The 56,106-nt window shown below is 63.9% G+C and carries 56 protein-coding genes and 1 other RNA gene (2 of these 57 only partly in view); 40 read left to right on the forward strand and 17 right to left on the reverse strand.

The genetic code is table 11. The features are described from left to right. From FJ951_RS01315 to FJ951_RS01335, 5 genes are all read right to left on the reverse strand, one after another. On the reverse strand, positions 1-4 hold the start of the coding sequence (locus tag FJ951_RS01315) for an ABC transporter permease (protein ID WP_140513102.1). It extends 1,142 nt beyond the left edge of the window; 4 of the gene's 1,146 nt are visible here — the first part of the coding sequence; it begins with the start codon at positions 2-4; its stop codon lies beyond the left edge, outside the window. Further along, positions 4-1,098 (reverse strand): microcin C ABC transporter permease YejB, encoded by a 1,095-nt coding sequence (locus FJ951_RS01320; protein WP_140513104.1) that lies wholly within the window; start codon positions 1,096-1,098, stop codon positions 4-6. Before FJ951_RS01320 ends, FJ951_RS01315 begins: the two co-directional genes overlap by 1 nt. 168 nt (positions 1,099-1,266) lie before the next feature. Beyond that, positions 1,267-3,135: an extracellular solute-binding protein gene (locus FJ951_RS01325; RefSeq protein ID WP_140513106.1), complete on the reverse strand. Its 1,869-nt coding sequence runs from the start codon at positions 3,133-3,135 to the stop codon at positions 1,267-1,269. Further along, positions 3,135-5,012: an extracellular solute-binding protein gene (locus tag FJ951_RS01330; protein WP_140513108.1), complete on the reverse strand. Its 1,878-nt coding sequence runs from the start codon at positions 5,010-5,012 to the stop codon at positions 3,135-3,137. Before FJ951_RS01330 ends, FJ951_RS01325 begins: the two co-directional genes overlap by 1 nt. Before the next feature lie 165 nt (positions 5,013-5,177). Continuing rightward, positions 5,178-5,879: a cytochrome c family protein gene (locus FJ951_RS01335; protein ID WP_140496880.1), complete on the reverse strand. Its 702-nt coding sequence runs from the start codon at positions 5,877-5,879 to the stop codon at positions 5,178-5,180. A gap of 191 nt (positions 5,880-6,070) precedes the next feature. Here FJ951_RS01335 and FJ951_RS01340 point away from each other — a divergent pair, with 191 nt between their 5' ends. Together FJ951_RS01340 and FJ951_RS01345 are read left to right on the forward strand one after the other, a co-directional pair. Continuing rightward, a complete protein-coding gene (locus tag FJ951_RS01340) occupies positions 6,071-6,799 on the forward strand; it encodes a 3-deoxy-manno-octulosonate cytidylyltransferase (protein ID WP_140496878.1) in 729 nt (242 codons plus the stop codon). Between the two features lie 35 nt (positions 6,800-6,834). Further along, positions 6,835-7,698 carry a prephenate dehydratase gene (locus tag FJ951_RS01345; protein ID WP_140513110.1) on the forward strand — a complete coding sequence of 288 codons (864 nt, stop codon included), beginning with the start codon at positions 6,835-6,837 and terminating at the stop codon, positions 7,696-7,698. 55 nt (positions 7,699-7,753) lie between these two features. On the opposite strand, the gene FJ951_RS01350 is transcribed toward FJ951_RS01345, so the two are convergent. The 5 genes from FJ951_RS01350 to FJ951_RS01370 form a co-directional block, all read right to left on the reverse strand. Further along, a complete protein-coding gene (locus tag FJ951_RS01350; protein WP_140513112.1) occupies positions 7,754-8,179 on the reverse strand; it encodes a type II toxin-antitoxin system VapC family toxin in 426 nt (141 codons plus the stop codon). Then, positions 8,179-8,433, reverse strand: a complete 255-nt coding sequence (locus tag FJ951_RS01355; protein ID WP_140513114.1) for a type II toxin-antitoxin system Phd/YefM family antitoxin — start codon at positions 8,431-8,433, stop codon at positions 8,179-8,181. The genes FJ951_RS01350 and FJ951_RS01355 overlap by 1 nt, the downstream gene beginning before the upstream one ends. 196 nt (positions 8,434-8,629) lie before the next feature. Further along, the gene (locus FJ951_RS01360) at positions 8,630-8,935 is read right to left on the reverse strand and encodes a Dabb family protein (RefSeq protein ID WP_140513116.1); all 306 of its coding nucleotides are present in this window, start codon (positions 8,933-8,935) and stop codon (positions 8,630-8,632) included. Between the two features lie 19 nt (positions 8,936-8,954). Then, complete coding sequence (gene nudC / locus FJ951_RS01365; RefSeq protein ID WP_140496871.1) at positions 8,955-9,896, reverse strand: NAD(+) diphosphatase; 942 nt, start codon at positions 9,894-9,896, stop codon at positions 8,955-8,957. A 51-nt stretch (positions 9,897-9,947) separates the two neighbouring features. Beyond that, positions 9,948-10,367, reverse strand: a complete 420-nt coding sequence (locus FJ951_RS01370; protein ID WP_140496869.1) for an HIT family protein — start codon at positions 10,365-10,367, stop codon at positions 9,948-9,950. A gap of 145 nt (positions 10,368-10,512) precedes the next feature. Between FJ951_RS01370 and ffs the strand changes: the two genes are divergently transcribed. The 12 genes from ffs (at position 10,513) to FJ951_RS01435 (ending at position 22,355) form a co-directional block, all read left to right on the forward strand. After that, positions 10,513-10,609: signal recognition particle sRNA small type (ffs, locus tag FJ951_RS01375), an RNA gene on the forward strand. Between the two features lie 105 nt (positions 10,610-10,714). After that, positions 10,715-12,547 (forward strand): DNA polymerase III subunit gamma/tau, encoded by a 1,833-nt coding sequence (locus FJ951_RS01380; RefSeq protein WP_140496867.1) that lies wholly within the window; start codon positions 10,715-10,717, stop codon positions 12,545-12,547. A 30-nt stretch (positions 12,548-12,577) separates the two neighbouring features. Then, complete coding sequence (locus FJ951_RS01385) at positions 12,578-12,901, forward strand: YbaB/EbfC family nucleoid-associated protein (protein ID WP_140496865.1); 324 nt, start codon at positions 12,578-12,580, stop codon at positions 12,899-12,901. Between the two features lie 71 nt (positions 12,902-12,972). Beyond that, a complete protein-coding gene (locus FJ951_RS01390; RefSeq protein ID WP_140496863.1) occupies positions 12,973-13,380 on the forward strand; it encodes a hypothetical protein in 408 nt (135 codons plus the stop codon). 196 nt (positions 13,381-13,576) lie between these two features. Continuing rightward, positions 13,577-14,536: a cell wall hydrolase gene (locus tag FJ951_RS01395; RefSeq protein WP_140513118.1), complete on the forward strand. Its 960-nt coding sequence runs from the start codon at positions 13,577-13,579 to the stop codon at positions 14,534-14,536. A 98-nt stretch (positions 14,537-14,634) separates the two neighbouring features. Further along, positions 14,635-15,240, forward strand: a complete 606-nt coding sequence (gene recR, locus FJ951_RS01400) for a recombination mediator RecR (RefSeq protein ID WP_140513120.1) — start codon at positions 14,635-14,637, stop codon at positions 15,238-15,240. 197 nt (positions 15,241-15,437) lie between these two features. Then, positions 15,438-16,715, forward strand: a complete 1,278-nt coding sequence (locus tag FJ951_RS01410) for a lytic murein transglycosylase (RefSeq protein ID WP_140513122.1) — start codon at positions 15,438-15,440, stop codon at positions 16,713-16,715. A gap of 253 nt (positions 16,716-16,968) precedes the next feature. Beyond that, positions 16,969-18,612, forward strand: coding sequence for an ABC transporter substrate-binding protein (locus FJ951_RS01415; protein ID WP_140513124.1), 1,644 nt, complete (start codon positions 16,969-16,971; stop codon positions 18,610-18,612). Between the two features lie 9 nt (positions 18,613-18,621). Next, complete coding sequence (locus tag FJ951_RS01420) at positions 18,622-19,689, forward strand: ABC transporter permease (protein ID WP_140496853.1); 1,068 nt, start codon at positions 18,622-18,624, stop codon at positions 19,687-19,689. A gap of 139 nt (positions 19,690-19,828) precedes the next feature. Beyond that, on the forward strand, positions 19,829-20,755 hold the full coding sequence (gene nikC, locus FJ951_RS01425) for a nickel transporter permease (protein ID WP_140496850.1): 927 nt from the start codon (positions 19,829-19,831) through the stop codon (positions 20,753-20,755). Next, positions 20,752-21,612: an ABC transporter ATP-binding protein gene (locus tag FJ951_RS01430; protein WP_140513126.1), complete on the forward strand. Its 861-nt coding sequence runs from the start codon at positions 20,752-20,754 to the stop codon at positions 21,610-21,612. Before nikC ends, FJ951_RS01430 begins: the two co-directional genes overlap by 4 nt. Next, complete coding sequence (locus FJ951_RS01435; RefSeq protein WP_140513128.1) at positions 21,609-22,355, forward strand: ABC transporter ATP-binding protein; 747 nt, start codon at positions 21,609-21,611, stop codon at positions 22,353-22,355. Before FJ951_RS01430 ends, FJ951_RS01435 begins: the two co-directional genes overlap by 4 nt. Before the next feature lie 36 nt (positions 22,356-22,391). On the opposite strand, the gene FJ951_RS01440 is transcribed toward FJ951_RS01435, so the two are convergent. The 3 genes from FJ951_RS01440 to FJ951_RS01450 are packed head-to-tail and all read right to left on the reverse strand — an operon-like array spanning position 22,392 to position 27,549. Continuing rightward, complete coding sequence (locus tag FJ951_RS01440; RefSeq protein WP_140513130.1) at positions 22,392-25,493, reverse strand: efflux RND transporter permease subunit; 3,102 nt, start codon at positions 25,491-25,493, stop codon at positions 22,392-22,394. Continuing rightward, the gene (locus FJ951_RS01445; protein WP_140513132.1) at positions 25,490-26,569 is read right to left on the reverse strand and encodes an efflux RND transporter periplasmic adaptor subunit; all 1,080 of its coding nucleotides are present in this window, start codon (positions 26,567-26,569) and stop codon (positions 25,490-25,492) included. Before FJ951_RS01445 ends, FJ951_RS01440 begins: the two co-directional genes overlap by 4 nt. Then, positions 26,566-27,549, reverse strand: a complete 984-nt coding sequence (locus tag FJ951_RS01450) for an efflux RND transporter periplasmic adaptor subunit (protein WP_246671670.1) — start codon at positions 27,547-27,549, stop codon at positions 26,566-26,568. Before FJ951_RS01450 ends, FJ951_RS01445 begins: the two co-directional genes overlap by 4 nt. Between FJ951_RS01450 and FJ951_RS28675 the strand changes: the two genes are divergently transcribed. Both FJ951_RS28675 and FJ951_RS01455 read left to right on the forward strand, forming a co-directional pair. Further along, positions 27,548-27,766 carry a hypothetical protein gene (locus FJ951_RS28675; RefSeq protein ID WP_246671671.1) on the forward strand — a complete coding sequence of 73 codons (219 nt, stop codon included), beginning with the start codon at positions 27,548-27,550 and terminating at the stop codon, positions 27,764-27,766. The genes FJ951_RS01450 and FJ951_RS28675 overlap by 2 nt on opposite strands. 403 nt (positions 27,767-28,169) lie before the next feature. Beyond that, on the forward strand, positions 28,170-29,447 hold the full coding sequence (locus tag FJ951_RS01455; protein WP_140513136.1) for a 4-aminobutyrate--2-oxoglutarate transaminase: 1,278 nt from the start codon (positions 28,170-28,172) through the stop codon (positions 29,445-29,447). Between the two features lie 54 nt (positions 29,448-29,501). Here FJ951_RS01455 and FJ951_RS01460 read toward each other — a convergent pair whose 3' ends face one another. Genes FJ951_RS01460 through FJ951_RS01470 form a run of 3 tightly spaced genes read right to left on the reverse strand, consistent with a single transcriptional unit; the run spans position 29,502 to position 31,355 of the window. Then, complete coding sequence (locus tag FJ951_RS01460) at positions 29,502-29,822, reverse strand: type II toxin-antitoxin system RelE/ParE family toxin (protein WP_181167355.1); 321 nt, start codon at positions 29,820-29,822, stop codon at positions 29,502-29,504. An 11-nt stretch (positions 29,823-29,833) separates the two neighbouring features. After that, positions 29,834-30,064, reverse strand: coding sequence for a type II toxin-antitoxin system ParD family antitoxin (locus tag FJ951_RS01465; RefSeq protein ID WP_140496834.1), 231 nt, complete (start codon positions 30,062-30,064; stop codon positions 29,834-29,836). A 37-nt stretch (positions 30,065-30,101) separates the two neighbouring features. Further along, entirely contained in the window at positions 30,102-31,355 is a 1,254-nt protein-coding gene (locus FJ951_RS01470) for an FAD-dependent oxidoreductase (protein ID WP_140513140.1), read from the reverse strand. Positions 31,356-31,793: 438 nt separating this feature from the next. Between FJ951_RS01470 and FJ951_RS01475 the strand changes: the two genes are divergently transcribed. From FJ951_RS01475 to FJ951_RS01560, 18 genes are all read left to right on the forward strand, one after another. Continuing rightward, the gene (locus FJ951_RS01475; protein WP_140513142.1) at positions 31,794-33,083 is read left to right on the forward strand and encodes an imelysin family protein; all 1,290 of its coding nucleotides are present in this window, start codon (positions 31,794-31,796) and stop codon (positions 33,081-33,083) included. 108 nt (positions 33,084-33,191) lie between these two features. Next, positions 33,192-33,503 (forward strand): (2Fe-2S)-binding protein, encoded by a 312-nt coding sequence (locus FJ951_RS01480; RefSeq protein ID WP_140513144.1) that lies wholly within the window; start codon positions 33,192-33,194, stop codon positions 33,501-33,503. Beyond that, positions 33,469-33,954, forward strand: a complete 486-nt coding sequence (bfr, locus tag FJ951_RS01485; protein WP_140513146.1) for a bacterioferritin — start codon at positions 33,469-33,471, stop codon at positions 33,952-33,954. Before FJ951_RS01480 ends, bfr begins: the two co-directional genes overlap by 35 nt. A gap of 12 nt (positions 33,955-33,966) precedes the next feature. After that, positions 33,967-35,562 (forward strand): di-heme oxidoredictase family protein, encoded by a 1,596-nt coding sequence (locus tag FJ951_RS01490; RefSeq protein ID WP_140513148.1) that lies wholly within the window; start codon positions 33,967-33,969, stop codon positions 35,560-35,562. Beyond that, positions 35,562-36,641, forward strand: coding sequence for an imelysin family protein (locus FJ951_RS01495; protein ID WP_140513150.1), 1,080 nt, complete (start codon positions 35,562-35,564; stop codon positions 36,639-36,641). The genes FJ951_RS01490 and FJ951_RS01495 overlap by 1 nt, the downstream gene beginning before the upstream one ends. A 2-nt stretch (positions 36,642-36,643) precedes the next feature. Beyond that, positions 36,644-37,750 (forward strand): DUF1513 domain-containing protein, encoded by a 1,107-nt coding sequence (locus tag FJ951_RS01500; protein WP_140513152.1) that lies wholly within the window; start codon positions 36,644-36,646, stop codon positions 37,748-37,750. A 109-nt stretch (positions 37,751-37,859) separates the two neighbouring features. Further along, a complete protein-coding gene (gene tsaB, locus FJ951_RS01505; protein WP_140513154.1) occupies positions 37,860-38,537 on the forward strand; it encodes a tRNA (adenosine(37)-N6)-threonylcarbamoyltransferase complex dimerization subunit type 1 TsaB in 678 nt (225 codons plus the stop codon). Beyond that, complete coding sequence (gene rimI / locus FJ951_RS01510) at positions 38,537-39,031, forward strand: ribosomal protein S18-alanine N-acetyltransferase (protein WP_140496816.1); 495 nt, start codon at positions 38,537-38,539, stop codon at positions 39,029-39,031. Before tsaB ends, rimI begins: the two co-directional genes overlap by 1 nt. Positions 39,032-39,052: 21 nt before the next feature. Then, positions 39,053-39,853, forward strand: coding sequence for a lysophospholipid acyltransferase family protein (locus FJ951_RS01515; RefSeq protein ID WP_140513156.1), 801 nt, complete (start codon positions 39,053-39,055; stop codon positions 39,851-39,853). A 64-nt stretch (positions 39,854-39,917) separates the two neighbouring features. Next, entirely contained in the window at positions 39,918-41,327 is a 1,410-nt protein-coding gene (miaB, locus tag FJ951_RS01520; RefSeq protein ID WP_140513158.1) for a tRNA (N6-isopentenyl adenosine(37)-C2)-methylthiotransferase MiaB, read from the forward strand. A gap of 83 nt (positions 41,328-41,410) precedes the next feature. Continuing rightward, positions 41,411-42,403 carry a PhoH family protein gene (locus FJ951_RS01525; RefSeq protein ID WP_224518987.1) on the forward strand — a complete coding sequence of 331 codons (993 nt, stop codon included), beginning with the start codon at positions 41,411-41,413 and terminating at the stop codon, positions 42,401-42,403. 17 nt (positions 42,404-42,420) lie between these two features. Then, the gene (ybeY, locus tag FJ951_RS01530; protein ID WP_140513162.1) at positions 42,421-42,927 is read left to right on the forward strand and encodes an rRNA maturation RNase YbeY; all 507 of its coding nucleotides are present in this window, start codon (positions 42,421-42,423) and stop codon (positions 42,925-42,927) included. Between the two features lie 27 nt (positions 42,928-42,954). Further along, entirely contained in the window at positions 42,955-44,049 is a 1,095-nt protein-coding gene (locus FJ951_RS01535) for a hemolysin family protein (RefSeq protein ID WP_140513164.1), read from the forward strand. Between the two features lie 10 nt (positions 44,050-44,059). Beyond that, complete coding sequence (locus tag FJ951_RS01540) at positions 44,060-44,527, forward strand: VOC family protein (protein ID WP_140496804.1); 468 nt, start codon at positions 44,060-44,062, stop codon at positions 44,525-44,527. Positions 44,528-44,727: 200 nt separating this feature from the next. Then, positions 44,728-46,320, forward strand: a complete 1,593-nt coding sequence (gene lnt / locus FJ951_RS01545) for an apolipoprotein N-acyltransferase (protein ID WP_140496802.1) — start codon at positions 44,728-44,730, stop codon at positions 46,318-46,320. Positions 46,321-46,459: 139 nt separating this feature from the next. Beyond that, on the forward strand, positions 46,460-46,879 hold the full coding sequence (locus tag FJ951_RS01550; protein ID WP_140496800.1) for a helix-turn-helix transcriptional regulator: 420 nt from the start codon (positions 46,460-46,462) through the stop codon (positions 46,877-46,879). A gap of 169 nt (positions 46,880-47,048) precedes the next feature. Then, on the forward strand, positions 47,049-48,314 hold the full coding sequence (gene metK, locus FJ951_RS01555) for a methionine adenosyltransferase (protein WP_140496798.1): 1,266 nt from the start codon (positions 47,049-47,051) through the stop codon (positions 48,312-48,314). A 27-nt stretch (positions 48,315-48,341) separates the two neighbouring features. Beyond that, positions 48,342-49,043 carry a tRNA (guanosine(46)-N(7))-methyltransferase TrmB gene (locus FJ951_RS01560; RefSeq protein ID WP_140513166.1) on the forward strand — a complete coding sequence of 234 codons (702 nt, stop codon included), beginning with the start codon at positions 48,342-48,344 and terminating at the stop codon, positions 49,041-49,043. Positions 49,044-49,156: 113 nt separating this feature from the next. Here FJ951_RS01560 and FJ951_RS01565 read toward each other — a convergent pair whose 3' ends face one another. Then, positions 49,157-49,321 carry a hypothetical protein gene (locus tag FJ951_RS01565; protein WP_140496794.1) on the reverse strand — a complete coding sequence of 55 codons (165 nt, stop codon included), beginning with the start codon at positions 49,319-49,321 and terminating at the stop codon, positions 49,157-49,159. A 294-nt stretch (positions 49,322-49,615) separates the two neighbouring features. Between FJ951_RS01565 and rimP the strand changes: the two genes are divergently transcribed. The 6 genes from rimP to truB form a co-directional block, all read left to right on the forward strand. Then, positions 49,616-50,263 carry a ribosome maturation factor RimP gene (gene rimP, locus FJ951_RS01570; protein WP_140513168.1) on the forward strand — a complete coding sequence of 216 codons (648 nt, stop codon included), beginning with the start codon at positions 49,616-49,618 and terminating at the stop codon, positions 50,261-50,263. A 49-nt stretch (positions 50,264-50,312) separates the two neighbouring features. Continuing rightward, positions 50,313-51,908: a transcription termination factor NusA gene (gene nusA, locus FJ951_RS01575; protein WP_140496790.1), complete on the forward strand. Its 1,596-nt coding sequence runs from the start codon at positions 50,313-50,315 to the stop codon at positions 51,906-51,908. Between the two features lie 38 nt (positions 51,909-51,946). Then, on the forward strand, positions 51,947-52,597 hold the full coding sequence (locus FJ951_RS01580) for an RNA-binding protein (protein ID WP_140497289.1): 651 nt from the start codon (positions 51,947-51,949) through the stop codon (positions 52,595-52,597). Further along, positions 52,594-55,167, forward strand: a complete 2,574-nt coding sequence (gene infB / locus FJ951_RS01585; RefSeq protein ID WP_140513170.1) for a translation initiation factor IF-2 — start codon at positions 52,594-52,596, stop codon at positions 55,165-55,167. The genes FJ951_RS01580 and infB overlap by 4 nt, the downstream gene beginning before the upstream one ends. A gap of 114 nt (positions 55,168-55,281) precedes the next feature. Further along, positions 55,282-55,695 carry a 30S ribosome-binding factor RbfA gene (rbfA, locus tag FJ951_RS01590; protein ID WP_140496786.1) on the forward strand — a complete coding sequence of 138 codons (414 nt, stop codon included), beginning with the start codon at positions 55,282-55,284 and terminating at the stop codon, positions 55,693-55,695. After that, positions 55,695-56,106 carry the 5' portion of a tRNA pseudouridine(55) synthase TruB gene (truB, locus tag FJ951_RS01595; RefSeq protein WP_140513172.1) on the forward strand. It continues 560 nt past the right edge of the window, so the window shows 412 of its 972 coding nt (coding positions 1-412); the start codon lies at positions 55,695-55,697; the stop codon falls past the right edge of the window. Before rbfA ends, truB begins: the two co-directional genes overlap by 1 nt.

Below are 56,106 nucleotides of genomic sequence, written 5' to 3' on the forward strand. Positions count from 1 at the left end.
ACATCAAACGTCTCTCCGCTCGAAATCGATGCGCGGATCGACCCAGGTGTACATGAGGTCGGACAGCAATCCGACGAACAGGCCGAGAAGCGAGAAGATATAGAGGTTGGCGAACACCACGGGATAGTCGCGTTCGACCACCGACCGGAAGCCGAGCAGGCCGAGCCCATCGAGCGAGAAGATGTTTTCGATCAGCAGCGAACCGGTGAAGAAGGCCGAGATGAAGGCGCCGGGAAAACCGGCGATGACAATCAGCATGGCGTTGCGGAAGACATGGCCATAGAGCACCTGCCGTTCCGAGAGGCCCTTGGCGCGGGCGGTCACAACATACTGCTTGCGGATTTCCTCCAGGAAGGAATTCTTGGTCAGCAGCGTCGTCGTGGCGAAGGCCGACAGCACCAGCGCCGTCAGCGGCAAGGTCATGTGCCAGAGATAGTCCCCGATCTTGGCCGGCCATGACAACTGGTCCCAATTGTCCGAGACGATGCCGCGCAGCGGGAACCAGTCCCAGAACGAACCACCGGCAAACAGCACCATCAGCATGATGCCGAACAGGAAACCCGGAATGGCATAGCCGACGATGACGACGCCGCTGGTCCAGATGTCGAAGGGGCTGCCGTCCTTCACCGCCTTGCGGATGCCGAGCGGGATCGAGATCAGGTAGGACAGGAGCGTGATCCACAGCCCGATCGAGATCGACACCGGCATTTTTTCCAGGATCAGGTTGAGTACCGAAATGTCGCGGAAATAACTGTCGCCGAAATCGAACCGGATATAATTCCACAGCATCAGGCCGAAGCGCTCGAGCGGTGGCTTGTCGAAGCCGAACTGCTTCTCCAGCTTCTTGATGAATTCCGGATCGAGCCCCTGCGCGCCGCGATATTTTGAACCGACGTCACCGGCGGCATCGAAATTACCGCCGCCCGCATCGCCGCCGCCACCGCCCAGACGGTCGCTGCCGCCCTGGTTCGTCAGCTTGGCGATGACCTGCTCGACCGGGCCGCCGGGCGCAAACTGGATGACGGCGAACGAGATCGCCATGATGCCGAACAGGGTCGGAATCATCAAAAGGATGCGGCGCAGGATATAGGCGCCCATCAGATGGTGCCCTCCCGACGCATGTGATTGGCGAAACCGTCGATGAACGCGCCTCTTTCCCCGTCACTATACGGGCAGAGGATGCCGGTCCACCCTCCGCAGCTGCGGCGCAGCTGCTGCGGAGGACGGGCAGGCAGGTGAGGGGCGGTGCTTACGCCCGCAAGAAATTCAGCCTTTGCCAATTTTTGCCGCCTTGCCCTTGTCGAACCACCACAGCGTCTCGACCGGAAAGCCGAAATCGGGCTTTTGCTCGACGAAGCCGAACATGTCCCAATAGGCGACGCGGTGATTCGCCAGATAGTATGTTGGAATCCAGTCCAGCCGCGCGCGCAAGACCCGATCGAGCGCTCTGAGCGCGGTGACGAGTTCGGACCGGCTTTGCGCCTTGCCGGCTGCCACGATCAACGCGTCGATGGCCTTGCTTTCTGTTCCGGGGTAGTTGCGCTGCCCCGGGATTTTCGCCATTCGAGAATCATAGAGCATCTCTAGGCTGTCGTCAGTCGGCGTCGCCCCGATCGACCAATGCAGCACGGTAAGATCGAAGTCGAAATCGCTCTGCCGCTGTTCATATTGCGCCGAATCGACCTGCCGGATCGAAGCGTCGATCCCGATCGCCTTCATATTCTCGGACCATGGGGTGTAGATGCGAACGATGCCGTCATCCTCCGTCAGCATTTCCACCCGCAGCCGCTCGCCCTTGTCGTTGACGACGAAATTGCCCGCCCGCTTCCAGCCGGCTTGCGCGAGCAATCTCGAAGCCTCGCCCAGCAGCTTGCGATCATGGCCTGACCCGTCGGACAGAGGCTGCGTCACGGCTTCGCCAAAAACCTCCGGTGGCAACTCGGCCCGGAATGGCTCCAGCAGGACCAGTTCCTCAGGCGAGGGCAAGCCTTCGGCCTTGTAATCCGACCGTTCGAAGTTCGATTGAGAGCGCTCGTAAGAGCCATAAAACAACGCCCGCTTCATCCATTCGAAATCGAAACACCGGGCGATCGCCCGTCGCACCCGCTCATCGCGGAATTGCGCACGACGCTGGTTCAGTGCGACGCCCTGCATGTCTGGCGTCTTCTCGCCGGGAAATTCCCGTTTGACGACCTTGCCGTCCTTGAGCGCCGGAAAATCGTAGCCGGTCGCCCAGACCCGCGCGGTAAACTCCTCGCGAAAATGCGTGTCACCCTTCTTGAAGGCTTCGAACGCCGCCTGCCGGTCGAGATAGAAGTCGATGCGGATACGGTCGAAATTATACTGGCCGCGATTCACCGGGAGGTCGCGGCCCCAATAGTCGGGCACGCGCTCATATTCGACTGTCTGTCCCGCGGCCACTCGCCCCATTTTGTATGGTCCCGAGCCGAGCGGCGGCGTCATCGTCGAGGCATTGAAATCATTGACCGCATAAAAGGCCTTGGACACGATCGGCATCGCCACGATCCTGAGGATGTTTTGCGCGGACTGTTCGCCGTTGAAGGTAAGGTTGAGGGTGAGTGGATCCTCGGCGACCGCGTCGGTCATATACCGCAACGCCTGGGAAAGGTTCGGATGCCCTTGCTCTTTGTAAAGCTTCAACGCGAAGACGACGTCTTCGGCGGTTAGCGGCGAGCCGTCGTGGAAACGCGCTTGCGGTCGCAGCGCGAAGCGGAAGCCGTTGCGGTCTTGCGACAAGGTGATGGACTCGGCAAGCAGGCCGTAGACCGCATCCGGCTCGTCGAGCGCGCTTGCCATCAAGGAATCGAAACAGAGTTCGGTGCGCGGCGGCGCATCTCCTTTCAATACCAGGGAATTCAACGTGTTGAAGGTCAGGAAGCTTTGGTTGAGCGTGGCGTTCGGCGGCGCGAAATTCATCTGGCCGCCCTTGGGTGCATCCGGATTGACGTAGTCGAAATGCGTGAAATCCGGTTTGTATTTGAGGTCGCCGTAGGCGGACAGGCCGTGCAGTTTGGTGCCGGTCGCAATATTGGCAAAGGCTTTTCCGGGCAACAGGGCGGCGACAGCGGCGGCACTGCCCAGGCCCAGGAAATCGCGACGGGGCAGCACCGCCATCAATTGTTGCCCTTGTATTTGGCCGCCAGCGCCTTTTCCTTCTCCGGATCGATCCACCAGGAATTCTGGTCGGCGCCGATATAGCTCGGCTGTTTGGCGGGAATGCCGAATTTGTTCCAGTAAGCCAGCCAGACCACGGCTCGATAGTACTGCGGCACGACGTAGTAGTTCCACAGCAGCACGCGGTCGAGCGCATGGGTGGCGGCAACCAGATCGTCGCGGTCGGTGGCGAAGATGATGCGGTCGACCAGGGCATCGACGACCGGGTTCTTGATGCCGGCGTAGTTGCGCGACCCCGGCCGGTCGGCTGCCCTGGAACTCCAGAAGTCGCGCTGCTCATTGCCAGGCGATTCCGACTGGCCGAGTTGCCCGATAATGACATCGTAGTCGAAATTGTTGACGCGGTTGACGTACTGGGTCTGGTCGATGATGCGCAACGTGGCGTCGACGCCGATCTTGCGCAGATTGGCGATATAGGGGCTGGAGATGACCTGGTCGGTGTCGTTCCAGCCGAGTATCTCGAACTTGAACGGCTCGCCGGTCTTGGCATTGACCATCTTGCCGCCCTTGATCACCCATCCAGCCTTGGCGAAGAGGTCGACTGCCTGCTTCAGGTATTTCCGCTCGGCCTGCGGCGAATCGTAGACCGGCAGCTTGAATTCCTGGGTGAACAGCTCGGGCGGCAGCTTGTCGCGATACTGTTCCAGAATTTCCAGCTCCTTGCCTTGCGGCAAGCCGCTGGAGGCCAGTTCAGTTCCCTGGAAATAGCTGCTGGTGCGGGTGTTGAACCCGTAGAACAGCGTACGGTTCATCGTCTCGAAGTCGAAAGGATAGGTCAGCGCGGCCCGCACCAGGCGGTCCTGGAACAGCGGCCGCCTCTGGTTGAGCATAAAAGCCTGCATCGGCTCTGGCGAGGTGGTCTTGAATTCCTGCTTGATGACATCGCCGGCCTTGACCGCCGGGAAATCATAGAATGTCTTCCAGCGCTTCGAACTGTTTTCCGGTTTGATGTCGTCAAGTCCGCCCTTGGTGAAGGCCTGCCAGGCGGCATTGTCATCAAGGATGTAGGTGAAACGCTGCCTGTCGAAATTCTCGCGGCCGACCTTCACCGGCAGCTTGGCACCCCAATAGTCCGGCACGCGCTGCCAGACGATTTCCGAGCCAGGCTTGAAGCTTGCGATCTTGTAGGCGGCGGAGCCGAGCGGCGGCTCCAGCGTCGGCCTGGTGACGTCGCGCTTCTTGCCGTTGGCATCCGTGCCTTCCCACCAGTGTTTCGGCAGCACGGCGAGGTCACCCAGGATTTTAGGCAGCTCGCGGTTGCCCTTCTGGCTGAAATGAAACTCGACTTCGCGATCCGAGACGGCCACGGCATCCGTGACGTTCTCGAAATAGCGGCTGTACATCGGGCTGTTGGCCTTCAGCACCTGGAATGACCAGATCACGTCATCGACGGTGATCGGCTGGCCGTCATGCCATTTCGCGCGGGGATCGAGCCGGTAAGTCGCCGAGGAAAAGTCGGCCGGGTATTTGTAGGCGTCGGCGATCAGCGGATGGCTGACACTGCCCTCGTCGGTCGCCTGCTCCATCAGCGTGTCGTAGAGCAGGCCGCCGCCGAACCCGACCAGGCCAGCGGCCGGTGAACCCTGCACGACATAGGGATTGAAGCTGTCGAAAGTGCCCAGTATCACCGAATTCAGCGTGCCGCCTTTGGGTGCGTTGGGGTTCACGTAGTCGTAGTGCTGGAAATTATCGCCATATTTGGATTCGCCGATCAGCGATGAGGTGGTGCGCCACTCATCGGCCAGGGCCGCCTGCAACCCCGCGACCAGCAGGGCCGCCGCCAGCAACGATTTGAGAAGCACTCGGCCAAGCGTCATCCACTGTCCTCTTCGCGATGCGTGCCATCATCCAGAAAGGCAATCTAGATGATTTGCCGCGCGTGAAAACCGCCATGCGCGGCTTTGTCGCCGTAGAGGCGGTTTTCCTAACGAAAAAGCCGGGCAGAACCCGGCTTTTTCAAGGTCGTCGAGACTATATCCGATTTATTGAGCAGGCGCCGGTGCCGGGGCGGCCGGAGCTGGTGCGGCGGGAGCCGCAGGCGCCGCCGGCTTGGCGGGAGCTGCGCCTTCGGCCGGCTTGGCCGGTGCGGCCCCTTCGGCGGGCTTGGCGGGGGCGGATGCATCGGCGGCAGCGCCCGGCGCGGGCAGCGGCTTGGGATTGTCCGACAGCGTGCGCAGATAGGCGATGACGTTGGCGCGGTCTTCTTCCTTCGGCAGGCCGGCAAAGCCCATCGCCGTGCCTTTCACGAATTTTTTCGGCGAGGTGATGAAGTGGTTGATGTTGTCGTAGGTCCACTTCTCGGTGCCGCCCTTGGAAAACTCCTTCATGCCGGCCGAATAGGCGAAGCCCTCATGCTCGGCGACCGGGCGGTCGATGAGATCCCACAAATCCGGGCCGACCTTGTTGGGGCCGCCCTTCTCGCCGGAGTGGCAGGCCTGGCATTTCTTGAAGATGGCAGCGCCCTGTTCGGCACTTGCGTTGGCCAGAAGATCCGCGATCGGCTTTTCGGCGGCTGCCGGAGCAGCGGGGCCGCCCTCGGCGGGCTCGGCGGCCTCGATGGCGAAGCCGGGCTTTTCCGGAGCGGGCGAGGCAAACAGCGCGTCCGACACGATGCCGACCGAGAACACCACGAAAACGGTTCCGAGCAATCCGGCAAGCAGCTTGTTGACTTCGTTGGAATCCATACGCCCCTTGCTCCCTTTTCCGGCGGACCGATCCGTCCACTCCGTCCGTCGGTATCGAGACCTGCCCTCCAGAGCCGGTCAAATCGCGCGGAAACTAGGTCTTTTGCTCCGGCGTTGCAACACCTATAAGGGCGCTTCCAGTGAGACCTTTTGCCACTTTCCCCTCCTCGTTTCGAACGCCCGCCAAACCGATGTCCACCTTGATCCTGATCCCCGCCCGCATGGCCTCGACCCGGCTCCCGGGCAAGCCGCTGGCCGACATTGCCGGCGCCCCGATGATCGTCCATGTCGCGCGCCGCGCCGCCGAGGCCGGGCTTGGCCGTGTGGTGGTGGCGACCGACACGCAAGGCGTGGCGGAAGCGGTGCGCGCGCATGGTTTCGAGGCGGTGATGACGCGCTCGGACCACGAATCGGGTTCGGACCGGATATTCGAGGCCCTGACGGTGCTGGATCCGGCAAACAAGGTCGAAACCATCGTCAATGTGCAGGGTGACCTGCCGACCATCGATCCCGCGATCATCGTGGCCTCGCTCAGGCCGTTCGAGGACAAGGCGGTGGACATCGCAACGCTCGGCGTCGAGATCGAGCGCGACGAGGAAAAGACCAATCCCAACGTGGTCAAGATCGTTGGCTCGCCATTGTCGGCCACCAGGCTGAGGGCGCTTTATTTCACCAGGGCCACCGCGCCCTGGGGCGAGGGCGCGCTCTATCATCATATCGGCCTCTATGCCTATCGCCGCTCGGCGCTCGAGCGCTTCGTGGCGCTCAAGCCGTCGCCGCTTGAACGCCGCGAGCGGCTGGAGCAGTTGCGGGCGCTGGAAGCCGGCATGCGCATCGACGCCGAGATCGTGCGGTCGCTGCCGCTCGGCGTCGACACGCCGCAAGACCTGGAACGGGCCAGAACGATCCTTTCAAACTGAGCGCTGAACCGACACCCCTTCAACGAGAATTGGCCATGCCTGAAAAGACCAACAGAATATCCTTCCAGGGCGAGCCCGGCGCCAATTCCGACACCGCCTGCCGTAACGTCTATCCCTCGATGCAGCCGCTGCCGTGCCCGACCTTCGAGGACGCGTTCAATGCGGTCGAGACCGGCAAGGCCGATCTCGCCATGATCCCGATCGAGAACACCATCGCCGGGCGCGTCGCCGACATTCACCATCTGCTGCCGGAATCGAGGCTGCACATCGTCGGCGAATATTTCCTGCCCATCCATTTCCAGCTGATGGTGCTGCCAGGTGTGAGGCGTGACGAGATCAAAACCGTGCACAGCCACATCCATGCGCTCGGCCAGTGCCGCAAATACGTCCGCAAAAATGGCTGGAAGGCGGTTGTCGCCGGCGACACGGCGGGCGCGGCCAAGATGGTCTCCGAGGTCAAGGACCGCACCATGGCCGCCCTGTCCCCGGCATTGGCCGCAACGCTCTACGGCCTAGACATCATCGAGGAGAATGTCGAGGACACCGATTCCAACGTCACGCGCTTCGTCGTCCTGACCAAGAACAAGCAGTGGGCCGAACGCCCGTCGCTTGACGCCAAGATGATGACGACCTTCATCTTCCGCGTCCGCAACGTGCCGGCCGCCCTCTACAAGGCGATGGGCGGTTTCGCCACCAACGGCATCAACATGACCAAGCTCGAGAGCTACCAGCTCGGCGCCTTCACGGCGACACTGTTCTACGCCGACATCGAGGGCCACCCCGACGATCCCCTGGTCAAGCTGGCGCTGGACGAGCTTCGCTTCTTCTCGCGCGAGGTGCGGATCCTCGGCGTCTATCCGGCGAGTGAGTCACGCGAGCAGTGGAAGGTAGCGGATTAGTGCCTGTCGCCCAAACTGCGCAGCGGTTTTGGGACAACGACATGCATGAAAGTACCTAGTTCGGGAAGTCCCACGGGTTTACGAGTGCTACTCCGGTTCCCTCGAAATCCCCGATGTTGCGCGTCACCAGCGTCATACGCCGGGTGAAGGCCGTGGCTGCGATGTAGGCGTCGTTGATCGGTTTGGGATTGGGTACATGCCATTGGGCCGCCTGAACGGCCGCCGCCTCGTCCAGAGACAGGATTCGACCGGAAAATGTCGTAAGAACCGCATTTTCCAACCAATTGCGCAGCACCTTGCCCGCAATGGCATCATGATGTTCCACTAGTCGCACGCCAATCTCCAGTTCGTGCAGGACCACGGACGAGATAAAGGTTTCGGCGGGATCGACGGTCTCGTTCCATAGCACGACATTAGGATGCGCCCTGCCGCTCGCTACCTTTCGCAGTTCGGACACCACATTGGTATCGAGCAACAGCATCAGGACAAGTCTATTGGCTTGGCATGTTCCGTGCGGGGCGGGAGCGGCAAATCAAGCTCTCCAGCTTCCGGCGCAGCCAGCATCTCGCCGAGCGACCGCGTTTTGTCGGTGAGCCGTTTGTACTCATCGAATGATAAGAGGACATGCACCGGCCGCCCCCTGTCGGTGATGATCACGGGTCCGTCCTTGGCGGCGCGTTTTGCACGGCCAAGGTCCTGATTGAGCTCGCGGCCCGAAAGCGTGGTGACGATCATATCAGCCTCGCAAAATGTAGTTACGTAGCTACATTTAATCTACTTAAGCAGAATTGCAAGATTCGACCGCGATTGGCAACTCATCGCAAGTCCAGGATTGGGGTTGCGCTGCCTTGATAGGAGTGCCACGGCACTGGCTGTGTTTCGCGCCCGCGATAAGCTATGGAACACGACCGGGACTGGATGCCGTGCGCTTCTAAATCACTGCGCCAAGCGGCACATAGTCGATCTCCATGAAGGTCTCGACTTCAGGAATCCAGCGGTCGCGCACGAAGGCGACGTGGTCGGGATGGTCGTTGTACCTGGTATAGGCGGCCTGGTCGGCGAATTCCATGGAGAAGCCGAACTGGTAGTCGTTCTTGGGGCTGACCTGACGCAGCTGTTCGAAATGGGTGACGCCCCTGATCGCCGAGAGGATTTTCCTGGCGTCGACCAGGAACCTTTTTTCCTCCAGCGAGTGCGGCGGATGCTTCAGCGTGAACACGACGGTATGGCGGATCATTTCCCTCTCCTGATTTCCATTATTCGCTGTCGACCCAGGCGCGGATCAGGTGATGCGCGATGGCTCCCTTCGGCGGCGTGATCAGATTGCCCGGATGCTCCCTGGCCAGCATCAGGCGCACCTCGTCGCGCAAGAACCAGCGGCAGTCTTCCAACTCGTTGAGGTCGGCCTGGATGTCTTCATTGAGCGGCTCGCCGAAGCAGCCGATCATCAGCGAATAGGGGAATGGCCAGGGCTGGCTGGCGTGGTAGACGACGCGGCCGAGCCGGATTCCCGCCTCCTCCAGCGTCTCGCGGCGCACCGCCGCCTCGATCGTCTCGCCCGGCTCGATGAAGCCGGCAAGGGCGGAGTACATGCCCGGCGCGAAATGCCGGCCGCGCCCGAGCAGGCATTTCTCGCGCGTCGCCGTCAGCATGATCGCCACCGGATCCGTGCGCGGAAAATGCTCGGTGCCGCAATTCGGGCAATGGCGCTTGTAGCCGCCGGCCCGCATTTGTGACTCGGTCCCGCATTTGCTGCAGAAACGATGGCTGGCGTGCCAGGCGAGCAGTGCGGCGCCCTGCGCCATCGCTCCGGCGGCCGCTTCGTCGATCAGGCCTTGCATGTAGACCGAGCGGTAGTCGATGGCCTTGACTGTTTCGGGAAGCTGTTCCGGCTCGAGACCGGCGGTCACCGCCAGCACCGGGCCCTGGTCGGAGAATCCAAGCAGCACACCGCTGCCGGGCAAGGTCTGGAAGGGCAGGCTTTCGGCGACGCCGAACCAGGGATCGAAGCTGCCGTCACGAACCTTCAGGTAGAGCCGGCCGCCCTGCATCAAAAGCAGCCTGGTTCCGGGATCGGCGAGCGCTTTGTCGACCGAATCGTCGGCGCGGTTCTCGGATTGTCGGTCGATACTGTTGCCGGCGAAGCCGACGAATTGGCTCGGCTCGCGCAAGGGCGCGTCAAACAGGCTAAAGCTCATGCGGACTCTGGGCGTTCGGGATGGACATGTTCGGGATGGACACGGGAAGGCTTATAGCGCCGCCCTTATCGTTTCGGCAAACCGGCGCAGCTCGGAGCGCTGATAGGGCTCGCGCAGGCCGTGTCCCCACACCGGGCCGGGCCAGCCGGGATCGCCTTCCGAACGGGCGATGACGTGGATGTGCAGCTGGCGCACGATGTTGCCGAGCGCGCCGGTGTTGATCTTGGTGCAGCCGGTCACCTTCTTCAGCGCCTGCGCCACCATATTGGTCTCGAAGGTCAGCATTGTCTGGTCGAGCGGCGTCATGTCGTGGATTTCCTCCACGCCCGGCCGCTGCGGCACCAGAAGCAGCCATGGCCAGCGGCGGTCGTTCATCACGCGCAGTTCACACAGCCCAAGCCACATCAACTGCTCGCTGTCCGCCTCCAGCCGGGCATCCAGCGTGAATCCGGCCTTCAGGCCCGGCAGCATCGGCGTTTCCCTTGCTTTTGGTGTTTTCCTCAGAGTCATGAACGCTAGAGCGGCTGCATCGAGGCTGCAAGCGAATCTCGTGGCTGGTGCAGCTGATTTGCCTGCGCCCTTGCATTTCGTCGCCGAATTGCCGATATGGACGGCGGGAGGTTGGTGGTGGACGATCCACTCGCCAACCGGGTCAGGTCCGGAAGGAAGCAGCCCTAACGAGCCCGGAACGGGTCATTGTTCCAGCCTCCCACCTCATCGGCCCTTCTCGCGACGTTGACGACGCATTGCAGCGCGGGCGAAACTATGCGCAGGAATCGGCCGCCTTTTGGCGCGGCCATTTGGAGTTTTGCGGGCGAATGAGCGAAGCCGGAAATTCGGGACCAAAAAGCCTGGAGATAGGCAAGGCTGGCGCCTATCGCGTGCTGGCGCGCAAGTACCGTCCGGCGAATTTCTCCGAACTGGTCGGCCAGGAGCCGATGGTGCGCACGCTCACCAACGCTTTCGCCACCGGCCGCATCGCCCAGGCCTGGATGTTGACCGGCGTGCGCGGCGTCGGCAAGACCACGACGGCGCGCATTCTCGCGCGGGCCCTGAATTATAAAACGGCAACAATCGACCAGCCTTCCGTCGACCTTGCCGTGCTCGGCGAGCACTGCCAGGCGATCATGGAAGGCCGCCATGTCGACGTCATCGAGATGGATGCCGCCTCGCACACCGGCATCGATGATATCAGGGACATCATCGAACGGGTGCGCTACGCGCCGGTCTCGGCCCGCTACAAGGTCTACATCATCGACGAAGTGCACATGCTGTCGACGCAGGCCTTCAACGGCCTGTTGAAGACGCTGGAAGAGCCGCCGCCGCACGTCAAGTTCATCTTCGCCACCACCGAAATCCGCAAGGTGCCGATCACCGTGCTGTCGCGCTGCCAGCGCTTTGACCTGAGGCGCATCGATGCGGCTGTGGTGAAGGCTGATCTCGCCCGGATAGCGGGCCTGGAAGGCATCGAGGCGGAAGACGACGCGCTGGCGATGATCGCGCGCGCGGCCGAGGGGTCGATGCGCGATGCTCAATCGATTTTCGACCAGGCCATCGCGCATGGCGGTGGTGCGGTCAGCGCCGAAGCCGTGCGCGCGATGCTGGGTCTCGCCGATCGCGCCCGCGTCGTCGATTTGTTCGAACATGTCATGAAGGGTGACGTTGCCGCGGCACTGGCGGAATTGCGCGCGCAATACGACACCGGCGCCGATCCGGCCGCCGTGCTGACCGACCTTGCCGAATTCAACCATCTCGTCACCCGGCTGCGTTTCGTGCCGGCCGCCGCCGACGACGCGGCGCTGTCGCAGGACGAGCGCGAGCGCGGCGCAGATTTCGCGCGGACGCTCTCGATCAAGGTGCTGTCGCGGACGTGGCAGATGCTGCTCAAGGGCATCCCGGAGGTGCAGTCCTCCAACCGGCCGGTAAGTGCAGCCGAGATGGTGCTGATCCGGCTGGCACACGCGGCCGACCTGCCTACGCTGGACGAGGCATTGAGGTCGCTGGAGAACGGCCTGCCGGCGCCGGGCGCCGCGCCGCGTTCGAACGGCGCGCCGGCGAGCCCCGGTAATGGCGGCGCTCCTGGTGGCAACGGCGCCAGCGCAGTGGCGCAGGCGCGCATGCCCGGCGGGTCGGGCGGCGCGCAGACCATGCGGCTGGTCGAAGCCGCGCCCGCTCCGGCCGCCTTCATTGCGCCTGTGCAGCCGGCGCCGGAGGCGCAGCCAATATCGCTGAAATCGCTGGCCGATATTGTCGCCCTTGCCGACGCGCAGCGCGACATCGCCTTCAAGGTGCTGGTCAAGCGCTGCATCCGCCTCGTGCGCATCGAGCCCGGCCGCATCGACGTCAGCCTGACCGACGATGCGCCCAAAATGCTGCTCAACGATTTGACGACCAAGCTGCGCGCCTGGACCGGTCGCAACTGGCTGGTGTCGCTGTCGAAGGAAGAGGGCGGCCAGACGCTGGCCGAAATGGAATCGGCCAGGCGCGAGAACGCTTTGCTCGATGCCAAGAGCGATCCGACGGTCGCCGCCATCCTGGCGCGTTTTCCCGGCGCCAGGATCATCGACGTGCGCATTCCCGACGCGCCGGAAGCCGACGCGGTCGAAGCCGAAGTGCCGGTCGAGCCGCCGGCGGACGACGACGAACCCTGACGAAACCACGACTCTGCAAAGGATCGGACCATGAAAGATCTTCTCGGCCTCATGGGCAAGGCGAAGGAAATGCAAGCCAAGTTCCAGGCTATGCAGGACGAGATCGCCACGGTCGAAGCCGTCGGCCAGGCCGGCGGCGGCCTGGTCATTGTCACGTTGACCGGCAAGTTCGAGATGAAGTCGCTGAAGATCGACCCGTCTCTGTTCAAGGAGGATGAGGTGGAGATCCTCGAAGACCTGCTTCTGGCCGCTCACAATGACGCCAAGGCCAAGGTCGAGCAGATCATGCAGGAAAAGACCAAGGCGCTGACCGCCGGCCTGCCGATTCCGCCGGGAATGAAACTGCCGTTCTAGATGCATGTCGCCCAAGAGTGTGCGACGGTTTTGGGGATAACGACATGCATAAAGCCAAAGACTAGTTGGCCATGGCCGAAGAGCCGTCCGAAAGGCTGATCGAGCAGCGTATCCGCAACAGGATCTACGAGATCCTGGAAATCCTGGCCGATTCTGATGCCGGCGTCGATCTCGTCGGCATCAAGGGCTATTTCAACCTGTTCGAGGATTTCGTGCATCGCCCCTCGATCGAAGCCGGTACTTCGGCGCTCTCGAAGGAAGAACGCGCCATCGTGCTGGAGATCGCGGATTTCCTGGAGGCTGCCGGGGAGGCCAACCCCGATTTCACCAGGTCCGAGTTCATCGACAGCGACTGGCCGGGAAAGATCGCGCCGGTCGCCCGCAATGCGCGAGCATTGTTCCTGAAGCGCGGGCTGTTCTCGGAGAAATTCGAAGAAATTGAGCCAGGACGGCCGGCAGCGATTTCAGCCGGGCGATAATGCATGTCGTCCAAAAGCGGTCTCGGCCTGGACAAGGGCGTGCATAAAACAAAGGCTTGAAGTCCGGATCTTGCCACGTAACTGTGCCAGTTTGGCAACAGCATCTCATCAATAACGTTTTAGCCATCATTTTGCCCGAAAGTGTCTCATTCTTGCCGCAGCCTGGGGGCGGGCATCGAAGTGAGAGGGTTACCTGTTGATTGCCACGCGATGGAAGACGCCGCTGTTGCTCGGCGTCGTCACGTCTCCCCTGTTCCTGGCCGCTTGCAGCCAGACCGCGTCACACGGCATGTCCAGCCTGACCGACGCCATCACGCCGAGTTTCCTGAGCTCCCGCGGCTACCACACGCCGAAGGACAGGGAATGCCTGGAAAGGGCGATGTTCTTCGAATCCAACCGGTCGAGCCGCGATGGCATGATCGCCGTCGGCACTGTCGTGATGAACCGGCTGCGCTCCGGCAAACATGGCGACACCATCTGCGCGGTGGTGGGCGAGCGCGGCCAGTTCGCGCCCGGCGTCATGACCAGGCCGATGAATTCGCGTGCCATGCCCGATGTCGAGGAAGCCGCCGACGCCGTGCTCAAGGGCGAGCGCAAGGCCAAGCTCAAGAACACGATGTATTTCCACACCGCGGGCCTGCGCTTCCCCTACAAGAACATGCATTACACCATGGTCGCCGGCGGCAATGCGTTCTACGAGAAGCGCGGCCGCAACTGGCAGCCGCTGCCGGACGAGCCGACGGTCGCGGTCGCCTCGGCCGAGCAGCCAGCAGCCCTGCCCGGAGTTGCCGCGACTCGTGTTGCTTCCGCCGAGCCGGCGGCCAAGACATCCGATCGCACCGCTGCGGCCTACGTGACTGCCGCGGCGGAGCCGGTGCGCTCCGGCAAGGCGGCCCAGCAGACCTACGTGACGGCATCGGCTGCGCCGGCCGCAAAGTCTGCGCGCGTCCAGGAAAAGCCGACGATGGTGGCGATGCAGGAGCCGATGGAGGAACCGGACGCCGCTCGTTTTGGCGGGACCTTGAACACGAAGGTCATTTCCTCGGTGCAGGGCGCGCCGCAGGAAGCGGCGATGGGATTCCAGTCGACGCCTGAGAACACCGATGCCATCGGCGCGATGATCGTCAGCCAGAGCCGTCCGCTCGAAACCAACTGAGGCGGGCCGCACTTGACGGCCTGCCGGTGCTGGTTGGAGATGCGGTCCGGACGCAAAACCGCTTCGCACTTTTCGCGGAATTGCTCTAGATCAGGGCAATGTCCAAGCGAATCGCGGGTCCCGAGATCGAACGTCTCATCCAGCTCCTGGCCAAAGTGCCGGGGCTCGGTCCCCGCTCGGCCAGGCGCGCCGCGCTGCATTTGATCAAGAAGAAGGAACAACTGCTGTCGCCGCTCGCCGCCGCCATGGGCGAGGCGGCCGACAAGGTGCGCATCTGCTCGACCTGCGGCAATGTCGACACGTCGGACCCCTGCATGATCTGCACCGATCCACGCCGTGACGCCGGCACGCTGATCGTCGTCGAGGACGTCTCTGATCTGTGGGCGCTGGAGCGGGCGGCGGCGATGAACGTGCGCTACCATGTGCTGGGCGGCACGCTGTCGCCGCTCGACGGTATCGGCCCCGATCAGCTCAACATCCGCTCATTGGTCGACCGCGTCGCCGGCGGCGAGGTCAAGGAGATCATCCTGGCCGTCAATGCCACGGTGGAGGGCCAGACCACAGCCCATTACCTGACCGATCAATTGTCCGGTTTCGAGGTGAAGATAACGCGGCTGGCGCATGGCGTGCCGGTCGGTGGCGAACTCGACTATCTCGACGAAGGCACGCTGGCGGCAGCGCTGCGCTCCAGGACGGCGTTTTGACGCGATTGCGGGGAAGGATGCTTGTCACGATGATCCCGCATCCTCAAAAGTTGGCGTTCCGTGGCGCCCCCCTCTGTCCTGCCGGACATCTCCCCCTCAAGGGGGGAGATTGGCAATTTCGCAGCCGGCATCTCCTTTTCAACGGCGGTGTTTGGCGAAGGCAGAGACAACAGTCGATCTCCCCCCTTGAGGGGGAGATGTCCGGCAGGACAGAGGGGGGCGCCAAGGAACGCGGCCTCCGCAAGTTCTGCTTTGCGTTTTTCCTGGCGATACTGGCTGCACTGTTCCTCACCCCTCCCGCCTCGGCCGCCAAGATCGACGACCAGTTCCGCGCCTGGCTGCGGAGCGATCTGTGGCCTGACGCCAAGGCCAAGCGCATTTCCAAGCAGACCTTCGATGCCGCCTTCGACGGCGTCAAACCCAATCTCAAGCTGCCCGATCTTGTCATGCCCGGCGAGAAGCCGAAGACCCCGCAGAAGCAGCATCAGGCCGAGTTCGGCTCGCCCGGCGCCTATTTCGCCGAGAAGACCATCCGCGCCGTCACATCGGGCGGGCGGACGCGCGCGGCGGCCAACGCCAGGACGCTCGCCGCGATCGAAAAGCGCTATGGCGTGCCGGGCGAGGTCCTTTTGGCGATCTGGGGCCGCGAAACAGGGTTCGGCGCGGCGAAGATGCCTTACGACGCCTTCGAGGTGCTGGGCACCAAGGCGTTCATGTCGACGAGGAAGGACTTCTTCCGCACCGAGCTGCTGGCGGCGCTCGAGATCGTCCAGCGCGGATTGGCCCCGGTGGATGCGATGAAATCGTCCTGGGCCGGCGCGCTCGGCCAACCGCAGTTCATGCCGACATCGTTTCTCAAGCATGCGGTGGATTTCGATGGCGACGGGCGTGTCGACATCTGGAGCTCGACGCCTGACGTGCTCGCCTCGATCGCCAACTATCTCGTCCATTATGGCTGGGTGAGGGGACGTGGCTGGGGCTTCGAGGTGACCGTGCCCGAGAGCGTCTCCTGTTCGCTCGAAGGCCCCGACCAGGGCAAGACAATCTCGCAATGGGCCGCAATGGGCATCAAGCGTGTCGGCGGCAAGGCATTCCCGGCGAGCGAGCTGAAGGCCGAGGGCTTCCTGCTGATGCCGGCCGGCCGCAGCGGCCCGGCCTTCATCGCCACGCCCAATTTCTACGTGCTGAAGCAATACAACACCAGCGACCTCTATGCCCTCTTCATCGGCCATGGCGCCGACCGCATCGCCCATGGCGATGCGAATTTTTCCGGCAGCTGGGGTGCGGTCGGTGACCTCCACCGCTCCGACATCGCCGCCCTGCAGCGGGCGCTGGAGGCCAAGGGCTACGATGTCGGCAGCGCCGACGGGCTGCCCGGCTTCAAGACCCGCCGCTCGATCGGCGCCTGGCAGGAAAAGAACGGCAAGCCCGCCACCTGCTTCCCCGATGCCGGCCTGGTCGCTGCTCTGAAGTAACTCCCACGTCAGGGTTTTTTCTCGAATGCGGGCCTCTGTTGGCCTTCGCATGCTCCGGCTCGCCCGCCTGCCACTATGATCCAGTGAGCCGACGCATAAATGCTCGTTGCCCGCCGCGAGGCCGCCGGATATGCTGTTGACCAACTGGACAAAAACCACGACGGTAAGTGGTCAAAGGGGGCCCTTGTCGGCCTGGAAAAACACCGCAACCCTGAGCCGGGAACTCAGGTCAACAAAACAGGGAACAATCACCATGATGATGGAAAAGCTTGCTCTACGATCCCGCATTCTGCTTGCGGGTGCCGCAATGTCGGCGCTGCTTCTGGCGGGAGCGCCGGCTGGCGCGGTCACGCCAGCCGACACGCTGGTCGAAGGCTTTGCCATCGATGACATCATCTCCATGGATCCGGGCGAGGCATTCGAGCTGTCGACCGCCGAGGTCACCGGCAACACCTATGACCTGCTGGTCCGGCTCGACCTCAGCGACACCTCCAAGGTCAAGGGCGACCTCGCCGAAAGCTGGACCGTCTCGGACGATGGCCTGACCTACACGTTCAAGCTCAAGCCCGGCCTGAAATTCGCCTCGGGCAACCCGATCACCGCGGCCGACGTCGCCTATTCGTTCGAACGCGCCGTCAAGCTGGACAAGAGCCCGGCCTTCATCATCGACCAGTTCGGGATCAGCGGCGACAATGTCGCCGAAAAAGCCAAGGCGGTCGACGACACCACCTTCCAGTTCATCGTCGACAAGGCCTATGCGCCGAGCTTCGTGTTGAACTGCCTGTCGGCCACCGTCGCCTCGGTCGTCGACGCCAAGCTGGTCAAGGAACATGTCGCGGCGGTCACGCCGAGCGCCGACTACAAATGGGACAATGATTTCGGCAATGCCTGGCTGAAGACTGGCTATGCCGGCTCGGGCGTCTACAAGCTGCGTGAGTGGCGCGCCAACGAGGCCGTCGTGCTCGAACGGAACGACAATTACTACGGCGAAAAGGCCAAGCTTGCTCGCGTCATCTACCGCAACATGAAGGAAAGCTCGGCACAGCGCCTGGCGCTTGAGGCCGGCGACATCGACGTCGCCCGCAATCTCGAGCCGAACGACCTCGACGCCATTGCCAAGAACCCCGACCTCACCACAACCAGTGCGCCGAAGGGCACTGTCTACTACATCAGCCTCAACCAGAAGAACCAGAACCTCGCCAAGCCCGAAGTCCGCCAGGCCTTCAAATATCTGGTCGACTATGACGCGCTGAGCTCGACCATCCTCAAGGGCATCGGTGAAATCCACCAGACTTTCCTGCCCAAGGGCGTGCTCGGAGAACTGGACAAGAACCCGTTCAAGCTCGACGTCGCCAAGGCCAAGGAACTGCTGGCCAAGGCAGGCCTGCCCGACGGCTTCAGCGTGACCATGGATGTGCGCACCGGCCAGCCGACAACCGGCATGGCGGAATCGATCCAGCAGACGCTCGGCCAGGCCGGTATCAAGCTGGAGATCATTCCCGGCGACGGCAAGCAGACGTTGACCAAGTACCGCGCCCGCAACCACGACATCTATATCGGTCAGTGGGGCCAGGACTATTTCGATCCGAACTCCAATGCCCAGACCTTTGCCTCGAACCCGGACAATTCGGATGAGGGCAAGTCCAAGACGCTGGCCTGGCGCAACGCCTGGGATATTCCGGACCTGACCAAGCAAACCGAAGCCGCTTTGCTGGAGAAGGATTCGGGCAAGCGCGCCGACATGTACAAGGATCTGCAGCAGAAGATCCTCGACACCAGTCCCTTCGTCATCATCCATCAGCAGCTGGAAGTCGCCGGGTTGCGCAAGAACCTCAAGGGTTTCGCGCTCGGCCCGAGCTTCGACACCAATTTCGTTGGGCCGGTTTCCAAGGAATAGCGCCGGCGGATGAGCGTAGCTGAAAATCAGGCGGCGGCAGGGCGCGGCAGCGCCCGTGCCGTCGCCATTTTCTCATCGATCGGCCGCTTCCTGGTGATCGCGATCACGACCTATCTCGGTCTGCTCGCGGTGACCTTTTTCATTGGCCGCGTCATCCCCATCGACCCGGTGTTGGCCGTGCTCGGCGACCGGGCGCCGGCCAATGTCGTGGAACGCACGCGCCGCGAGATGGGTCTCGACCTGCCGCTGGTCGAGCAGTTCTATATTTATGTCAAAAATGCCCTCAATGGTGATTTCGGCACCTCGGTGCTGACCACCAATCCGGTCATGACCGACATCCGCCGCGCCCTTCCGGCAACGACGGAACTGGCGACGTTGGGGACACTGATCGGCGCGCTGTTCGGCGTGCCGCTGGGTGTGCTGGCTGCCGTCAGGCGCGGCAGCCTCATCGACCAGGTCGTCCGCGTCATCGGCCTGATCGGCTATTCCGTGCCGATCTTCTGGCTTGGCCTGCTCGGGCTCGTCCTGTTCTACGCCAAGCTGCAATGGGTGGCTTTCCCGGCGCGGCTCGACGTCGTCTACGAATACACCTTCACGCCGATCACTGGCTTCTACCTTCTCGATTCGGCGATGCAGGGGCAGTGGGATGTCTTCTGGGACGCGTTCCGCCACATCATCCTGCCGGCCTCGCTGCTCGGCTATTTCTCGCTCGCCTATATCAGCCGCATGACGCGCTCCTTCATGCTCAACGAACTCACCCAGGAATATATCGTCGCCGCGCGCGCCAAGGGCCTGTCGGAAACCCGCATCATCTGGGCTCATGCATTGCGCAATGCCGCCGTGCCGATGGTGACCGTGATCGCGCTCTCCTATGCCGGGCTGCTGGAAGGCTCGGTGTTGACCGAGACGGTCTTCTCCTGGCCTGGCATCGGCCTCTACATCACCAATTCGCTGCAGAATGCCGACATGAACGCGGTGCTCGGCGGCACCATCGTCATCGGCTCGGTGTTCATAGCCATCAATCTCCTGTCCGACCTGCTTTACCGCGTGCTCGACCCGAGGACCAAGGTAAGATGAGCAGAGGAATCCCACTTTCAGGCTCGGCTGCGGCCCACCCCGGCCCTTCGGGCCACCTTTCCTCTCCCCCGTCGAACGGGGCAGAGTTGGTCTGCGAAGCAGACCGGAGTGGGGGTCGACAGCGCCAAGAGGCATCGTCATGACCGCCTCCGACGCCGCCCCCCTCTCCCGCCGCGACTGGCTGCTCAGCGAGCGGCCGGCCTCGCGCATGCAGGCGAGGCTCGGCCGCGCCTATGTCGCGTGGCGGCGTTTCTCCGCCAATCGGCTGGCCTTTCTCGGCCTGCTCATCATCATCGCGCTGCTGGTCATTGCCGCCCTTGCCGGGGTGCTGGCGCCTTATTCGCCGACTTTCGGCGATCTGAAGAATGCGCGCCTGCTGGCGCCAAGCGCCGAGCACTGGTTCGGCACCGACGATCTCGGCCGCGATATCCTCTCGCGCATTCTCTACGGCTCGCGCTGGACGCTGTATGTCGTCATCCTGGTCGCCATCATCGCCGCCCCCATCGGCCTCGTGGTCGGCACCGTCGCCGGCTATGCCGGCGGCTGGACCGATGCCATACTGATGCGCATCACCGACATCTTCCTCGCTTTCCCCAAGCTGATCCTGGCGCTGGCCTTTGTCGCGGCCCTCGGCCCCGGCATCGAGAACGCGGTGCTCGCCATCGCCATCACCTCCTGGCCGCCCTATGCCCGCATCGCGCGTGCCGAAACGCTGACTGTGCGCAATTCCGATTACATCAAGGCGGTGGAGCTGATGGGCGCCTCGCCCTTCCGCATCGTGCTGCGCCACATCATGCCGCTCTGCATCTCCTCGCTGATCATCCGCGTGACGCTCGACATGGCCGGCATCATCCTCACCGCCGCCGGCCTCGGGTTCCTCGGCCTCGGCGCGCAGCCGCCGCTGCCCGAATGGGGCACGATGATCGCTTCGGGCCGCCGCTTCGTGCTCGACCAATGGTGGGTGGCCGGCGCGCCGGGCTTCGCCATCCTGATCGTCAGCCTCGGCTTCAACCTGCTTGGTGACGGCCTGCGCGACGCGCTCGACCCGCGGAGCGGCGACCAATGAACGGCGAAACGAGGACACGGCCGGAACGCGCATTGCTCGAAGTCGACGATCTGCGCGTCACCTTCCCGACGCGCACCGGGCTGATCGAGGCGGTGCGCGGCGTTTCCTTCTCGCTAGGCCGCGAGCGGCTCGGCATCGTCGGCGAGAGCGGCTCGGGCAAGTCGCAGACCGGCCGTGCCATCATGGGGCTGACGCCGCCCCAGGCGCGGATATCGGCGAAGAGGCTGGCTTTCGACGGCATCGACCTTCTGGCCGCATCGCCACGTGAGCGCCGCGCGCTGCGGGGCAATCGCATCGCCATGATCCTGCAGGATCCGAAATATTCGCTCGACCCGGTGATGAGCATCGGCCGCCAGATCGTCGAGACGCTGCGCACCCATGAGAAGGTCTCCAAGGCCGAGGCGCGGGAGCGCGCGCTGGCCATGCTGGAGGCGGTGCAGATCCGCGACCCCCGGCGTGTCTTCGACCTGCATCCGCACGAGGTCTCCGGCGGCATGGGCCAGCGCGCCATGATCGCCATGATGCTGATCGCCGGGCCGGAAATGATGATCGCCGACGAGCCGACCTCGGCGCTCGACGTCACCGTGCAACTCGACGTGCTCGGCATTCTCGACCGGCTGGTCGGCGAGCGCGGCATGGGGCTGATCTTCATCTCGCACGATCTGCGCCTGGTCTCGTCCTTTTGCGACCGCGTCATCGTCATGTATGCCGGCAAGGTGGTGGAGCAGCTCAAGGCCTCCGAACTCGGTCGCGCCCAGCATCCCTACACGCGCGGCCTGCTCAACTGCATGCCCAAGATCGGCGCCGATCGTCACCCGCTGCCGGTGCTCGACCGCAAGCCGGAGTGGGCGGCATGACGTCAGCAATTGCCGTCGACGGGCTGGAGGTCATCTTCGACCGCTTTCGCGCACTGAAGGGCGTCAGCCTGGACGTGCAGCCGGGCGAATCCTTCGGCCTGGTCGGTGAATCTGGCTCCGGCAAATCGACGCTGCTCAGGGCGATCGCCGGCCTTGCGCCGGTCGCTTCGGGCAGCATCACGGTCAACGGCAAGAAGCTCGGCGCGCGCCGCGACAAGGCCTTTTACCGCGAAGTGCAGATGGTGTTCCAGGATCCGTACGGTTCGCTGCACCCGCGCCAGACCATCGACCGCCTGCTGCAGGAGCCGCTCGCCATCCATGGTTTTGGCGACGGGGAAAAGCGCATCCAGCGGGCGCTCGACGAGGTCGGCCTCGGCAACGGCTTCCGCTTCCGCTACTCGCATCAATTGTCGGGCGGCCAGCGCCAGCGCGTGGCGATCGCGCGCGCGCTGATCCTCGAACCGTCGATCCTGCTGCTCGACGAGCCGACCTCGGCGCTCGATGCCTCGGTGCAGGCCGAGGTGCTCAACCTGCTCGAGGAAGTACGCCGGCGGCGCAAGCTGACCTTCCTGATGGTCAGCCACGACCTCGCCATCATCACCCATATGTGCGAACGCCTGATGGTGATGCAAAGCGGCGAGGCGGTGGAGAATTTGACGGCGGGTGACTTGGTCGAGCGGCGCGTGACGAAGGATTACACGCGCAATCTCTTGCGGGCCAGCGACGGGTTTGTGAGGGTGTAGCTGAACTTTCAACGCGACGCTGATCGCCCCTTGTCTTCAGGCCCTGCCGCTTTCCGGGATGGCATCATCGGCCGGCGCAGTGCTTTCCTGCCCTCGCTTCGGCTCCTTGATCCTGAACCACGTCACATAAAGCGCCGGCAGGAACAGCAGCGTGATCGCAGTACCCGCGATGATGCCACCCATCATCGCGTAGGCCATCGGTCCCCAGAACACTTCGCGCGCGATCGGGATCAGCGCCAGGCTGGCGGCGGCGGCCGTCAGCGCGATCGGCCGCATCCGGTGTTCGGTCGCCTCGATAACGGCGGCCCAACGGTCCTTGCCCTCCGCGACAAGGTCCTCGATCTGCACGATCAGGATGACCGAGTTGCGGATCAGGATGCCGATCAGGGCAAGCACGCCGAGGATGGCGACGAAGCCGAGCGGCGCGCCGCTCGGCACCAGGGCCGCCACCACGCCGATCAACCCGAGCGGCGCCACCGCAACGACCAGGAACAGGCGCTGGAAGCTCTGCAGCTGGACCATCAGGATGGTTGCCATCACAAACAGCATCAGCGGCACGACGGCCGCTATCGGCCCCTGGCTCTTGGCGCTTTCCTCGACGGAGCCGGCGGTCTCGACGGAATAGCCCGGCGGCAGCTTGGCGATGAAGCCATCGACCGATGGCTTCAGTTCGTTGACCACTGTTGCCGGCAGAACGTCGCCGACCAGGCCGGCCCGCACGGTGATGGTCGGGATGCGGTCGCGCCGCCATACCGTCGGTTGTTCGAGCTCGTAGCGGAAGTTGGCCACCGCCGCGAGCGGGATGGCCTCGCCGGTGCTGGTCGGCAGCTGCATGTTCTGCAAAGTCTCGATCGAGCCGCGTTCGGCCTCGCGCGAGCGCGCCACGACGTTGATCAGGTAGGTGGCGTCACGCACTTGCGTGATGGTGGCGCCGCCGACGGTGCTGTTGAGCGCGCTGGCGATGTCGGAGGAGGTGATGCCGAGCTGCCGCGCCTTGTCCTGCAGCACGTCGACCCTGAGCACGCGCTGCGGCTCGTTCCAGTCGAAGGTCGGCGCGGCGAGTTTGGGATTGGCTGAAATCACGCCGGCGAATTGCTGCGCCAGCGAGCGCACCGTCTGGATGTCGGGCCCGCCGACGCGGTACTGCACGGGGCGGCCGACAGGCGGTCCGAGTTCGAGCAGCTTCACGAAGGCGTCGGTACCGACGAATTCCTCGCGCAGCAGCTTTTCCAGCGCCGGCTTCACCCGGTTGCGCGCCTCGATGCTCTTGGTGACGATCACCGTCTGGCCGAAATAGGGATTGGCCGGTTGCACGTCATAGGCGAGCACGAACCGCACCGCGCCTTGGCCGATATAGGACGAGAAATGGTCGATGTCGGGATTGCCGACCAGCGCCCGCTGCTCGAACCGCTCCATCTGCTCGCGCGTGTCGGCGATCGAGGAATTCTGCGGCAGGTTCCAGTCGACGATCAGCTCCGGCCGGTCCGAGGGCGGGAAGAACTGCTGCTGCACCAGGCCGAAGCCGGCGATCGACGCGGCAAACAACAGCACCGTGGCGATGATGGTCAGCCAGTGATGGCGCACCGAGCCGACAAGGGCACGCCGGAACAGCGAGGTGAAGCGACCCGGCTGGTCGTGATGCTTCGTCTTCATCGTCGCCGGCAGAATGGTGACGCCGAGCAGCGGCGCGAACAGCACCGCCACGATCCACGACACCAGCAGCGACACGGCGATGACGACGAACAGGGTGAAGGTGTATTCGCCGGCGGCGCTGTTGTTGAGGCCGATCGGAATGAAGCCCGCGACGGTCACCAGCGTGCCGGTCAGCATCGGGAAGGCGGTCGATGTGTAGACATAGGTCGCCGCCTTGCGCAGGCTATCACCGACCTCCAGCCGCGCCACCATCATCTCGACCGCGATCATCGCGTCGTCGACCAGAAGCCCGAGCGCGATGATCAGCGCACCGAGCGAGATGCGCTGCAGCGAGATGCCGAGATAGGACATGACCGTGAAGGTGATGGCCAGCACCAGCGGGATCGACAGCGCGACGACGAAGCCTGCGCGCATGCCGAGACTGATGAAGGACACGGCCAGCACGATGGCCACCGCCTCGAACAAGGCGCGCGTGAAGCCCGAGACCGCTTCCTCGACGATGACCGGCTGGTCGGCGACCAGATGCACGCCGACGCCGACCGGCAGGTCTGCCAGCACCTTGTTCATCGCCTCATGCAGCGCCTCGCCGAATTTGAGCAGATTGGCGTTGGGCTTCATGCCGATGGCAAGCCCGATCGCGTCCTGGCCGTTGAAGCGGAACAGTGCCGTTGGCGGATCGGCATAGCCGCGCGTGATCGTCGCCACGTCGCTCAGCCGGAAGAAGCGGTCGTTGACGCGAAGATTGATTGCGCGAAGGCTCTCTTCGGAGGTGAACTGGCCGCCGACCCGCACGCTGATGCGTTCCGGGCCGGATTGGATGACGCCGGACGGGGTGATCGCGTTCTGCGCCTGCAGGCTTGCCACGATCGCCTGTTGGTTGAGGCCGAGGGCCGCGATCTGGCGGGTCGAGAATTCGAGATAGATCGCCTCGTCCTGGGCACCGACCAGGTCCACCTTGCCGGCATTCGGCACGGTCAGGATTTTTGTCCTGACATCCTCGACATAGTCGCGCAGCTGGCGCGGCGTCAGCCCGTCCGACGTAAAGGCGTAGATGTTGCCGTAGACGTCGCCGAAACGGTCGTTGAAGAACGGTCCCTGGACGCCTTGCGGGAACTGCGCCTTGATATCGTTGACCATGTTGCGCACCTGAATCCAGTTCGGCACGACGTCGCGCGCCTTGGTGGTGTCCTTCAGGTTGACGAAGATGACGGTCTGGCCGGCTGTGGTGACGGATTTGGTGTAGTCGAGGCTGTCGAGTTCCTCGAGCTTCTTCTCGATGCGGTCGGTCACCTGCTGCACCGTCTCCTTGACCGAAGCGCCGGGCCAATTGGCCTGGATGATCATGGTCTTGATGGTGAAGGCGGGGTCTTCCTCGCGGCCGAGGTTGAGGTAGGAGAAGATGCCGGCCGCAACGAAGACCAGCATGAAATACCAGACCATCGAGCGGTGGTTGAGCGCCCAGTCGGAGAGGTTGAAGCCCTTCATGAGGCCCCTCCCGCGGGCAGTTTGACCTTCTGACCTTCGGTCAGGCTGTGGACGCCGGCGGTGACGACGCGCATTCCCGCTTCCAGCCCCTGAGCCACCGTGAAGGTTCCGCCGTTCCTGGAGGCAACCTTGATCTCGCGCGTGCTCACGCTCGATGTCTGCGCATCGAGGACCCACACCCTGTCGGAGCCGTTCCTCTGGAAGAGCGCCGACAGCGGCAGTTCGATCGTCGGCTCCACCGTGGTCATGCGCGTTGCCGTCACGGTCGAGCCGAGCCGGAAGGCCTGCGGCGGATCGGTGAGCGTCAGCCGCACGCGCCGCGTGCGCGTCGAGCCCTCGGCCTGCGGCGCGATCTCGCGCAGCTTGGCCTCGGTCCGGATCGTCGGCAGCGATTGCAGGATGACCTGGAACGGCGTGCCGGCCGTGAGATTGCCGGTCAACCGGTCTGGAATATCGACCACCGCTTCGCGCGGGTCCGAGCGCGCCACGGTGACGACCGTCTGGCCGGGGGAGACCGTCTGGCCGACCTCGGCGCCGACAGCGGTGACGACGCCGTCGAAATCCGAGAACAGCCTGGCATAGCCGAGCTGCTCCTGCGATTTGGCCAGCGAGGCCCTGGCCCGCTCGACACTGGCCTCGGCCGCCTTCCTCGCCTGCTGCGCGGCATCGAACACGGCTTGCGTGGTGTTGGCGCTGGCAAGCAATTGGCGTTGGCGCTCCTCGCTGGCGGCGGCGTTGGCAAACTGTGCCTCGGCATTGGAGAGCTCGGCCTTGGCCGCCTGGACCGACAGCTCCAAGGCGGTCGGGTCCAGTGCCGCGATCGTCGTGCCCTTGCTGACGATGTCGCCGACATTGACGTCGCGGGACACGACCCGGCCGAGCAGGCGAAAGGCGAGATCGGCGCTGACCTGCGGCTCGACCGATCCGGCGAAGCCGAAGACCTGCGTGGTGCGCGGCTCGACCACCACCGACAGCACCGGCCGGATGATCTCCGGAGGCTTCTCCTCCGACTTCGAGCAGGCGGCGAGCGCGCCAAGCGCGATCAGGCCAAGCAGGAGGCGCGGCATCCGGCTCATTGGCCCGCTCCCGATATCTCGATTTTCTGACCCGCACTGAGCAGCTGTCCGCCCGCGGTGACGACGCTTTGGCCCTCCTCCAATCCCCTGGCGATGACGACGGTGCCGGAATTGAAAGCCAGCACCTCGACCGGTGCCATCGTCACCGTACCGGTCGAGGGATCGACGATCCAGACCGCCGGCTTGCCGGCGCTGGACGTCAATGCCTGCCAGGGCAGCAGGATCGCCTTGGCCGGTTTGGCGCCGGCCGAGCCGATGACGGCCGCGCCCAGCGGCATGCCGGCGGGCGTATCGGCAATGCCGACCTTGACCCGGATCGAGCCCGACGCCGGATCGACCGCCGGGGAGATTTCGCGCACCTTGCCCGTTGCCCTGATCTGCGGGTCGGACAGGAGCGTGATCGTCACCGCCGGCGAGGTCGGCGTCCTGGCGATCAACGTCTCCTGGACGTTGAACACCGCGTCGCGGTCGCCGTCCTCGGCGACGGTGAAGACGGTCTGCGCAGCCTGCACCACCTGGCCGGTTTCGACTTGGCGGGCGGTGATGACGCCCGCGGCGCCAGCCTTGAGTTCGGTGAAGGACAGGTTCTGCTTGGCATTGGCGAGCGCGCTCTGCGCCGCGTCGAGGCTGCCTTGCGCCACCTTCAATGCCTGATCGGCGGCGTCATAGTCGCGCCTGGTGGTGTAACCCTGGGCAAGCAGCGTCTTTTGCCGCTCGAAGGCGGCGGCGGACTGGGTCAACTGCGCTTGCGCCGCGTCGAGATCGGCCTGCGCCGAGCGCAAATCGGATTCCTGCTCCTGCGGGTCGATGCGGGCAAGCACCGCGCCCTTGTCGACATGCTGGCCGACATCGGCAAGCCGTTCGGCGACGCGGCCGCCGACCCGGAACGATAGATTATTCAGCGTGCGCGCCGCGATCACCCCGGTCAGCGCGGTTCTCGGCGCATAGTCGGCCATCGCCACGGTCTCGGTGCGCACCATGATCGGCAGCTTTTTTTCCGCCGCTTCCTGTTTCTGGCAGCCGGCCAAAAGCAGGACGGCCGTGCAAGTGAAAAGCGCTACGCCGATGGAAAAAATCGAAAAATTGGAAGGTTTGACCGATGGCGGCGAGACGGACGATGTCGCGTTCCTGCTCATGGGCTCCCTCAGCCGCAGGCCGCTCGCCGATCGCGATGCCTCGCGGATCCCGGCACGATAGTTGATCTCCCGAAAAAGGAAACCGGACTCGTACCCGTATCAGTGATCCGACTCGGGTTTGCAACGGCCTGACGACGGCCAGTCCCGGCCGGGCAGCTTTTCGTGATAGGAATTTTTTCCTTGACGAGGTGAAGGCAACTATGATAGATATTTGAATATGGTGCTGAGTTGCGCCAGGGACCCGCCGCACAGGCGGTTTTTCCGCTCAATGATCCTCAACAGCGCGCCGCGAAGGCTCCGAACCCGTTAACGCAGTCCGTTGCCTGGTACGGATATCGCCGGCTGGTCAGGCGCGATACCTCAGGCCCAATCGCCTGCCGGCGGTGCCGACTTGAGGAAAGCATGAAATAAGCCCAGAAGACATCTGATCAAGCAGAACGGGCGCCGGCCCTATGAGGGACATCATGAAGAACTCAGCCATTTCCGAACGCAAGAGCCAGTCGATCTCGCGCGGTGTCGGTATGACCACGCAGATTTACGCCGACCGGGCCGAGAACTCGGAGATCTGGGATGTCGAGGGCCGCCGCTACATCGATTTCTCCTCCGGCATCGCCGTCGTCAACACCGGCCACCGCCACCCCAAGGTCATCGAGGCGGTCAAGGCGCAGCTCGACCGCTTCACCCACACCTGCTACCAGGTGGTGCCCTATGAGAGCTATGTAAGGCTGGCCGAACGGCTGAACGGCATTCTTCCGGGCAAGTTCGAGAAGAAGACGATCTTCGTCACCACCGGCGCCGAGGCGGTCGAGAACGTCATCAAGATCGCCCGCAATGCCACCGGCCGCCAGGCCGTCATCGCCTTTGCCGGCGGCTTCCATGGCCGCACCTTCATGGGCATGGCGCTGACCGGCAAGGTGGTGCCCTACAAGGTCGGCTTCGGCGCCATGCCGGCCGACGTCTTCCACGCCCCGTTCCCGGTGCCGCTGCACGGCGTGTCGGTGGCCGATTCGCTTGCCGCGCTCGATCGCCTGTTCAAGGCCGACGTCGATCCGGCCAGGGTCGCGGCCATCATCGTCGAGCCGGTGCAGGGCGAGGGCGGCTTCTACGAAGCGCCGCGCGATTTCATGACCGCGCTGCGCAAGATCTGCGATCAGCACGGCATCCTGCTCATTGCCGACGAGGTGCAGACCGGCTTTGCCCGCACCGGCAAGATGTTTGCCATGGAGCACCATGAGGTGACCGCCGACATCACCACCATGGCCAAGGGCCTGGCCGGCGGCTTTCCGCTGGCGGCGGTCACCGGCCGCGCCGAGATCATGGATGCGCCTGGCCCCGGCGGGCTGGGCGGAACTTATGGCGGCAGCCCGATCGGCGTTGCCGCCGCGCACGCGGTGCTTGACGTGATCGAGGAAGAGAAACTGTGCGACCGCGCCAACTCGCTCGGCGCCAGGCTGAAGCAGCGTCTGGGCTCGATCCGCGACGACGTCCCCGAAATCGTCGACATCCGTGGCCCCGGTTTCATGAACGCGGTCGAGTTCAACGACGTCAGGAAGGGCTTGCCATCGGCGGAGATGGCCAATGCGGTCAGGCTGAAGGCGCTCGACAAGGGGCTGATCCTGCTCACCTGCGGCGTTCACGGCAACGTCATCCGCTTCCTGGCGCCGCTCACCATCCAGGACGGCATCATGAACGAGGCGCTCGACATTCTGGAAAGCTCGATCCGCGAGGTTCGCGCTGCCTGAAGGGCCGGCGCCCATTTCTCCTGACGGCTTACACTGAGCCCGGTGAACGTGCCGTCAGGAGCTCGGATTCTGTAACCAGGCTGGAATGTCCATCTTGGCGTGCAGCACCCGCCAAACATCGATATGGTCGGTCTGTTCAAGATAAAAAATCAGGTATGGATAGCGCCTGACTTGCACGCTACGCAGACCAGGCAATCCAATTTCGTAGCCATATCTCAGAGAGCCCGATGCCGGATGGCTGGCTAGCAGTTTGTAGGCGTTTTGAAGCTCCTCGATGTAGCCCAATGCCGCGCGCGAACCAGCTTCTCGCGTATAGTAATCGACAGCATCCTCGACATCCCGCAGGGCTAGTTTTCGAGGAATGATCGCCTTTATGGGCACCTACTCTATTGGCCCTGCGCCCGTTTCCGCAGCGCGGCGAAATAATCGTCGTCAACCGGAGCGCCCGGGGCGGACGATGCGCCCTCAAGGAGCAAGCCGCGCAGAAGCTGACGATCTTGATCGCGGCGGATCAATTCACGCACATACTCGCTGCTCGTGCCATAGCCGCGATCGGTCACTTGCTGATCGACAAAATGCTTCAAGCTTTCCGGCAGGGAGATGTTCATGGTGCTCATTCAGGCATTTTATAGCCTATGGCAAAAATTGGCAATCTTAGGCACTGGCCTCGGCTGACTCTTTGTTCTGGAACGCGGCCAGCGCCGCTTTCAATCCGTCCGGCCCCGCTGCCACCGTCTGTGGCGCCGGCGAGAAGCCGGCGCTCAGCATCTTGCGGCCGAGCATGTGGTCGCCGGGGCGGTTGACCGATTCGATGCCGAGCAGCCTGTCTGCGGCATAGTGGTAGATCGAGAACTTGTTGTCGGCGAGATCGCCCAGCACGACATGGCTGTCGCCGCCGGACGTCAGACCGACCATCTGCAGCTTCATGTCGCCGATGTCGGACCAGAACCAGGGCACGGCCGAATAGGCGTCGGCATGGCCCGTTATGGTGCGCGCGGCAAGCCGCGCCTGGTCGGTAGCGTTCTGTACCGATTCCAGCCGCACGTCGCCCCCGGTGAACCAGTGTCGATAGGAGGCGGCGTCGCCGATGGCGAGGATTTCCGGCACCGAGCTGCGCATCTGGTGGTCGACGCGAATGCCGTTGGCGATGGTGAGGCCGGCTTCCCCGGCCAGTTCGACATTGGGCACGGCGCCAATGCCGACGACGACCATGCGCGCCGGCAGCCTTTCGCCAGACGAGGTGATCGCTGCCGTGACATGGCCGTTTTCGCCCTCGAGCCTTGCGATCGTGGTGCCGGTGAGAATGTGCACGCCGGTCGCTTCCAGCCGTTGGCGGACATGGCTCGCCACGATCGGCGCCACGGCGCGGCCAAGCAGCCGGTCAACCGCTTCCACGACCGTTACGGTGCGGCCTGCCGCGCGCAGCGTCGCCGCAATCTCCAGCCCGATGAAGCCGCCGCCGAGGATAACGACGTCTTCGCTCCGTGCGCTCAAGTCCCGGATCAGCCGCGCATCGGCCAGCGAGCGCAACGACACCACACCGGACAGATCCGCGCCCGGCAGCGGCAGGAGGCGCGGGCGCGAGCCGGTGGCGAGGATCAGATGATCGAAGGCAAGTTCGCCGCCGCCTGATATCTCCAAACGGCGACTGCCGGCATTGATCCGGTCAATCCGAACGCCCGGCCGGTAGTCGACGGCGCTGCCGGTGTAAAATGCCTCGCCACGCAAGGGTTGCGGCTTGGCCTCGGCATCCTTGATGAAGGTCTTCGACAGCGGCGGCTTGTGATAGGGCAGCTCGTTCTCATCGCCGACGAGGATCACCGGCCCGTCATAATCGTCCTCGCGCAGGCTTGCCGCCGCCTGCACGCCCGCATGTCCCGCACCGACAATGACCACGCCGTTCTTCATCGCATTCCGATCCCGAACTTGATTTTAGGATGTCTCGCCACGTGGCAATTGTCTGGCGCCGCCGCAAGGGGGCATTTGCGGGTCGCACCCGGAACGGCGGCTGTCAATCGGACAGTTTGGCGATGAAGTCGGCACACGGTGCAGGCGGCTAAAGTTGAGTATCGCAGTTTAGAATAATTCTAAACTGTTGTTTCGATTGAGTTTTCCTGTCGATTTTCGTTGACTTCCATCTGTCCTGAAGCTTTATGGGGCCTCGCGCATCGGCGCATCCCTTTGATGTCTGGGCCTTGAACCCTTTCGATTGGAGGCATTTTGGTGTCTTTCTTCTTCGACCCGCGCGACAGCGCGGCATGCCCCGCGAATGACGGCCTGCACATGGCCTGGCGCCGGTTGTCGCGCGCGCCGTTCACAAAATTCCCGAAAAACTGGAGAGTGATAATGACGGCACGACATGGCAGCAGGCTTGCGGCGATCAGTGCCACGGCGCTGCTGACGGCGGCGGTGTTCGTGCTGCCGGCCAAGGCCGAGAGCGATCCCAAGGCGGTCATCAAGACCTATGCCGACATCGCGCTTGCCAAATACGAGGATTCGCTGACCACCGCGCAGGCGCTCGACAAGGCGGTCGATACCTTGTTGGCCAAGCCTTCGGCCGAGACGCTCAATGCCGCCCGCGAGGCCTGGAAGGCATCGCGCGTTCCCTACCAGCAGACCGAGGTCTACCGCTTCGGCAACAAGATCGTCGACGACTGGGAAGGCAGGGTGAATTCCTGGCCGCTGGACGAAGGCCTGATCGATTATGTCGCCAAGAGCTACGGCACAGAATCCGACGCGAATTCGCTCTACACGGCCAATGTGATCGCCAACAAGGAGATCGAGATCAACGGCAAGAAGGTGGACGCCTCGAAGCTTTCGCCGGAATTCCTCTCCGGCACGCTGCAGGAGGCCGGCGGCGTGGAGGCCAATGTCGCCACCGGCTACCATGCCATCGAGTTCCTGCTCTGGGGTCAGGACCTGCACGGCACCGGACCGGGCGCCGGCGAGCGCCCCTACACCGACTATGATCTCAAGAACTGCACCGGCGGCAATTGCGACCGCCGCGCGGAATATCTGAAGTCAGCCAGCACGCTTTTGGTGTCCGACCTCCAGGAGATGGTCGGCGACTGGAAGGAAGGCGGCGCTGCGCGCAAGAACCTGGTCGACGGCGAGCCGAACGCCGCCATTTCGGCCATCTTCACCGGCATGGGCTCGCTCTCCTACGGCGAACTCGCCGGCGAGCGCATGAAACTCGGCCTGCTGCTGCACGATCCGGAAGAGGAGCATGACTGCTTCTCCGACAACACCTACAATTCCCATCTCTATGACGCCGTCGGCATCCGCGCCGCCTATCACGCCAGCTACACCAGGCTGGACGGCACCGTTATTTCAGGGCCGTCGGTGGCGGACATGGTCAAGGCGGCCGATCCGGCCATCGACAAGGAACTGTCTGACAAGCTCGATGTCACCGTCGCCAAGATGGAGGCGATCAAGGCCCGCGCCGAAGGCGGCGAGGCTTACGACCAGCAGATCGCCGAAGGCAACACCGAGGGCAACGCCACAGTGCAGGCGGCAATCGACGCACTGATCGACCAGACCAAATCGGTCGAACGCGCCGTCGGCGCGCTGAAGCTCAACGCCATAGCCTTTGAGGGTTCAGACAGCCTTGATGCGCCGGACAAGGTGTTCCAGTAAGCGTCGAAGCCTGGAAGCCCGGGCCGAAGTCACAAAGGGCTTCGGCGCGGGGAAGATAGAGTCAAGCCACACGGCGCGGAAGGCGCCGTCAGCCATCCGAGCAAGTTTATGCTGATCTGCCATTGCAACATCATCACCGAGAAGGAGATTGAGCAGACGATCGTCGGGCTGCTGGACCAGGATCCCTGGCAGCTCATCGTGCCGGCAAAAGTCTATCACGCCATGCACAAGCGCGGTCGCTGTTGCGGCTGCTTCCCAAATGTGGTCGAAACGATCATTCGGGTCACCGAGAACTACCACGCCCGCTCGCAGGCGAGCGGCGTGGACATCGTTTCACATCTGGATCGCGTCAGAGGCCTGCGCGTCCAATACGGGAGCAGAACCCATGAAAGGCGAACCACAGGTCATCGAGCGGCTTAACGAGGCTCTGTTCCTGGAGCTTGGTGCCGTCAATCAGTATTGGGTCCATTTCCGTCTGCTGGAGGACTGGGGATACGCCAAGCTCGCCAAGAAGGAACGCGCCGAATCGATCGAGGAGATGCACCATGCCGACAAGCTCGTGGCCCGGATCATCTTCCTGGAAGGGCACCCCAATCTGCAGTCCGTGGCGCCGCTGCGTATCGGACAGAACGTGAAGGAAGTGCTCGAATCCGACCTTGCCGGCGAGTATGACGCTCGCACCGCCTACAAGCGCTCGCGCGAGGTCTGCAACGAAGCCGGCGACTATGTCAGCATGAAACTGTTCGAGGAACTCTTGGCCGACGAGGAGGGGCACATCGACTTCCTCGAGACGCAGCTCGATCTGCTTGCCTCGATCGGCGAGGAAAAATACGGCCAGCTCAATGCCGCATCGGCGGACGAGGCGGAGTAAGGGCATGCGGGAATGCGGCGCACCCTAGCATTGCTGCGCCGCTGGCGGCGGGCCAAAGGGCTGTCGTCAAACAGAAAACCGGGAAGCGTCGTGCTTTCCGGTTCGGCCGCCATCATCCTTTTGGCCTTCGCCACGGGCGGGTCCGGCTCGCAGCAGCCCGCCAATTTCGCCGCCACGCGCACCGACCTCAGCCCGAAGGATCAGGCGCGCGTCACAGCCGTTACCAGGCCGACCAAGGACTTCTCGAAACCCGAGCAGTTCGAATTGATGCAAGGCGGCGCCGGCACATCCAGGAAGGACGTCAACCGCGATTCCTTCTCGCAATCGTCGGCCAACATCACCTTCGAGGAAGAAGGCACCTTCAAGCTGGGCAACGCCCTGTTCCGCAAGAATTGGGTCTCGTCGCCGTCCTCGACGCAGGCTTCCGACGGGCTCGGACCGCTGTTCAACGAACGCGCCTGCCAGAACTGTCATCTGAAGGACGGCCGCGGCCGTCCGCCGCAAGGCACCGGCAGCACGTCGATGTTCCTGCGGCTGGCGCGCGAGCCGAGCACCGAGGAGGAGAAGGCTGGGCTTGCCGACCACAGGCTGCTCAACATCCCCGATCCGGTCTACGGTTCGCAGCTGCAGGATCTTGCCGTCCCCGGCCTGCGCGGCGAGGGCCGGATGCGCGTCGATTACAGCGAGGAAAAAGTCGGGCTCGGCGACGGCACCGTGGTTTCGCTGCGCAAGCCCACTTACGCGGTCGATGATCTGGCCTACGGCCCGCTCGATCCGCGCACCACGCTGTCGCCGCGCCTGACGCCGCCGATGATCGGGCTTGGCCTCATCGAGCAGATCGCGCCCGCTGATATATTCGCCCATGCCGATCCGAACGACCGGGACGGCGACGGCATTTCCGGCAGGCCGAACATCGTGCGCGACGGCATGAGCGGCGAGCTCACCCTTGGTCGTTTCGGCTGGAAGGCGCAGACCGCGTCGATCCGCCAGCAGGCCGCGGATGCCTTTGCCGGCGACATCGGCATCTCGACGCCGGAGGAGCCCAAACATTGGGGCGACTGCACCGCCGCCGAGAAGGATTGCTTTGCCATGCCGGATGGCGTGCAGGAGCGGCTCGGTCAGGCCGAGGCGCCGGCGCCGGTCATGGACCTCGTCACCTTCTATTCGCAGAACCTGGCCGTGCCGGCACGCCGCGACCTCGGCGCCCCTGATGTGCTCGCCGGCAAGAAATTGTTCTACGAGATCGGCTGCGTTTCCTGCCACGCGCCGAAATTCGTAACCCGCCGCGACGCGCCCAACAAGGCGCAGGCCTTCCAGCTTATCTGGCCCTATTCCGACTTCCTGCTGCACGACATGGGCCCCGGCCTTGCCGACGGCCAGGCGGTGGGCGAGGCGACGGGCAACGAATGGCGCACGCCGCCGCTATGGGGCATAGGCCTCACCGAAACGGTCAACGGCAACAATTTTTATCTGCACGATGGCCGCGCCCGCAGCCTGGTCGAGGCGATTCTTTGGCATGGCGGCGAGGGCCAGAAATCGCGCGACCGCTTCGCCGCCGCCGATGCGGCCGACCGCGATGCCTTGGTCAAATTCCTGGAGTCCCTGTGATGTTGAAGCGTTCCGCGCTGGTAATCCTTCTTCCTCTGGCCCTGCTGGGCGTCAGCCCCACATCGGCGGCGGTGAAGGCCACCGACGTCATCCAGCGGGCAATCGACGGCTTTGTCCGGCCAGCCTATGCCAGTCTGCACGATCGCGCGGCGGGCTTGAACAAGGCGATGCACGCGCTTTGCGAAAAACCCTCAAAGGGCGATCTCGATGCGGCACGCGCCGAATTCTCGCGCACGGTGGATGCCTGGTCGTCGGCCGAGATCATCGGGTTCGGCCCGATCAAGGAAAACAACCGGCTGGAGCGAATGCTGTTTTGGCCGGATCGCAAAAGCATCGGCCTGAAACAGGTGCAGGCCGCGCTGGCGGCCCAAGACCCGAGCGCCACCGATCCGGCACAGCTTTCCGGCAAGAGCGTCGCCATGCAGGGGCTCGGCGCCTTGGAGTTCGTGCTCCACGGTGACGGCGCCGATGCGCTTGCCGGCAAGAACGATCCCTATCGCTGCGCCTATGGCGCCGCGGTTGCCGGCAACATCGAAACCATGGCCGGCGATGTCGCCGACGCCTGGAACAAGCCGGACGGCTTTGCGGCGCTCTGGGCCAATCCGGGGCCGCAGAATCCGCTCTATCGCGACGGCACGGAAGCGGTGACGGAACTGGTCGGCATCTTCATCAACGAGCTGGAAATGGTTCGCGACGTGCGCCTGAAAGGCTTCCTGGGCGGCAAGCCGGAGGCGGACAAGCCGAAACAGGCGATCTACTGGCGTTCGCAAAACACCACCAATTCGCTGGCCGGAAACCTTGCCGGCATCGACGGGCTGTTCGAGGCCTCAAAGCTCGGCGATGCGCTGCCGGCCGATGCGCGCTGGATGGCGGAATCGATCCGTATCCAGCTGGTCAACGGCGTCGCCACCGCGAAGTCGGTCCAGGGCCCGATCGACATGGCGCTCGCCGACCCGGCGCTGCGCGCAAAGCTCGAGCATCTCGCGCTGATCACCTCCAGCCTGTCGACCCTGTTCGGCACCAGGCTGACCGCCGAATTCGGCCTGACCGCCGGTTTTTCCTCGCTGGATGGGGACTGAGCGTGAAAACCTCCCTCATTGACCGTCGCGATTTCCTGAGAGCCGCGGGCATCGGTTTTGCCGCCGCGATGGCGCCGCCGGCCTGGGCAAATACGCTTGCCGCCGATGCCGTCTTCGCCACCGCCTTCGTCAAGCGCGACGGCAGCTATGGCGCCGCAATCCTGTCCGAGGCCGGCAAGCTCCTGCACGCGATCGACTTGCCCGACCGCGGCCACGACGTCACCTTCGATCCCATATCGAAGCGCTCAGTGGTGTTCGCCCGCCAGCCCGGCACCTTCGCCGTGGTCTTCGATCACGCCGGGCGCGATGAACCGCTGACCATCGCCAGCATCACCGGCCGGCATTTCTTCGGCCATGGCGTGTTCTCCCCGGACGGCGCCTTGCTTTATGCCACCGAGAACGATTTCGACAACGCGGCCGGCGTCGTCGGCGTCTACGACGCGCGGGCGAAATTCAAGCGCCTTGGTGAATTCCCGACCTATGGCATGGGACCCCACGAGCTTCTGCTCCTGGGCGACGGCAGGACGATCGCCGTTGCCAATGGCGGCATCGAGACTCATCCCGATTATGGCCGCGCCGAACTCAACATCGCCACCATGAAGCCGTCCTATGTGCTCATCGACCGTGTCACCGGCGATCTGGTCGAGAAGCACGAATTGCCGGCGGCGCTGCACCAGCTGTCGATCCGCCACATGGACACCGACCAGACCGGCACCGTCTGGTTCGGCTGCCAGTACAGGGGGCCCGGCACCGACCGTCCGCTGCTGGTCGGCCGCGCCGCGCGCGGCAAGGATTTGCAGCTCCTCGACATGCCGCGGGATGTCCTGTCCGGCTTCCGCAACTATATCGGTTCCGTCGCCGCCAATCCGGTTGCCGGCACCATTGCCGTCTCTTCGCCGGAAGGCAATTCGCTTGTGGTGATCGATGCGGCGAGCGGGCGGCTCGTCTCGTCAAGCGCACTGGTCGAGGTCTGCGGCGTGGCGCCAGACGGGACGGGTTTTATGGCCACCACCGGAGCCGGCGAAATCGTCGAATGCAATGGCGCGACACGGTCCGAACCGGACTACGTCTGGGACAACCATATGCTGCGCATAGAGCCGGCCGCATAGACACCTTCCCGCTGCGTCGGAGCGAAGCCGCTTAAGAAATTATGCGCTTTCCCCTTGCGGTGGCGCGCTGTGGCAGGCACAGGGAATTGTTTTTCGAACCGGTCGTTTCATGAAAATGCTCGCCATCGACTGTGCCGCCAACCTCTGCGCCGCCTGCGTCTATGATGCCGGGGCGAGGCAGGAACTCGGCCGCGCGGTGCTCGATCTAGGCAAGGGCCATGCCGAGCATCTGATGGGCGTCATCGCCGAGGCGCTGAAGGCCGGTGCAACCGCCTATGCCGGCCTTGGCGCCATCGCCGTCTCCGTCGGCCCCGGTTCCTTCACCGGCCTGCGCGTCGGGGTTTCCACTGCGCGTGGCCTGGCGCTGGCGCTCAAGCTGCCTGCAATCGGCGTGACGACGCTCGAGGCGCTGGCGGCCGAGGCGGCAGGGGCATTTCCCGGCCGTGCCGTGCTGGCCGCGCTCGATGCCGGCCGCGAGGAGATCCATGCCGCTCTCTATGATGAAATGTCGGTTTTGACTTACGGTCCGGCCGTGGTCACGCTGGCGGATGCCGTGGCCATGGCGAGCGAGCGGTCTTCGGTGCTCGCCGGAACCGCCGCGACGCGGATCGCGGCATCCGCCGGACGCTCCTTCGACATCGGACCCGAGACGGCGACCGCGGACATTCTCACCTACGCCCGCCTGGCGGTCACCAAGGGCGAGGGCGAGAGGCCGAAACCTCTTTATCTGCGCGGCGCCGACGCCAAGCCGCAGGCCGGGTTCATACTTTCCAGGCAAGGGAAATAATGCGCATACCTTTTCTCCAGCCGCGCCGCCGCGATTACGCGCTCGAACCGCTCAGGACCACCGACAGTCCGGCGGTCTCGCTCCTGCACCGCGAGGACTTCGTCCGCCCATGGACCGATGGCGAGTTCGCGGCCTTGCTCGAACAGGACACCGTGTTCGGCTATGCCGCGCGCGAAACCGGGCAGGGCGCCAAGCCGCCGGTCGGCTTCGTGCTGGCCCGGCTGGCGGCCGGCGAGGGCGAGATCCTGACCGTCGCGGTGGCGCGGTCGCATCGCCGCCAGGGGCTGGGCTGGCAGTTGATGGACGCGGTGCTGCGCGAACTGCACGCGCAACGCGCCGAAGCGCTCTTCCTCGAGGTCGACGAGACCAATGTCGCCGCGATCGCCCTCTACAGGCGTCTCGGATTCCGCGAGGTCGGCAAGCGCCCCAACTATTACAGGTCGCCCGAGCATGGACCGACCGGCGCGCTTGTCATGCGCCGCGATCTTCGCTAGCCAGGGTTTCGGGGTGGAGCGATGATCGGAAAAATCAGGATTTTCCTGGCGATAGGGCTGGTCGTCGCCGGTTCGCTGATACTGGTGCCTTTGCAGGTCCTGTCGATGAAGACCGGCTGGTGGCCGGAAACCTTCATCCTCAAGATCTGGCACAGGCTGATCGTCAGGGCGCTCGGCATGCGCATCCATGTAAACGGCACGATGTCCGACCGCCGCCCCTTGTTGATTGCCTCAAATCACATCTCCTGGACCGACATCATGGTGCTGGGCTCGTTTGCCGATGTGAAGTTCATCGCCAGGGCCGACATGGAAGGCTGGCCGCTGATCGGCATGCTGTCGAAGCTCCAGCGCACCGTCTTCATCGAGCGTGAGCGCAAGCGCTCGTCCGGCGACCAGGCGAGCGAGATCGCCAACCGCATGGCCAAGGGCGATGCCATGGTGCTGTTTGCCGAAGGCTCGACGGGCGACGGCAACATCGTCCTGCCCTTCAAGAGCACGCTGTTCGGTGCCGCCTCGATGGCGATTTCGGAGGGCGCGGCGGAGCAGGTCTTCATCCAGCCGGTAGCGATCGCCTATACCCGGCTGCATGGCGTGCCGCTCGGCCGCCGGCACCGGCCGATCGCGGCGTGGATCGGCGACGAGGATCTGATGCCGCACCTCAAGGTGCTGATGGCGGAAGGCGCGCTCGATGTCGAGGTGCATTTCGGCGAGCCGATCGCCTTCGCCAAGGGGTCGAACCGGAAGGAAACGGCGAAGCTGATGGAAAGCCGCGTGCGCGAAATGATGCAGGCGGCACTGGCCGCGCCGCGCCCGAGCCGCTGAATCCCGAAGGCCCCCAGGCAGAATCGTCTGTTTTTTGTCGCGGAAAGGCGTTAGAAGCCGCCGGATGGACTTGAACACGGTTGAAAGCGACGACATCGGCACTGCGGCTGGACAGCAGGCAGTGATTTCCGCGGCAGCGAAAAAGGTCTTCGTCAAGACTTATGGCTGCCAGATGAACGTCTATGATTCGCAGCGCATGACAGATGCGCTGGCCGCCGACGGCTACACGGCGACGCAGACCATCGGCGAAGCCGACCTGGTGCTGCTAAACACCTGCCACATCAGGGAAAAAGCGGCTGAAAAGGTCTATTCCGAGCTCGGTCGCATTCGCGAAATGAAGGCCGAACGCGCCGCCGCCGGACGCGAATTGCTGATCGGCGTCGCCGGTTGCGTGGCGCAGGCCGAAGGGGCCGAGATCATCCGCCGCTCGCCCGCCGTCGACCTGGTCATCGGCCCGCAGACCTATCACCGGCTGCCGGACGTACTGGCCAGGGTGCGCGGCGGCGAGAAGATCGTCGAAACCGACTACGCCATTGAGGACAAGTTCGAGCACTTGCCGCAGCCGAAGCGCGCCGAGGTGATCAAGCGCGGCGTCACCGCCTTCCTCACCGTCCAGGAGGGCTGCGACAAGTTCTGCACCTTCTGCGTCGTGCCCTACACCAGGGGGTCCGAAGTGTCGCGGCCGGTGGCACAGATCGTCGCCGAAGCCGAGCGCCTGGCGGAAGCCGGGGTGCGCGAGGTGACGCTGCTTGGCCAGAACGTCAATGCCTGGCATGGGCAAGGCGAAAACGGCGAGGAATGGGGCCTTGGCCGCCTTCTGTTCAGGCTGGCCGAAATTCCCGGGCTGGCGCGCCTGCGCTACACCACGAGCCACCCGCGCGACATGGACGACGAGCTGATAGCGGCCCATCGCGACCTGCCGGCACTGATGCCGTATCTGCATCTGCCGGTGCAATCCGGGTCCGACCGCATCCTGCAGGCGATGAACCGCAGGCACACGGCGGATGATTATCTGGCGCTGCTCGACCGCATCCGCGCCGTGCGGCCCGATATCGCGCTGTCGGGCGATTTCATCGTCGGTTTCCCCGGCGAGACCGAGGCGGATTTCGAGGCGACGATGGAGCTGGTGCGCCAGGTGAACTACGCCTCGGCCTTCTCGTTCAAATATTCGCCGCGCCCCGGCACGCCGGGCGCCGAGATGGCCGGCCATGTGCCGGAAGCGGTCAAGGACGAGCGTTTGCAGCGGCTCCAGGCGCTGCTTTTGAAGCAGCAGCAGGATTTCGGCTTGAGTCTCGTCGGCCGCACCATAGATACGCTGATCGAGAAGCCAGGTCGCCAGGCCGGCCAGAAGGTCGGACGCTCACCTTGGCTTCAGCCCGTTATTGTTGATGAAAAGGCCGGCGAAATCGGTGACATTATCCAGGTGCGAATCACGAAGACGGGTTACAATAGCCTGTTCGCCGAATTGGTCTGATGACCTCGGCAGATGAGGAGAGACGGTTGAGCGCAGCGGAGCTGAAGAACCTGCCCCCGGTACCGGCATCTGGGGCTTCTGACATGGCGCACATCGTACTGACTTTCGACAACAACAAGCTTGCCAGCGCCCTCTACGGCCAGTTCGACGAGAACCTCGCCCGGCTCGAGCAGAAACTGGGCGTCGACATCCGCTCGCGCGGCAACCAGCTCACCATCAAGGGATCGGCTTCCGCCGCCGAGCAGGCCCGCCGGGCGCTCGACAATCTCTACGGCATTCTCCAGAAGGGGGTGGATATCGGCCAGTCCGATGTCGACGGCGCCGTGCGCATGGCGGTCGCCGCCGATGACCAGCTCACGCTGCCGACGCTGGAGCGCAAGGGCAAGGTTTCGGCCGCCCAGATATCGACGCGCAAGAAGACGATCTACGCCCGCTCGCTCACGCAGGACGCGTATATGCGGGCGCTGGAGCGCTCGGAACTGGTGTTCGGCATCGGCCCGGCCGGTACCGGCAAAACCTACCTGGCGGTGGCGCATGCGGCGATGCTGCTCGAACGCGGCATGGTCGAGCGCATCGTGCTGTCGCGGCCTGCCGTCGAGGCCGGCGAGCGGCTGGGCTTCCTGCCGGGCGACATGAAGGAGAAGGTCGATCCCTACCTGCGGCCGCTCTACGACGCGCTCTATGACATGATGCCGGCCGACAAGGTCGAACGCGCCATCGCCGCCGAGGTGATCGAGATCGCACCGCTCGCCTTCATGCGCGGCCGCACGCTGGCGCATGCCGCCGTCATTCTCGACGAGGCGCAGAACACCACGCCGATGCAGATGAAGATGTTCCTGACCCGTCTGGGCGAGAATTCGCGCATGATCGTCACCGGCGACCCGACGCAGATCGACCTACCGCAGAACACCAAGTCCGGCCTTGTCGAGGCGCTCCGGATCCTCGATGGTGTGACCGGCATGGTGACGGTCCGCTTCAATGAAGGCGACGTCGTCAGGCATCCGCTGGTCGCCGAGATCGTCAAGGCCTACGACCGTGACGGCAAGCTCGCCCGCGGTCTGGGGACCGAAGGCTGATTTGATCGAGCGACCTCATGGTTGAGCCCGAAACGCCGAACGGGCCGGCTCCGCCGCTGCCCGTCGACATTGATCTGACGGTCGAGGCTGGGCATTGGCCGGACGAAGCCGAGCTTGTCCGGCTGGTCGCCGCCGCCGCCGCCGCTGCATTCGCCGAGACGGGTGCGGCTGGCCGTTCCGAACTCAGCGTCGTTTTTTCCGACGATGCCCATGTCCAGGCGCTCAACGCCGGCTGGCGCGGCAAGGACAAGCCGACCAACGTCTTGTCTTTTCCGGCATTTCCTTTCCCCAAGGGCGGTCCCCTGCCGCCGATGCTCGGCGATATCGTGCTGGCCGCGGAGACGGTGGCGCGCGAGGCGGGACTGGAAGACAAGCCGCTGGAGAACCATATTTCCCATCTCGTCATCCACGGCCTGCTGCATCTCATGGGCCATGATCACGAGACCGATGCCGAGGCCGAGGAGATGGAGGCCGTCGAGCGCGCCGCGCTCGCCAGACTTGCCATTCCCGATCCCTACGCGTAACTACTTCTAACCAATTGACGGACGAAGATGAACGACAAACCTGAAACTGCCGTCCGCCCCGACGCCGGCAGTGCGACCAAGGCTTCCGACACGTCGGAAGAGGGATCAAGTCCGAGTACCGTTACCCCTGGTGTTGCCAACACCGGCAGCGTCGCCGGTGAGCCGTCGCCTGCCGGGCCTTCCCTGTTCAACCGCGTTCTGGGCCTGTTCAGGCAACGCAACGGAACCAGCCTGCGCGAGGAGATCGCCGGCGCGCTCGCCGAGACGACGAGCGATGTCGAATCCTTTTCGCCGGGCGAACGCGCCATGCTCAACAACATCCTGCGGCTGCGCGAGGTGCGCGTCGAGGACGTCATGGTGCCGCGCGCCGACATCGAGGCGGTCGAGATCACGACCACGCTTGGCGATCTGCTTGGCATGTTCGAGCAGTCCGGCCATTCCCGCATGCCGGTCTATGCCGAGACGCTCGACGACCCGCGCGGCATGGTCCATATCCGCGACGTGCTGGCCCATATCACCAAGATTGCGCGCGTCAGGAAAGGCCGGGCGACCAGGAAGACACCCGCCGCCACGGTTCTCGACCTCACCCAGGTCGATCTCTCGCGCACCATAGGCGAACTGAACCTGATCCGGCCGGTGCTGTTCGTGCCGCCGTCCATGCTGGCCTCCGATCTGATGGGCCGCATGCAGACGACCCGCACGCAGATGGCGCTGGTCATCGACGAGTATGGCGGCACCGACGGGCTCGTCTCGCTCGAGGATATCGTCGAGATGGTGGTCGGCGACATCGAGGACGAGCACGACGACGACGAGCCGATGATCACCCAGACCGGTGAAGGCGTGTTCGTCGTCGACGGCAAGGCCGAGATCGACGAGGTCGCCAAGATGATCGGCGGGGATTTCGCCGCCGGCGAACATGGCGAGTATGTCGACACCATCGGCGGCATGATCTTCAACACGCTTGGCCGGGTGCCGGCGCGCGGCGAGGTGGTGCAGGCCATCCCTGGCTTCGAGTTCCATGTGCTCGACGCCGATCCGCGCCGCGTCAAGCGCGTGCGCATCGTGCAGAACCAGAAGGGCGAACGTCGCCGCCGCGCCGCGGCGCGCACCGAGCAGGCTTAAGCGCCTGCGGATGACCGAAGACCCCTTCAAGCACGCCGCCTTGGGATCCGGCGTGTTCTACAGGGATCCGCGGGCCGCGCTGGATTGGCTGGAGGCAGCTTTCGGCTTCGAGCGCAGCATGGTGGTCAGCGATGCCGACGGCAAGCTCGTCCATTCCGAGATGCGGTTCGGCGACTGCTACATCATTGTCGATTCCGAATGGAGCGACTACGTCGCCAGCCCGGCCTCGGTCTCGGGCAAGAACACGCAGTCGGTCTATGTCAGGCTGAAAGACGGCATTGATGCACATTGTGAGCAGGCGCGGACGGCGGGTGCCGGTATAATCCAGGAGCCGGCGGACCAGTTCTACGGCGAGCGCCAGTATCGGGCGCGCGATCCCGAGGGCCATGTCTGGACCTTCACCCAGACCATCCGCTCCGTTCCGCTGGAAGAGGCCGAACGGCTCGGCGACGTGCGCATAGAAGGGTGGCACCGCTGATCCATGTCGCCCTAAATAACTTCGGTTTTGGGAGGAGGACATGCACAAAAACAAAGACCTAAGGCGCGTCGTCTGATCAGTTCAAACGCGATGCGCTCCAGCAGTGGTGAGTGGGTTTCACGGCAGACCACCCGAAGTTTGGAGCGCAGGCCGCGGCCTGATAAATCTGCTGCCGTGATTCGCACGACTCGGAACAATGCATGAACCGCCTGGCCGGCCGGATAATTCTGTTTTGGGGTTGGCGGCGTGCGCTCGTGGCGTTCCTCGCGGGCGCCCTGGCGGTGCTCGGCCAGGCGCCGTACGATTTCTTTGCCGCTTGTTTCATTTCGTTTCCGCTGCTGGTCTGGCTGCTCGACGGGGCGACCGGTGAGGCCTCGGGCAGCCTGTTTGCGCGGCTGCGGCCGGCCTTTGCCGTCGGCTGGTGGTTCGGCTTCGGCTATTTCCTCGCCGGCCTGTGGTGGATCGGATCGGCGCTGCTTGTAGAGGCCGACAGTTTCGCCTGGGCGCTGCCCTTCGCGGTGGTCGGCATCCCCTTTGCATTGGCCTTCTTCTACGGCTTTGCGGCCATGGTCGCCCGGCTCCTGTGGAGCAACGACATCGGCCGCATCGCGGCCCTGGCCGCCGCCTTCGGGCTGGCCGAGTGGCTGCGCGGCTTCCTGTTCACCGGCTTTCCCTGGAACGCGATCGGCTACGCGGCGATGCCGGTGCCCCTGCTGATGCAGAGCGTCTCGGTCACCGGGATGGTCGGCATGAACGTGCTCGCCGTGTTCGTCTTCTCGCTGCCGGCGCTGCTGGCGGCGCGCACGCATCTTCGTCTTGGCGTCGCGCTGCTTGTCGTGCTCGTGGCCGCTCATGCCGGCTTCGGCTATCTCAGGCTCAACGCTCCGGCCGCGCCTGAGGCCCGCACGATCGATGTGCGCATCGTCCAGCCGGCCGTCGACCTTTCGGAAAAGTGGGACGCCTCGGTGCGCGACCGTATCTTCGCCACCTTGATAGGCCTGTCGGCCAAGGCGCCGGACCCCGGCCATGAAAAGCCGCAACTGATCCTGTGGCCCGAAACCTCGGTCCCGTTCCTCCTCACCGAGCGGCCGGACGCTTTGACCGCACTGGGCGACATGCTGGACGCCGGCCAGATGCTGATCGCCGGCGTCGTGCGCGAGGAAGGCGGTGCGGCGGCCGGTGCCGGCAGCCGCTACTACAACTCCGTGGTGGCGATCAACGACAAGGGCGAAATCGCTGACGCCGTCGACAAGGTCCATCTGGTGCCGTTCGGCGAATACCTGCCTTTCGCCGACCTGCTCGATCGTTTCGGCATCGAACAACTGGTCGCTGGCCCGGTGACCTTCACGGCAGGCAATGAGCGGCATGCGATCACGCTGCCGGATGGCGTCCGCGCCTTGCCCTTCATCTGTTACGAAGTGATCTTTCCCGAACTGGTGGCGGTTGACGCAACGTCAGCGCAGCTTATTGTCAACGTTACCAACGATGCGTGGTTCGGCGATACGCCGGGTCCCTATCAGCATTTCAGGCAGGCTCAGATTCGCGCGGTGGAGAACGGGTTGCCCTTGTTGCGTGCGGCCAACAACGGCATCTCGGCGGTTGTCGACCCACGGGGGCGCATCGTCGATGCGCTGGCGATCGACGCGCGCGGGGCCATCGACGTCCGTGTGCCAATCTCGCGGCAAGCGGTCGTGTCCGCCGGCCAGCTGCGCATTAACGGAATGCTGATCATGTTGCTGTTTGCCCTGGCTGCCGTCCTGTTCAATGTAAGGCAAAGGCTACGGGTGAATTGACAGTCGACACATTAGAAACTCATACTGTAACGCCTGAAAATTTCTCGAAGCCGGTGGATCGTTCTGTTGGGGCAGTCGCCTCCGGCTTTGTTTGGGTAGGAAAAAAATCACAAAGCCGAAAAAATTCGGCGAGGAAAAAATGACAGAAGATAACAAGAAGAAACCGAATCCGATCGACATCCATGTTGGAAGTCGCATCCGGCTTCGCCGCAATATGTTGGGAATGAGCCAGGAAAAACTAGGCGAGAACCTCGGCATCACATTTCAGCAGATACAGAAATATGAAAAGGGCACCAACCGGGTCGGCGCAAGCCGCCTGCAGGCGATAGCATCCATACTCGGCGTGCCTGTCGCCTTCTTTTTCGAGGATGCGCCGGGCCAGGAGAGCCCGGCCGGCCGCGGTTTCGCGGAGGATGCTTCGATGGCTTTCGCCGTGGAATTCTGCGGCAGCCCGGAGGGCCTTCAACTCAACCGGGCCTTCGTTAAGATCGCCGACGTCAAGGTGCGTCGCAGGATCATAGACCTGGTGAAGTCGCTGGCGTCCGAAGATTCCGACTGATCCGCAACAGGACTCGACCGGCGGCATTTCGGCCGCTGGTGGTACAAAATATCGACATCGACATTCATGCCAGAAGGGCGGCACCGCTTGACGAGCGGCGCTTCGCCCCGCTAACACGTGGCGCGCCAAATCGGCAGCCTGCCGATCGTTTTTTCAAGAGGGGACACCCGTGACGCGGCAGAACTACTTCTTTACCTCGGAATCCGTTGCCGAGGGCCATCCCGACAAAGTCTGTGACCGGATATCCGACGAGATCGTCGACCTGGTCTACCGTGAGGCCAAGAAGACGGGCATGGATCCGTGGAAAGTCCGCGTCGCCTGCGAGACGCTGGCGACCACCAACCGCGTCGTCATCGCCGGCGAGGTGCGCGTTCCCGAGACGCTGCTGAAGAAGGACAAGGAAGGCAACATCCTGAGGGATGCCGCCGGCCATCCGGTCGTCAACCCGGCGAAGTTCAAGTCGGTCGCCCGCAAGGCGATCCGCGAGATCGGCTATGAGCAGGCCGGCTTCCACTGGAAAAAGGCCAAGATCGACGTTCTGTTGCATGGCCAGTCGCCCGACATCGGCCAAGGCGTCGACAATGCCTCCGACCGCCAGGGCGAGGAGGGTGCCGGCGACCAGGGCATCATGTTTGGCTATGCCTGCCGCGAGACGCCGGACCTGATGCCGGCGCCGATCTACTACAGCCACAAGATCCTCGAACTTCTGGCCGCCGCCCGCCACCAGAACAACGGCGATGCAGGCAAGCTCGGGCCGGACGCCAAGAGCCAGGTCACCGTCCGCTATATCGACGGCAAGGCCGCCGAAGCGACGCAGATCGTGCTGTCGACCCAGCACCTCGATGCGAGCTGGGATTCCAAGAAGGTGCGCAAGGTCGTCGAGCCCTATATCCGCGAGGCATTGGGTGACCTCAAGATCGCCGACGATTGCATGTGGTACATCAATCCGACCGGCAAGTTCGTTATCGGCGGGCCTGATGGCGACGCCGGGCTGACCGGCCGCAAGATCATCGTCGACACCTATGGCGGCGCCGCACCCCATGGCGGCGGCGCTTTCTCGGGCAAGGACACCACCAAGGTCGACCGTTCGGCCGCTTATGCGGCGCGCTACCTGGCCAAGAACGTTGTGGCGGCGAAACTTGCCGACCGCTGCACCATCCAGCTTTCCTACGCCATCGGCGTCGCCCAGCCCTTGTCGGTCTATGTCGACCTGCACGGCACCGGTAAGGTCGACGAGGCAAGGCTCGAGGAGGCGCTGCGCACTGTGATGGACCTGTCGCCGTCCGGCATCCGCCGCCACCTCGACCTTAACAAGCCGATCTACGCCAAGACCTCGTCCTACGGTCATTTCGGTCGCAAGGCCGGCCGCGACGGATCTTTTTCCTGGGAAAAGACCGATCTCGCCAAGGCGCTCAAGGATGCTGTCGCTGCCTGAGGGCGGCGACAGGACCTTGATCAGCCGATGAGTTCCGGGGACAGGCCAAGCCGCGCGACAGAAGCCTTCTTCGGCCGTCGGCGCGGAAAGCCGGTTCGCCCGCAGCAGGCGGCGGCGCTGGAAAGCGGCCTCGACACCTATCGGATCGATCTGACGACCGAGGCGCCGTCGGATCTGCGGGCTCTGTTCGAAGCCGATGTTTCCGCCGTTCGCCTCGAAATCGGCTTTGGCGGCGGCGAGCATCTCCTGCATCGCGCGACCGAAGCGCCGATGACCGGCTTTATCGGTGTCGAGCCCTTCGTCAACGGCATGGCCAAGATGATGATGGCGGTGCGGGAAAAGCCGCTGGCCAACCTCAGGGTCTACGACGACGACGCCACGCGGCTGCTCGACTGGCTGCCGCAGGCCTCGCTCGATGGCATCGACATGCTCTATCCCGATCCGTGGCCGAAGAAGAAGCACTGGAAGCGCCGTTTCGTCAGCCCAGTCAATCTCGAGCGTTTCGCACGCGTTGTGAAGCGTGGCGGCGAATTCCGTTTCGCTTCCGACATCGACACCTATGTGAACTGGACACTGCTGCATTGCCGCGCGCATGGCGGTTTCGCCTGGCAGGCTTCAGAGGCCGTCGACTGGCATCGCCCCTACGATGGCTGGCCAGGCACCCGCTACGAGGCGAAAGCCGTCCGCGAGGGCAGGCGGCCGGCCTATCTTACCTTCATCAGGACCTAGGCATCAGGTCCCAGGCATCGGGATTTGGGCATCAGGATCTGGGCCCTTCGTGAGGGAGAGATCTTCAATTGTTGCGGGGACACAGAAATCGAATGTCGCCCGTTGGCCGGAGTTCAGAAACGGCCGATCTTGTCGAAAGCCGTCGGATCCATGCCGAGGCTGCGCAGATCCTGGGCGCGCGGCTTGCGGCCGGCTTCCACCGCCCGCGACGCGGCTACGGCGCTGCCGAATGTGGTGAAGAGATCGCCTATGGCGGAAAAAACCTTGCGGCTGTTCATTGTCATGTCCTTTCGCGTGCGGTGACGCGCTATCGCTGTCGTTTTGTGCAATGCAACATAGATAGGAGCGCGGCTTGAGGACCAACAAGGGCCGTTGCCGCATGGATGGCATGCACCTGGCGCAACCCCAATGCGCCAGGACATTCGCGCAGTTGGGACGGCGGGCTTGAAACACCGGGGCGGATCGTTTATATCAGCCTCAAATTCTTGGTCGGTATGACGAAGAGTGGGTCCACCCGGTCCCGCTCTTTTTTATTACCTGCCGACGGCTAGAGAATGATCGACAGGAATCGAATGACGTCAACGGCAAGCGAGAGCGACGATCGCATCATCCGCGAAAGCGGCATCGATGCGCGCATCGCGCTGATCGTCCAGCCGGTGCTGCGCGGCATCGGCTTTCGCCTTGTACGCGTGCATCTGTCCGGCCAGAACGGGCTGACGCTGCAGATCATGGCTGAGCGCGAGGACGGCACCATGACCGTCGAGGATTGCGAAGAGGTGAGCCGTGCGGTGTCGCCTGCGCTCGACGTCGACGATCCCATCGAGAAGGCGTATCATCTCGAAGTCTCATCGCCCGGCATTGACCGGCCGCTGGTGCGCAAATCGGATTTCGTGACCTGGACCGGTCATCTGGTGAAGATGGAAACATCGGTCGTTGTCGCGGATCGCAAGCGCTTCAAGGGCAAGATCGCCGAAGCCGGTGAGAACGATGTGCTGATCGAGCGCGACAAGGCGGCCTATGGTGAGGAGCCGACGGTGCGCGTGCCCTACGACGCCATTGCCGAAGCCCGGCTGATCCTGACCGACGACCTCATCCGTGATGCGTTGTCGAAGGACAACAGGGCGCGCAAGGAAGCCAAGAAACGCCGCGGCGAACCGGACGACGACGTACCAGAGGGTACGGAATCGGGCGCTACGGAAGAACACGAACAGGAAAGTTGATTGAGCTGCCAGGCCCCAAGGGCCGGCAAACAGGCTCGGGAGAAAAAACATGGTTGTAAGCGCCAACAGACTTGAACTGCTGCAGATTGCCGATGCGGTCGCGCGTGAAAAGTCGATCGACAAGTCGATCGTCATCGCCGCCATGGCTGATGCGATCCAGAAGGCGGCACGCTCGCGTTATGGCCAGGAGACCAACATCCGCGCCGACATCAACCCCAACACCGGTGAGATGAAGCTGCAGCGGCTGATGGAAGTGGTCGAGAAGGTCGACGACTATGCCACGCAGATCGCCATTTCCTCGGCGCGCGAGCGCAATCCCGACGCCCAGCTCGGCGACTTCATCGCCGAACAGCTGCCGCCGATGGATTTCGGCCGCATCGCCGCCCAGTCGGCCAAGCAGGTCATCGTGCAGAAGGTGCGCGAGGCCGAGCGCGACCGCCAGTATGACGAATACAAGGACCGCATCGGCGAGATCGTCAACGGAACCGTCAAGCGCGTCGAATACGGCAATGTCATCGTCGATCTCGGCCGTGGCGAAGCGATCATCCGCCGCGACGAGCTGATCCCGCGCGAAAACTACAAATATGGCGATCGCGTCCGCGCCTATGTCTACGACGTGCGCCGTGAGCAGCGCGGCCCGCAGATCTTCCTGTCGCGCACCCATCCGCAGTTCATGGCCAAGCTCTTCACCATGGAAGTGCCGGAGATCTATGACGGCATTATCGAGATCAAGTCGGTCGCCCGCGATCCCGGTTCGCGCGCCAAGATCGCCGTCATCTCGCGCGACAGCTCGATCGATCCGGTCGGCGCCTGCGTCGGCATGCGCGGCAGCCGCGTCCAGGCGGTCGTCGCCGAATTGCAGGGCGAGAAGATCGACATCATTCCGTGGTCGCCCTCGGCCGCATCCTTCATCGTCAATGCGTTGCAGCCGGCGGAAGTCGCCAAGGTCGTGCTCGACGAAGACGCCGAGCGCATCGAAGTGGTGGTGCCGGACGACCAGCTGTCGCTGGCCATCGGCCGCCGCGGCCAGAATGTGCGCCTCGCTTCGCAGCTCACCGGCTGGGATATCGACATCCTGACCGAGGCCGAGGAATCCGAGCGCCGCCAGAAGGAATTCGTCGAGCGCTCGGCGCTGTTCATGGAAGCTCTCGACGTCGACGAGATGGTCGGCCAGGTGCTCGCCTCCGAAGGCTTCACCAGCGTCGAGGAAGTCGCCTATGTCGATGCCGGCGAAATCGCCTCGATCGACGGCTTCGATGAGGATACCGCCTCGGAGATCCAGACCCGGGCCCGCGAATATCTGGAGAAGATCGAAGCCGAGCACGACGAAAAGCGCAAGGCGCTGGGCGTCAAGGACGAGCTGCGCGAAATCCCCGGCATCACCACCGCCATGATGGTGACGCTCGGCGAGGACGGCGTGAAGACGATCGAGGATTTCGCCGGCTATGCCGCCGACGACCTCACCGGCTGGAAGGAACGCAAGGACGGCGAGACCAAGGTGTATCCGGGCGTGCTGGCCGATCATGGCGTTTCGCGCGCCGATGCCGAGCAGATGGTGCTCGCGGCCCGTCTCAAGGCCGGCTGGATTTCCGAAGACGAGCTTGCAGCCGAAGAAGCGCCGGCTGACGAAGCCGTTGGTGCGTGAGGTGAAACCGCATCGCACAGAAACCGCCCTTGGACGAGATGAACGATCGCACCTGCATCGTCACCCGCAAGCAGGCCGAACCGGATGAACTGATCCGGTTCGTCGTCGGCCCGGATTCGGCCGTCGTTCCGGATCTCAAGAGAAATCTGCCCGGCCGTGGTTGCTGGGTGAGCGCCGACCGCCTACATATCGACAAGGCGGCGGCCAAGAACCTTTTTAGCCGCGCCTTTAAGGCACAGGTGGTCGTGCCGCCCGATCTCGGCGGCATGGTCGATGGGCTGCTTTCCAGATCCGCCCTTGGCATGCTGGGTCTCGCTCGCAAGGCAGGGGCGATCGCGCTGGGCGCCACCAAGGTGGAGAGCGCGGTGCGCGGTGGATTGGCGCTTTTCGTGCTCCACGCGACCGAAGCCTCAGACGATGGCGTGCGCAAGATCAGCCAGGCGCGGCGGGCGACCGTCCATATTGGCGGCCCCTCCATCCTTGCCTACAAACTTTTCTCCGAGGCCGAGTTGAGCTTGGCATTGGGGGGTACAAATGTGATACATGCTGCCGTCCTCGCGGGAGACGCGGGTAAGGCGGTCCAGAAGCGCATGGTTGCGCTCGACCGATATCGGGGCGGTACCCCGGACGATCTGGCAATGCTTGCGGCCGTTGCTGACGAAGATGAGGCCGCAGAGGATATGGAATGAGCGATACGAAATCGGGCGACGACAAGACGTTGAGTGTTACGCCGAAGAAGACCTTGACGCTGAAGCGCCCCGGCATGGAACAGGGCACCGTGCGCCAGAACTTCTCGCACGGCCGCACCAAGTCGGTCGTGGTCGAGACCAAGAAGCGCAAATTCTCGCTGCCCGGCGACAAGCCGGAGCCGGCGGTGGCGGCACCCGTGTTCACCCCGAAGCCGGCGGTCGCGGCGGCTCCCGTCGTGCAGGAGGCACCCAAGGCGCCGCCTCCACCTCCGCCGGCACCGGTCGAGCGCAGCGGCATGGTGTTGAACGAACTGTCGCGCAGCGAAATGGAAGCGCGCCGGAGGGCGCTCGAAGGCTCCAAAGCGCGCGAGGTCGAGGACCGCCAGCGCGCCGTCGAGGAAGCCAAGCGCCGCGCCGAGGATGAGGAGCGCCGCAAGCGCGAGCGCGAGGAATCCGCACGCCGCCAGGCCGAGGAAGAAGCGCGGTTGCAGGCCGAGGCCGAATCCCGCCGCCGCGCCGAGGAAGAGGCGCGTCGCCGCGCGCCGCAGGCCGCCGAACTGGCGACCGCCGACGAGGAAGAAGAGGTCAAGCCGAAGCGGACTGGCGCCGGTGCGCCGGTGCGCCGTCTGGTGACGCCCGAAGTGGCGCGTCCGGCCAAGCCGACCAAGGGCGAGGAAGACCGCCGTCGCGGCAAGCTGACTTTGAACTCCGCGCTTTCCGACGAGGATGCGCGGGCCCGTTCGCTGTCGTCGATGCGCCGCCGCCAGGAAAAGTTCAAGCGCGCGATGCACAATGAGCCGCGCGAGAAGGTTATGCGCGAAGTGATCCTGCCCGAAACCATCACTATCCAGGAACTGGCGCAGCGCATGTCCGAGCGCGCCGTCGATGTGGTCAAGTTCTTCATGAAGCAGGGCCAGATCCTGAAGCCGGGCGACGTCATCGACGCCGACACGGCGGAACTGGTCGCCACCGAATTCGGCCACACGGTCCGCCGCGTCGCCGAGTCCGACATCGAGGAAGGCCTGTTCAACATCGCCGACCGTCCGGAAGACCTGGTGTCGCGGCCGCCTGTCGTGACCATCATGGGGCATGTCGACCACGGCAAGACCTCGCTGCTCGACGCGATCCGCAACGCCAATGTCGTCTCCGGCGAGGCCGGCGGCATCACCCAGCATATCGGCGCCTATCAGGTCGAGAAGAACGGTCAGAAGATCACCTTCATCGACACGCCCGGCCACGCCGCCTTCACGGCCATGCGCGCCCGCGGCGCCCAGGCCACCGACATTGCCATCCTGGTGGTGGCGGCCGACGACAGCGTGATGCCGCAGACGATCGAATCGATCAGCCATGCCAAGGCGGCCGGCGTTCCGATCATCGTGGCGATCAACAAGATCGACAAGCATGACGCCGATCCGCAGAAAGTGCGCTCCGAGCTGTTGCGCCACGAAGTGTTCGTGGAATCGATGGGCGGCGAGGTGCTGGACGTCGAAGTGTCGGCGACCAAGGGCACCAATCTCGACAAGCTGCTCGAAGCGATCCTGCTGCAGGCCGAAATCCTCGACCTCAAGGCCAATCCGGACCGCACCGCCGAGGGCGTCGTCATCGAGGCGCAGCTCGACAAGGGCCGTGGCCCCGTCGCCACCGTGCTGGTGCAGACCGGCACGCTGATGCCGGGCGACATCCTTGTCGCCGGCAATGAATGGGGCCGGGTGCGCGCGCTGGTCGACGATCGTGGCGAACACGTCAAGGAAGCGCCGCCGGCTATGCCGGTCGAGGTGCTCGGCCTCCAGGGCACGCCGCAGGCCGGCGACCGCTTCGCCGTGGTCAACAACGAGGCCCGCGCCCGCGAGATCACCGAGTACCGCCAGCGTCTGGCCCGCGAGAAGGCGGTTGCCCGTCATGCCGGCCAGCGCGGTTCGCTCGAACAGATGATGTCGCAGCTGCAGACGAGCGGACTGAAGGAGTTCCCGCTGGTCATCAAGGGTGACGTGCAGGGTTCGATCGAGGCGATCAACGCAGCGCTCGACAAGCTCGGCACCGACGAGGTGCGTGCGCGCATCGTCCATGCCGGCGCCGGCGCCATCACCGAAAGCGACGTGTCACTGGCGGAGACGTCGGGCGCGGCGATCATCGGCTTCAACGTCCGCGCCAATGTGCAGGCACGCGCCGCTGCCGCGGCCGCTGGCATCGAGATCCGCTACTACTCGATCATCTACAACCTCGTGGATGACGTGAAGGCGGCTCTGTCGGGTATGCTCTCGCCGGAGCGTCGCGAGACCTTCATCGGCAATGCGCAGATACTCGAGATATTCGACATCACCAAGGTCGGCAAGATCGCCGGCTGCCGTGTCACCGAAGGCAAGGTCGAGCGTGGCGCGGGCGTGCGCCTGATCCGCGACAACGTCGTCATCCACGAAGGCACGCTGAAGACGCTGAAGCGCTTCAAGGACGAGGTTTCGGAAGTCCCGGGCGGCCAGGAATGCGGCATGGCCTTCCAGAACTACGAGGACATGCGCGTCGGCGACATCATCGAGTGCTTCCGCGTCGAGATGGTAACCCGCACGCTCTGAGTTCGTGTGACGTCCGTCATGCCAGGCGGTGGCCGAGAGGCCGCCGCCTGGCAAACATTTGAGACATGAGGCACGGTCCTATCCCGCGCCCCACGCTTTCAGGATCGAGAAAAAATGCCCCGTTCGACCACATCAGGCCCATCCCAGCGCATGCTGCGCGTCGGCGAGCAGGTGCGCCATGCGCTGTCCGAAACCTTGCAGCGCGGCGAGATCATCGATCCGCTGGTCGAGAATGCCGTGGTTTCGGTGTCGGAAGTGCGCATGTCGCCCGACCTCAAGATCGCAACCGCCTTCATCTCGCCGCTCGGCGCCACGGACGCCGGCGCGGTGGTCGAGGCGCTCAACAAGCATGCCAAGTTCATCCGCGGCCGTGTCTCCGGCGCGCTGCGGCAGATGAAGTACATGCCCGAGTTTCGCTTCCGGCTCGACACCTCCTTCGACAATTTCGCCAGGATCAACGATCTCCTGAAATCGCCGGAAGTGGCGCGCGATCTGGATGCGGACGACGACGATAAGGACAGCGAATAATGGCGCGCCGCGGCAAGAAGAAGGGCCGGCCGGTCTCGGGCTGGGTGGTGCTGGACAAGCCGGTCGGCATGGGCTCGACCGAGGCCGTCTCCAAGATCAAGTGGCTGTTCCAGGCGGAGAAGGCCGGCCACGCCGGCACGCTCGATCCGCTCGCTTCCGGTATGCTGCCGATCGCGCTCGGCGAAGCCACCAAGACCGTGCCCTACGTCCAAGACGGCGCCAAGATCTACCGCTTCACCGTGGCCTGGGGGCAGGAGCGCTCGACCGACGACCTCGAAGGTCCGGTGACGAGGGACTCCGACGGGCGCCCCGTGGAGGCCGAAGTGCAGGCGCTGCTGCCGAAATACACCGGCGTCATCATGCAGACGCCGCCGCAATTCTCGGCCATCAAGATCGCGGGCGAACGCGCCT

It is taken from the genome of Mesorhizobium sp. B2-2-3 (assembly GCF_006442405.1).
Taxonomy (GTDB): Bacteria; Pseudomonadota; Alphaproteobacteria; order Rhizobiales; family Rhizobiaceae; genus Mesorhizobium.

Excerpts from the sequence above, each read along its gene's own strand:
- FJ951_RS01320 (WP_140513104.1), bottom strand. The coding sequence starts at position 1,098 with ATGGGCGCCTATATCCTGCGCCGCATCCTTTTGATGATTCCGACCCTG.
- FJ951_RS01325 (WP_140513106.1), bottom strand. The coding sequence starts at position 3,135 with ATGGCGGTGCTGCCCCGTCGCGATTTCCTGGGCCTGGGCAGTGCCGCC.
- FJ951_RS01330 (WP_140513108.1), bottom strand. The coding sequence starts at position 5,012 with ATGACGCTTGGCCGAGTGCTTCTCAAATCGTTGCTGGCGGCGGCCCTG.
- FJ951_RS01335 (WP_140496880.1), bottom strand. The coding sequence starts at position 5,879 with ATGGATTCCAACGAAGTCAACAAGCTGCTTGCCGGATTGCTCGGAACC.
- FJ951_RS01340 (WP_140496878.1), top strand. The coding sequence starts at position 6,071 with ATGTCCACCTTGATCCTGATCCCCGCCCGCATGGCCTCGACCCGGCTC.
- FJ951_RS01345 (WP_140513110.1), top strand. The coding sequence starts at position 6,835 with ATGCCTGAAAAGACCAACAGAATATCCTTCCAGGGCGAGCCCGGCGCC.
- FJ951_RS01350 (WP_140513112.1), bottom strand. The coding sequence starts at position 8,179 with ATGCTGTTGCTCGATACCAATGTGGTGTCCGAACTGCGAAAGGTAGCG.
- FJ951_RS01355 (WP_140513114.1), bottom strand. The coding sequence starts at position 8,433 with ATGATCGTCACCACGCTTTCGGGCCGCGAGCTCAATCAGGACCTTGGC.
- FJ951_RS01360 (WP_140513116.1), bottom strand. The coding sequence starts at position 8,935 with ATGATCCGCCATACCGTCGTGTTCACGCTGAAGCATCCGCCGCACTCG.
- nudC (WP_140496871.1), bottom strand. The coding sequence starts at position 9,896 with ATGAGCTTTAGCCTGTTTGACGCGCCCTTGCGCGAGCCGAGCCAATTC.
- FJ951_RS01370 (WP_140496869.1), bottom strand. The coding sequence starts at position 10,367 with ATGCTGCCGGGCCTGAAGGCCGGATTCACGCTGGATGCCCGGCTGGAG.
- FJ951_RS01380 (WP_140496867.1), top strand. The coding sequence starts at position 10,715 with ATGAGCGAAGCCGGAAATTCGGGACCAAAAAGCCTGGAGATAGGCAAG.
- FJ951_RS01385 (WP_140496865.1), top strand. The coding sequence starts at position 12,578 with ATGAAAGATCTTCTCGGCCTCATGGGCAAGGCGAAGGAAATGCAAGCC.
- FJ951_RS01390 (WP_140496863.1), top strand. The coding sequence starts at position 12,973 with ATGGCCGAAGAGCCGTCCGAAAGGCTGATCGAGCAGCGTATCCGCAAC.
- recR (WP_140513120.1), top strand. The coding sequence starts at position 14,635 with ATGTCCAAGCGAATCGCGGGTCCCGAGATCGAACGTCTCATCCAGCTC.
- FJ951_RS01410 (WP_140513122.1), top strand. The coding sequence starts at position 15,438 with ATGTCCGGCAGGACAGAGGGGGGCGCCAAGGAACGCGGCCTCCGCAAG.
- FJ951_RS01415 (WP_140513124.1), top strand. The coding sequence starts at position 16,969 with ATGATGATGGAAAAGCTTGCTCTACGATCCCGCATTCTGCTTGCGGGT.
- FJ951_RS01420 (WP_140496853.1), top strand. The coding sequence starts at position 18,622 with ATGAGCGTAGCTGAAAATCAGGCGGCGGCAGGGCGCGGCAGCGCCCGT.
- nikC (WP_140496850.1), top strand. The coding sequence starts at position 19,829 with ATGACCGCCTCCGACGCCGCCCCCCTCTCCCGCCGCGACTGGCTGCTC.
- FJ951_RS01430 (WP_140513126.1), top strand. The coding sequence starts at position 20,752 with ATGAACGGCGAAACGAGGACACGGCCGGAACGCGCATTGCTCGAAGTC.
- FJ951_RS01435 (WP_140513128.1), top strand. The coding sequence starts at position 21,609 with ATGACGTCAGCAATTGCCGTCGACGGGCTGGAGGTCATCTTCGACCGC.
- FJ951_RS01440 (WP_140513130.1), bottom strand. The coding sequence starts at position 25,493 with ATGAAGGGCTTCAACCTCTCCGACTGGGCGCTCAACCACCGCTCGATG.
- FJ951_RS01445 (WP_140513132.1), bottom strand. The coding sequence starts at position 26,569 with ATGAGCCGGATGCCGCGCCTCCTGCTTGGCCTGATCGCGCTTGGCGCG.
- FJ951_RS28675 (WP_246671671.1), top strand. The coding sequence starts at position 27,548 with ATGATCGGCAGCTTTTTTTCCGCCGCTTCCTGTTTCTGGCAGCCGGCC.
- FJ951_RS01450 (WP_246671670.1), bottom strand. The coding sequence starts at position 27,549 with ATGGTGCGCACCGAGACCGTGGCGATGGCCGACTATGCGCCGAGAACC.
- FJ951_RS01455 (WP_140513136.1), top strand. The coding sequence starts at position 28,170 with ATGAAGAACTCAGCCATTTCCGAACGCAAGAGCCAGTCGATCTCGCGC.
- FJ951_RS01465 (WP_140496834.1), bottom strand. The coding sequence starts at position 30,064 with ATGAGCACCATGAACATCTCCCTGCCGGAAAGCTTGAAGCATTTTGTC.
- FJ951_RS01470 (WP_140513140.1), bottom strand. The coding sequence starts at position 31,355 with ATGAAGAACGGCGTGGTCATTGTCGGTGCGGGACATGCGGGCGTGCAG.
- FJ951_RS01475 (WP_140513142.1), top strand. The coding sequence starts at position 31,794 with ATGACGGCACGACATGGCAGCAGGCTTGCGGCGATCAGTGCCACGGCG.
- FJ951_RS01480 (WP_140513144.1), top strand. The coding sequence starts at position 33,192 with ATGCTGATCTGCCATTGCAACATCATCACCGAGAAGGAGATTGAGCAG.
- bfr (WP_140513146.1), top strand. The coding sequence starts at position 33,469 with ATGAAAGGCGAACCACAGGTCATCGAGCGGCTTAACGAGGCTCTGTTC.
- FJ951_RS01490 (WP_140513148.1), top strand. The coding sequence starts at position 33,967 with ATGCGGCGCACCCTAGCATTGCTGCGCCGCTGGCGGCGGGCCAAAGGG.
- FJ951_RS01495 (WP_140513150.1), top strand. The coding sequence starts at position 35,562 with ATGTTGAAGCGTTCCGCGCTGGTAATCCTTCTTCCTCTGGCCCTGCTG.
- tsaB (WP_140513154.1), top strand. The coding sequence starts at position 37,860 with ATGAAAATGCTCGCCATCGACTGTGCCGCCAACCTCTGCGCCGCCTGC.
- rimI (WP_140496816.1), top strand. The coding sequence starts at position 38,537 with ATGCGCATACCTTTTCTCCAGCCGCGCCGCCGCGATTACGCGCTCGAA.
- FJ951_RS01515 (WP_140513156.1), top strand. The coding sequence starts at position 39,053 with ATGATCGGAAAAATCAGGATTTTCCTGGCGATAGGGCTGGTCGTCGCC.
- miaB (WP_140513158.1), top strand. The coding sequence starts at position 39,918 with ATGGACTTGAACACGGTTGAAAGCGACGACATCGGCACTGCGGCTGGA.
- FJ951_RS01525 (WP_224518987.1), top strand. The coding sequence starts at position 41,411 with ATGGCGCACATCGTACTGACTTTCGACAACAACAAGCTTGCCAGCGCC.
- ybeY (WP_140513162.1), top strand. The coding sequence starts at position 42,421 with ATGGTTGAGCCCGAAACGCCGAACGGGCCGGCTCCGCCGCTGCCCGTC.
- FJ951_RS01535 (WP_140513164.1), top strand. The coding sequence starts at position 42,955 with ATGAACGACAAACCTGAAACTGCCGTCCGCCCCGACGCCGGCAGTGCG.
- FJ951_RS01540 (WP_140496804.1), top strand. The coding sequence starts at position 44,060 with ATGACCGAAGACCCCTTCAAGCACGCCGCCTTGGGATCCGGCGTGTTC.
- lnt (WP_140496802.1), top strand. The coding sequence starts at position 44,728 with ATGAACCGCCTGGCCGGCCGGATAATTCTGTTTTGGGGTTGGCGGCGT.
- FJ951_RS01550 (WP_140496800.1), top strand. The coding sequence starts at position 46,460 with ATGACAGAAGATAACAAGAAGAAACCGAATCCGATCGACATCCATGTT.
- FJ951_RS01560 (WP_140513166.1), top strand. The coding sequence starts at position 48,342 with ATGAGTTCCGGGGACAGGCCAAGCCGCGCGACAGAAGCCTTCTTCGGC.
- FJ951_RS01565 (WP_140496794.1), bottom strand. The coding sequence starts at position 49,321 with ATGAACAGCCGCAAGGTTTTTTCCGCCATAGGCGATCTCTTCACCACA.
- rimP (WP_140513168.1), top strand. The coding sequence starts at position 49,616 with ATGACGTCAACGGCAAGCGAGAGCGACGATCGCATCATCCGCGAAAGC.
- nusA (WP_140496790.1), top strand. The coding sequence starts at position 50,313 with ATGGTTGTAAGCGCCAACAGACTTGAACTGCTGCAGATTGCCGATGCG.
- FJ951_RS01580 (WP_140497289.1), top strand. The coding sequence starts at position 51,947 with ATGAACGATCGCACCTGCATCGTCACCCGCAAGCAGGCCGAACCGGAT.
- infB (WP_140513170.1), top strand. The coding sequence starts at position 52,594 with ATGAGCGATACGAAATCGGGCGACGACAAGACGTTGAGTGTTACGCCG.
- rbfA (WP_140496786.1), top strand. The coding sequence starts at position 55,282 with ATGCCCCGTTCGACCACATCAGGCCCATCCCAGCGCATGCTGCGCGTC.